Annotated in this window: 55 protein-coding genes (2 of these 55 only partly in view); 47 read left to right on the plus strand and 8 right to left on the minus strand. The window is 37.1% G+C overall.

What is annotated here, in order from left to right; all coding sequences use genetic code 11:
- The 31 genes from NST46_RS15240 to glnA all read left to right on the plus strand — a co-directional run.
- Positions 1–1612, plus strand: the 3' portion of a protein-coding gene (locus NST46_RS15240) for a DNA translocase FtsK (protein ID WP_118888908.1). It extends 665 nt beyond the left edge of the window; the window shows 1612 of its 2277 coding nt (coding positions 666–2277); the start codon falls outside the window, past its left edge; the stop codon is at positions 1610–1612.
- A 361-nt stretch (positions 1613–1973) separates the two neighbouring features.
- Positions 1974–2699 (plus strand): GntR family transcriptional regulator, encoded by a 726-nt coding sequence (locus tag NST46_RS15245; RefSeq protein WP_095308738.1) that lies wholly within the window; start codon positions 1974–1976, stop codon positions 2697–2699.
- Between the two features lie 111 nt (positions 2700–2810).
- On the plus strand, positions 2811–3926 hold the full coding sequence (locus NST46_RS15250; RefSeq protein ID WP_340001980.1) for a BMP family lipoprotein: 1116 nt from the start codon (positions 2811–2813) through the stop codon (positions 3924–3926).
- Between the two features lie 339 nt (positions 3927–4265).
- Complete coding sequence (locus NST46_RS15255) at positions 4266–5804, plus strand: ABC transporter ATP-binding protein (protein WP_118888907.1); 1539 nt, start codon at positions 4266–4268, stop codon at positions 5802–5804.
- Complete coding sequence (locus NST46_RS15260) at positions 5791–6837, plus strand: ABC transporter permease (protein ID WP_341137436.1); 1047 nt, start codon at positions 5791–5793, stop codon at positions 6835–6837. Before NST46_RS15255 ends, NST46_RS15260 begins: the two co-directional genes overlap by 14 nt.
- Positions 6838–7791: an ABC transporter permease gene (locus NST46_RS15265; protein ID WP_341137437.1), complete on the plus strand. Its 954-nt coding sequence runs from the start codon at positions 6838–6840 to the stop codon at positions 7789–7791.
- Positions 7792–7926: 135 nt separating this feature from the next.
- Positions 7927–9216, plus strand: a complete 1290-nt coding sequence (gene yfmF, locus NST46_RS15270; protein WP_095308752.1) for an EF-P 5-aminopentanol modification-associated protein YfmF — start codon at positions 7927–7929, stop codon at positions 9214–9216.
- Complete coding sequence (gene yfmH, locus NST46_RS15275) at positions 9209–10492, plus strand: EF-P 5-aminopentanol modification-associated protein YfmH (RefSeq protein WP_303449795.1); 1284 nt, start codon at positions 9209–9211, stop codon at positions 10490–10492. Before yfmF ends, yfmH begins: the two co-directional genes overlap by 8 nt.
- Before the next feature lie 15 nt (positions 10493–10507).
- The gene (ymfI, locus tag NST46_RS15280; protein ID WP_118888904.1) at positions 10508–11224 is read left to right on the plus strand and encodes an elongation factor P 5-aminopentanone reductase; all 717 of its coding nucleotides are present in this window, start codon (positions 10508–10510) and stop codon (positions 11222–11224) included.
- Positions 11225–11360: 136 nt separating this feature from the next.
- Positions 11361–11609: a DUF3243 domain-containing protein gene (locus NST46_RS15285; RefSeq protein ID WP_095308758.1), complete on the plus strand. Its 249-nt coding sequence runs from the start codon at positions 11361–11363 to the stop codon at positions 11607–11609.
- 282 nt (positions 11610–11891) lie between these two features.
- Entirely contained in the window at positions 11892–12683 is a 792-nt protein-coding gene (locus NST46_RS15290; RefSeq protein ID WP_095308760.1) for a DUF3388 domain-containing protein, read from the plus strand.
- Between the two features lie 165 nt (positions 12684–12848).
- Positions 12849–13763, plus strand: a complete 915-nt coding sequence (locus NST46_RS15295; RefSeq protein WP_118888903.1) for a helix-turn-helix domain-containing protein — start codon at positions 12849–12851, stop codon at positions 13761–13763.
- 372 nt (positions 13764–14135) lie between these two features.
- Positions 14136–14717 carry a CDP-diacylglycerol--glycerol-3-phosphate 3-phosphatidyltransferase gene (pgsA, locus tag NST46_RS15300; RefSeq protein ID WP_095308764.1) on the plus strand — a complete coding sequence of 194 codons (582 nt, stop codon included), beginning with the start codon at positions 14136–14138 and terminating at the stop codon, positions 14715–14717.
- Complete coding sequence (locus NST46_RS15305; RefSeq protein ID WP_341137438.1) at positions 14714–15961, plus strand: competence/damage-inducible protein A; 1248 nt, start codon at positions 14714–14716, stop codon at positions 15959–15961. Before pgsA ends, NST46_RS15305 begins: the two co-directional genes overlap by 4 nt.
- A gap of 173 nt (positions 15962–16134) precedes the next feature.
- On the plus strand, positions 16135–17193 hold the full coding sequence (gene recA, locus NST46_RS15310; protein WP_095308768.1) for a recombinase RecA: 1059 nt from the start codon (positions 16135–16137) through the stop codon (positions 17191–17193).
- 427 nt (positions 17194–17620) lie between these two features.
- On the plus strand, positions 17621–19183 hold the full coding sequence (rny, locus tag NST46_RS15315) for a ribonuclease Y (protein WP_095308769.1): 1563 nt from the start codon (positions 17621–17623) through the stop codon (positions 19181–19183).
- A 227-nt stretch (positions 19184–19410) separates the two neighbouring features.
- Complete coding sequence (locus tag NST46_RS15320; RefSeq protein ID WP_095308771.1) at positions 19411–20208, plus strand: TIGR00282 family metallophosphoesterase; 798 nt, start codon at positions 19411–19413, stop codon at positions 20206–20208.
- A 104-nt stretch (positions 20209–20312) separates the two neighbouring features.
- Positions 20313–20573, plus strand: a complete 261-nt coding sequence (locus tag NST46_RS15325) for a stage V sporulation protein S (RefSeq protein ID WP_011066027.1) — start codon at positions 20313–20315, stop codon at positions 20571–20573.
- Positions 20574–20721: 148 nt separating this feature from the next.
- Positions 20722–22281, plus strand: a complete 1560-nt coding sequence (gene miaB / locus NST46_RS15330) for a tRNA (N6-isopentenyl adenosine(37)-C2)-methylthiotransferase MiaB (RefSeq protein ID WP_341137439.1) — start codon at positions 20722–20724, stop codon at positions 22279–22281.
- Between the two features lies 1 nt (position 22282).
- Positions 22283–22711: a RicAFT regulatory complex protein RicA family protein gene (locus tag NST46_RS15335; RefSeq protein WP_095308774.1), complete on the plus strand. Its 429-nt coding sequence runs from the start codon at positions 22283–22285 to the stop codon at positions 22709–22711.
- 264 nt (positions 22712–22975) lie between these two features.
- Complete coding sequence (locus tag NST46_RS15340) at positions 22976–23542, plus strand: outer spore coat protein CotE (protein WP_095308776.1); 567 nt, start codon at positions 22976–22978, stop codon at positions 23540–23542.
- Between the two features lie 160 nt (positions 23543–23702).
- On the plus strand, positions 23703–26282 hold the full coding sequence (gene mutS, locus NST46_RS15345; protein ID WP_341137440.1) for a DNA mismatch repair protein MutS: 2580 nt from the start codon (positions 23703–23705) through the stop codon (positions 26280–26282).
- 160 nt (positions 26283–26442) lie between these two features.
- Positions 26443–28308, plus strand: a complete 1866-nt coding sequence (mutL, locus tag NST46_RS15350; protein ID WP_341137441.1) for a DNA mismatch repair endonuclease MutL — start codon at positions 26443–26445, stop codon at positions 28306–28308.
- Positions 28309–28859: 551 nt separating this feature from the next.
- Positions 28860–29309, plus strand: coding sequence for a Dps family protein (locus NST46_RS15355; protein ID WP_341137442.1), 450 nt, complete (start codon positions 28860–28862; stop codon positions 29307–29309).
- A gap of 22 nt (positions 29310–29331) precedes the next feature.
- Positions 29332–30264 carry a tRNA (adenosine(37)-N6)-dimethylallyltransferase MiaA gene (miaA, locus tag NST46_RS15360; protein ID WP_341137443.1) on the plus strand — a complete coding sequence of 311 codons (933 nt, stop codon included), beginning with the start codon at positions 29332–29334 and terminating at the stop codon, positions 30262–30264.
- A gap of 40 nt (positions 30265–30304) precedes the next feature.
- Entirely contained in the window at positions 30305–30529 is a 225-nt protein-coding gene (gene hfq, locus NST46_RS15365) for an RNA chaperone Hfq (protein WP_095308785.1), read from the plus strand.
- A gap of 292 nt (positions 30530–30821) precedes the next feature.
- Positions 30822–31739 carry a stage V sporulation protein K gene (spoVK, locus tag NST46_RS15370; protein ID WP_379601280.1) on the plus strand — a complete coding sequence of 306 codons (918 nt, stop codon included), beginning with the start codon at positions 30822–30824 and terminating at the stop codon, positions 31737–31739.
- A gap of 55 nt (positions 31740–31794) precedes the next feature.
- The gene (gene hflX, locus NST46_RS15375) at positions 31795–33027 is read left to right on the plus strand and encodes a GTPase HflX (RefSeq protein WP_341137444.1); all 1233 of its coding nucleotides are present in this window, start codon (positions 31795–31797) and stop codon (positions 33025–33027) included.
- 69 nt (positions 33028–33096) lie between these two features.
- On the plus strand, positions 33097–34353 hold the full coding sequence (locus tag NST46_RS15380; protein WP_341137445.1) for a methionine gamma-lyase family protein: 1257 nt from the start codon (positions 33097–33099) through the stop codon (positions 34351–34353).
- Positions 34354–34483: 130 nt separating this feature from the next.
- Positions 34484–34846: a MerR family transcriptional regulator gene (locus tag NST46_RS15385; RefSeq protein WP_118889011.1), complete on the plus strand. Its 363-nt coding sequence runs from the start codon at positions 34484–34486 to the stop codon at positions 34844–34846.
- A gap of 225 nt (positions 34847–35071) precedes the next feature.
- The gene (gene glnA / locus NST46_RS15390; protein ID WP_118888897.1) at positions 35072–36409 is read left to right on the plus strand and encodes a type I glutamate--ammonia ligase; all 1338 of its coding nucleotides are present in this window, start codon (positions 35072–35074) and stop codon (positions 36407–36409) included.
- A gap of 290 nt (positions 36410–36699) precedes the next feature.
- On the opposite strand, the gene lexA is transcribed toward glnA, so the two are convergent.
- Positions 36700–37323 carry a transcriptional repressor LexA gene (gene lexA, locus NST46_RS15395; RefSeq protein ID WP_095308795.1) on the minus strand — a complete coding sequence of 208 codons (624 nt, stop codon included), beginning with the start codon at positions 37321–37323 and terminating at the stop codon, positions 36700–36702.
- A 278-nt stretch (positions 37324–37601) separates the two neighbouring features.
- Here lexA and NST46_RS15400 point away from each other — a divergent pair, with 278 nt between their 5' ends.
- The 4 genes from NST46_RS15400 to sirA all read left to right on the plus strand — a co-directional run bounded on the left by NST46_RS15400 (position 37602) and on the right by sirA (position 41587).
- Positions 37602–38240, plus strand: a complete 639-nt coding sequence (locus NST46_RS15400; RefSeq protein ID WP_095308797.1) for a YneB family resolvase-like protein — start codon at positions 37602–37604, stop codon at positions 38238–38240.
- Positions 38241–38416: 176 nt separating this feature from the next.
- Positions 38417–38650, plus strand: coding sequence for a DUF896 domain-containing protein (locus NST46_RS15405; protein ID WP_095308800.1), 234 nt, complete (start codon positions 38417–38419; stop codon positions 38648–38650).
- A 228-nt stretch (positions 38651–38878) separates the two neighbouring features.
- The gene (gene tkt / locus NST46_RS15410) at positions 38879–40882 is read left to right on the plus strand and encodes a transketolase (protein ID WP_118890414.1); all 2004 of its coding nucleotides are present in this window, start codon (positions 38879–38881) and stop codon (positions 40880–40882) included.
- Positions 40883–41128: 246 nt separating this feature from the next.
- Positions 41129–41587: a sporulation inhibitor of replication protein SirA gene (gene sirA, locus NST46_RS15415; protein ID WP_118890415.1), complete on the plus strand. Its 459-nt coding sequence runs from the start codon at positions 41129–41131 to the stop codon at positions 41585–41587.
- A gap of 248 nt (positions 41588–41835) precedes the next feature.
- Here the strand turns inward: sirA and NST46_RS15420 are convergent, their stop codons facing one another.
- A complete protein-coding gene (locus tag NST46_RS15420) occupies positions 41836–42060 on the minus strand; it encodes a hypothetical protein (protein ID WP_095308806.1) in 225 nt (74 codons plus the stop codon).
- 102 nt (positions 42061–42162) lie between these two features.
- Complete coding sequence (locus NST46_RS15425; RefSeq protein WP_158586315.1) at positions 42163–42306, minus strand: hypothetical protein; 144 nt, start codon at positions 42304–42306, stop codon at positions 42163–42165.
- Between the two features lie 724 nt (positions 42307–43030).
- On the opposite strand from NST46_RS15425, the gene NST46_RS15430 reads away from it, so the two are divergent.
- From NST46_RS15430 to NST46_RS15440, 3 genes are all read left to right on the plus strand, one after another.
- Positions 43031–43252 carry a YneF family protein gene (locus tag NST46_RS15430; protein WP_095308808.1) on the plus strand — a complete coding sequence of 74 codons (222 nt, stop codon included), beginning with the start codon at positions 43031–43033 and terminating at the stop codon, positions 43250–43252.
- A gap of 383 nt (positions 43253–43635) precedes the next feature.
- The gene (locus tag NST46_RS15435) at positions 43636–44340 is read left to right on the plus strand and encodes a cytochrome c biogenesis CcdA family protein (RefSeq protein ID WP_095308810.1); all 705 of its coding nucleotides are present in this window, start codon (positions 43636–43638) and stop codon (positions 44338–44340) included.
- Between the two features lie 166 nt (positions 44341–44506).
- Positions 44507–44980: a CcdC family protein gene (locus NST46_RS15440; RefSeq protein ID WP_095308812.1), complete on the plus strand. Its 474-nt coding sequence runs from the start codon at positions 44507–44509 to the stop codon at positions 44978–44980.
- Positions 44981–45422: 442 nt separating this feature from the next.
- Here the strand turns inward: NST46_RS15440 and NST46_RS15445 are convergent, their stop codons facing one another.
- Entirely contained in the window at positions 45423–45881 is a 459-nt protein-coding gene (locus NST46_RS15445; protein ID WP_095308814.1) for a DUF2621 family protein, read from the minus strand.
- A 236-nt stretch (positions 45882–46117) separates the two neighbouring features.
- Here NST46_RS15445 and NST46_RS15450 point away from each other — a divergent pair, with 236 nt between their 5' ends.
- The 7 genes from NST46_RS15450 (at position 46118) to NST46_RS15480 (ending at position 52999) form a co-directional block, all read left to right on the plus strand.
- Complete coding sequence (locus NST46_RS15450) at positions 46118–47227, plus strand: ATP-binding protein (RefSeq protein ID WP_341137446.1); 1110 nt, start codon at positions 46118–46120, stop codon at positions 47225–47227.
- 249 nt (positions 47228–47476) lie between these two features.
- Entirely contained in the window at positions 47477–50188 is a 2712-nt protein-coding gene (acnA, locus tag NST46_RS15455; RefSeq protein WP_341137447.1) for an aconitate hydratase AcnA, read from the plus strand.
- A gap of 627 nt (positions 50189–50815) precedes the next feature.
- Entirely contained in the window at positions 50816–51427 is a 612-nt protein-coding gene (locus NST46_RS15460) for a peroxiredoxin family protein (protein ID WP_095308820.1), read from the plus strand.
- A 130-nt stretch (positions 51428–51557) separates the two neighbouring features.
- Complete coding sequence (locus NST46_RS21875; protein WP_240033873.1) at positions 51558–51647, plus strand: hypothetical protein; 90 nt, start codon at positions 51558–51560, stop codon at positions 51645–51647.
- 101 nt (positions 51648–51748) lie between these two features.
- On the plus strand, positions 51749–51973 hold the full coding sequence (gene tlp, locus NST46_RS15470) for a small acid-soluble spore protein Tlp (protein WP_095308822.1): 225 nt from the start codon (positions 51749–51751) through the stop codon (positions 51971–51973).
- Between the two features lie 301 nt (positions 51974–52274).
- Entirely contained in the window at positions 52275–52700 is a 426-nt protein-coding gene (locus tag NST46_RS15475) for an acyl-CoA thioesterase (RefSeq protein ID WP_095308824.1), read from the plus strand.
- Complete coding sequence (locus NST46_RS15480) at positions 52700–52999, plus strand: hypothetical protein (protein WP_095308826.1); 300 nt, start codon at positions 52700–52702, stop codon at positions 52997–52999. The genes NST46_RS15475 and NST46_RS15480 overlap by 1 nt, the downstream gene beginning before the upstream one ends.
- Before the next feature lie 81 nt (positions 53000–53080).
- Here NST46_RS15480 and NST46_RS15485 read toward each other — a convergent pair whose 3' ends face one another.
- The 4 genes from NST46_RS15485 to plsY all read right to left on the minus strand — a co-directional run bounded on the left by NST46_RS15485 (position 53081) and on the right by plsY (position 55318).
- On the minus strand, positions 53081–53368 hold the full coding sequence (locus NST46_RS15485; protein ID WP_095308828.1) for a HesB/YadR/YfhF family protein: 288 nt from the start codon (positions 53366–53368) through the stop codon (positions 53081–53083).
- A 111-nt stretch (positions 53369–53479) separates the two neighbouring features.
- A complete protein-coding gene (gene yidD / locus NST46_RS15490) occupies positions 53480–53701 on the minus strand; it encodes a membrane protein insertion efficiency factor YidD (RefSeq protein WP_095308830.1) in 222 nt (73 codons plus the stop codon).
- 5 nt (positions 53702–53706) lie between these two features.
- Positions 53707–54642, minus strand: coding sequence for a GTP cyclohydrolase FolE2 (gene folE2 / locus NST46_RS15495; RefSeq protein ID WP_095308832.1), 936 nt, complete (start codon positions 54640–54642; stop codon positions 53707–53709).
- 94 nt (positions 54643–54736) lie between these two features.
- Positions 54737–55318 carry a glycerol-3-phosphate 1-O-acyltransferase PlsY gene (plsY, locus tag NST46_RS15500; protein ID WP_095308834.1) on the minus strand — a complete coding sequence of 194 codons (582 nt, stop codon included), beginning with the start codon at positions 55316–55318 and terminating at the stop codon, positions 54737–54739.
- 202 nt (positions 55319–55520) lie between these two features.
- On the opposite strand from plsY, the gene NST46_RS15505 reads away from it, so the two are divergent.
- Positions 55521–56591, plus strand: a complete 1071-nt coding sequence (locus tag NST46_RS15505; protein ID WP_341137448.1) for an ABC transporter ATP-binding protein — start codon at positions 55521–55523, stop codon at positions 56589–56591.
- Positions 56584–57671, plus strand: the 5' portion of a protein-coding gene (locus NST46_RS15510) for an ABC transporter permease/substrate-binding protein (RefSeq protein WP_303449752.1). 439 nt of this gene lie beyond the right edge of the window; only the first 1088 of its 1527 coding nucleotides appear in the window; it begins with the start codon at positions 56584–56586; the stop codon falls past the right edge of the window. Before NST46_RS15505 ends, NST46_RS15510 begins: the two co-directional genes overlap by 8 nt.

Here is a 57671-nt window from a genome sequence, read left to right on the forward strand (position 1 = left end):
AGCGGTTATAGAAACAATACAGCACGAAGAACCAGTAATTAATGATTTTACAGATATTGCCTATGCCGCAGACAATACGGAAAAAGAGCCTGCTCATGAAGCACCAGTAGCAGAAGAAAAAGCTAAAAAGAAAGAAGTGGACGAAGCGGACGACGTTCCGGAAATGGCACTGACAGAAACAGAAAACCCAGAATATATATTGCCATCTCCTAATTTACTGGCTGATCCAGCTCATAATTCACAGCAAAAGGAAAAGTCACAAATACAAGCTACTGTTCGAAAGCTGGAACAAACATTTAAAAGTTTTGGTGTTAAGGCTAGAATTACAAAAGTTCATGTAGGTCCAGCTGTCACAAAATATGAGGTATATCCAGAAGCTGGTGTTAAGGTAAGTAAAATTGTTAGTCTTCACGATGACCTAGCACTTGCACTGGCAGCGAAGGATATACGGATTGAAGCACCAATTCCCGGAAAATCCGCAGTTGGAATCGAAGTGCCGAACCAAGAGATTGCCATGGTATCATTACGAGAAGTGCTCGATAAAACGTGGAATAATAAATCTTCCAAACTACTTTATGCATTAGGTAGAGACATATCTGGTGAGGCTGTAGTAGGGGAATTAAACAAGATGCCCCATCTGTTAATTGCAGGTGCAACTGGTAGCGGGAAAAGTGTTTGCGTTAACGGAATTATTACGAGTATCCTGATGCGTACAAAACCACATGAAGTTAAAATGATGATGATTGATCCAAAGAAAGTAGAATTGAATGTTTATAATGGTATTCCGCATCTATTGGCTCCAGTAGTAACAGATCCTAAAAAGGCATCAAGAGCATTAAAAAAGGTCGTTTCTGAAATGGAAAGAAGATATGATTTATTTTCTGACACCGGGACACGTAATATTGAAGGATATAACGAATATATTCGCAAATATAATGTAGGATCAGATGAAACACAGCCACAACTTCCTTACATTGTAGTTCTCGTAGATGAGCTTGCCGATTTAATGATGGTCGCTTCAAATGATGTGGAAGATTCGATTACCCGATTGGCTCAAATGGCTCGTGCGGCAGGTATTCATTTAATAATTGCCACACAGCGTCCATCGGTTGATGTCATTACTGGTGTGATTAAAGCGAATATCCCGTCACGGATTGCATTTAGTGTTTCTTCTCAAACGGATTCAAGGACGATCCTTGACTCGGGGGGAGCCGAGAAACTGCTTGGTAGGGGGGACATGTTGTTTATGCCCGTAGGCTCCTCTAAACCAACCCGTGTACAGGGTGCATTTTTGTCCGACGAAGAAGTAGAAAGAGTTGTGGACCATTGTATTGAACAGCAAAAAGCTTCTTATCAAGAAGAGATGATTCCAGAGGATACAAATGATGCAGTAGAAGAAGTAGATGATGAATTATATGATGATGCGGTACAAATGATTATTGAAATGCAAAGTGCTAGTGTCTCCATGCTGCAACGAAGGTTCCGAATTGGATATACCCGTGCAGCACGATTGATTGATGCGATGGAAGCACGCGGTATTGTTGGACCGTACGAAGGAAGTAAGCCTAGAACTGTGTTAGTTTCGCAGGTAACGGAGGAAAAAACGATGTAGCGTTCTATTAGTATCAATCCGAACGTCGCTAATCGAGCACTTCTGCTATTGTGTTAGCTTCTAGCAAAAAACCAAAATTGTATAAATAAGTAACCACGTATTTTTTATTAATAAGACAGGTGAAGAGTAAACTCACCTGTCTTATTTTAATAGTGACGAAGAAAACTCTTACCTGCGCGGTCTTCGTTAAAAAACTTGTTGAAAACTAAGTTCCCTTGTCACAATTTGTTGATTTTTTTAAGGAATTTATCCTATTTCTATTTATTTATTTAATTAATAGTGGTAAGATAAATGACGGACAAATAGTCATACGTCAGAGGTCAGATCTCTTGGATTGCAGTTAGAGGAAAGAGGGGATTTTGTGTCGATTAAAACGGATTCAAGGCACCTATATTTACAAGTCATCGACGAAATTACAAAAGATATTGAGAATGGCAAGTATAGAGAAAAAGAAAAGCTGCCATCAGAATATCAATTGTCAAAACAATTAGGCGTTTCAAGAGCTACGTTAAGAGAGGCTCTTCGCATTCTTGAAGAAGACAATGTGGTAACGCGGAGACATGGAGTGGGTACCTTTGTAAATTCGAAACCAATTTTTTCATCAGGTATTGAGGAGCTAAGTAGTGTTACTCAAATGATTGAGCAATCCGGTAAAATTGCTGGTTCACAATATTTGTCTACAGAATTAATTGAAGCAACAGATGAAGATAAAGCAAAATTTTCCCCAGGAAAAGTGAATACTCTGGCTAAAATTGAAAGAGTCCGTACAGCTGATAATAAGCCCGTCGTTTTTTGTATTGATAAGGTACCGGAAAACTTAATACCGTTGGATCGAGTGCATGAAGTAGATTCTATCTTTGAACTTTTAGAAAATTATGCAAGTAAACGAATTGCATACGCAGTTACATACATCGAACCAATCAGCTATCATGACCGAATATACAGTATTTTAGACTGTGTACCAGATCAATCACTTCTATTGCTGAGACAGATTCACTATACAAGCAAAGATGAAGCCATCCTATATTCAGCCAATTATTTTCGTTCAGATGTTTTTAGTTTTCATGTCCTTAGAAAAAGGGTGTGACTTAAAAAACTGAATTTTTAGGAGGTGATGGGTGAAAATAGGAAAGGGTTTGCAGTGATTTTTTGTTCAACTTTAGTTTTACCTATCTCAACTAATTTAGGGGGCATTAAAATGAAGAATCGTAAGTTTATTCTATTGTTTGCTTTATTGCTTAGTTTTGGAATCGTTTTAGCAGCATGTGGAAGCGGTTCAAACGAGGACGATACAACCGCTTCAGACGATAACAATGATAATGCAGATAATACAGCAACTGAAGAAGATTACAGTATCGCAATGGTAACAGACCAGGGTGGAGTAGATGATAAATCATTTAACCAATCTGCATGGGAAGGTATCCAAGCATGGGGAGAAGAGAATGGTCTATCGCAAGGTAACGGATATGACTATGCACAATCCGCTTCAAAAGCAGATTTTATGCCGAACATTACTCGTCTGGTTCGTGATGAGTACAACTTAATCTTTGGTACAGGTTTCCTTTTGAAAGAGGATATTCAAAAAGCAGCAGAACAATTTCCAGAAACGTATTTTGCAATCGTAGATGATATGGTAGAAGCTCCAAATGCAGTAAGTGTTACATTTAAAGAGCATGAAGGTTCTTTCTTAGCTGGTGTTGCAGCTGCTAATAAAACAAATACAAATAAACTAGGATTTGTTGGTGGAATTGATTCACCTCTAATCAAAAAATTTGAAACGGGCTTTATTGCAGGTGTAAAATCTGTAAATCCTGATATTGAAGTTGATGTTCAATATGCTGAAACATTTGACGATGCTGCAAAAGGGAAATTAATTGCATCCAATATGTACAGCAACGATGTTGACGTAATTTACCATGCATCTGGTGGAACTGGAAACGGTGTGTTTAACCAGGCAAAAGATATTAAACAAAATGACCCGGACCGTGAAATTTGGGTGATCGGTGTTGATGCTGACCAGCATGAAGAAGGTAAAATTGGCGACCATAATGTAACATTAACTTCCATGGTTAAACGTGTTGATGTTGCTGTTCAAGATGTTGCTAAAATGCTGCAAGCAGGTGAATTCCCTGGTGGGGAACACTTAGAATTTGGAATTGAAGAAGATGGAATTTCCATTGCTGAAACAAATACAGATGCATATACAGAAGATATCAAAAATGCTGTTAACGAATGGCAAGAAAAGATTCTTAGTGGGGATATAAAAGTACCTCAAACAAGTGAAGAATTGGATTCATTCATTGAAGCACTTTAAGTTTCTGTTCAAAAGGGAGGATAAAAAGGACCGAGAAGTTCGAGGAGGCGTAGTTTTGAGTACCGGGCTTCCCCAGGATGTGGTGACTTCGATGTTCGACACAGGACGTGTCGGTATTTAATCGATGGTCTACTGTTCTCGACGTGTCATTTTTACCGGACTTTTTGAACCTCTTTTAATAAATAGTGAAGAAGGCTAATCGCTTTTAGCCTTCTTCAATCATGTTAAGTAAGATCTTCAACTAAAGAGGATTAGAAACAGTAGTCCTTTTTATTTGATGATTTTATAACAACTAACTATGCAGTCAAGATGATGTGGTTAATAAAGGGGTGAAGACCAGTGGAATATGTAATTGAAATGTTGAATATACGTAAGGAGTTTCCTGGAATCGTAGCAAATGATAATATTACAATTCAGCTTAAGCCAGGTGAAATTCATGCACTGTTAGGAGAAAATGGAGCTGGAAAATCCACGTTGATGAATGTTTTATTTGGTTTGTACCAACCAGAGCAAGGAGAAATTCGGGTCAAAGGAAAGAAGGCAAATATTACAAATCCGAATATTGCAAATGATCTTGGTATTGGAATGGTCCATCAGCATTTTATGCTAGTTGAACCATTTACCGTTACACAAAACATTGTTCTTGGTAATGAGCCAACCAAAAAAACAGGTGTTATTAATGTCGAGAAAGCAAGAAAGGACATTAAAGAAATTTCTGACCGGTATGGTCTAAAGGTCGATCCAGATGCAAAGATAAGTGATATTTCAGTCGGAATGCAACAGCGCGTGGAAATTTTAAAGACACTGTATCGTGGTGCAGACGTACTCATCTTTGATGAACCAACTGCAGTATTAACACCTCAAGAAATTAATGAATTAATGGAAATTATGCGTTCACTTATTAAGGAAGGTAAATCTATTATTCTCATAACACACAAACTCAAAGAAATAATGGAAGTCTGTGATAGATGTACAGTTATTCGTAAAGGAAAAGGGATTGGCACTGTTAATGTTGCCCAGACAAATACGAATGAATTAGCATCCCTCATGGTTGGTAGAGAGGTACATTTTAAGACGGAGAAGCAGCAGGCGGAACCGAAAGATACCGTTTTAACAATCGAAAATCTAGTTGTAAAAGATTCAAGAAAAGTAGATTTAGTAAAAGGACTAAACCTTGAATTACGTGGTGGAGAAATAGTCGGGATTGCCGGAGTTGATGGCAATGGGCAGTCAGAACTGATTGAGGCAATAACAGGATTGCGTCAAGCAGTTTCAGGGAGAATTAAGCTTAAAAATAAAAATATTACGAATAAGAGTCCAAGAAAGGTAACAGAAAGTGGAGTTGGTCACATTCCGCAGGACAGACATCGCTTTGGACTTGTATTGGATTATTCCATTGGTGAGAATATCGTTTTGCAAACATACTATAAGAAGCCTTATTCCAAAGCAAAAGTATTGAATTATAAAGCGATCTATGAGAAAGCAGAAAGTATTATTAAAGAATACGATGTTCGTACGCCAAGTGTCTACACAAAGGCCCGAGCGCTGTCTGGAGGGAATCAGCAAAAAGCAATTATTGGCCGAGAAGTGGATCGGTCACCAGATTTATTAATTGCTGCACAGCCAACAAGAGGTCTAGATGTAGGTGCTATTGAGTTTATTCATAAAAAATTGATTGAAGAACGTGACAAAGGAAAAGCAGTTTTATTAATTTCGTTTGAACTAGATGAAATTTTGAATGTTAGTGACCGAATTGCTGTTATGTTTGATGGAAAAATAGTTGCTGAAGTGACGCCAGAAGAAACGACTGAACAAGAGCTTGGTTTGTTGATGGCAGGAAGTCAGGTTAAGGAAGGTGATTCAAATGCCATCCAATAAATTATTTGCGCTGCTCGTCCCAATAGTTTCCGTTTTAATGGGTTTGATTGCTGGTGCAATCATTATGCTAGTATCTGGATTTAGTCCAATTGATGGCTATACTGCATTATGGAATGGTGCATTTGGAGATTCATATACAATCGGTGAAACAATTAGAAGGTCAGCTCCGTACATCCTTACAGGATTATCGATTGCATTCGCATTTCGCACTGGGTTGTTTAATATAGGTGCAGAGGGTCAGGTACTTGTAGGCTGGCTAGCAGCAGTATGGGTAGGTATAACAATTGATGCACCAATGTATATTCATTTGCCGCTTGCTGTTCTTGCTGCAGCTGTTGCTGGTGGATTATGGGCATTTGTCCCAGGTATTTTAAAAGCAAAACTTGGTGTTCATGAAGTAATCGTAACAATCATGATGAATTATATTGCTTTATTTACGACGAATGAAATTATAAGAAAAGTATTAACAAGTGGACAAACAACAACAGATTCGATTGCACCGTCAGCATCGCTCGCTTCCGAGTGGATGCAAAGTATTACGTTTTATTCCCGTCTTCATTATGGAATTTTAATTGCATTATTTGCGGCAGCTATTATGTGGTTTATTATTCAACGAACAACAATTGGTTATGAACTGAAATCGGTTGGATTTAATCCGCACGCATCACGGTACGCTGGTATGAATGTAAGTAAAAATATTGTATTATCGATGGTTATTGCAGGTATGTTTGCAGGCTTAGCAGGTGCAATGGAGGGACTAGGTACTTACGGAAACATGTCCGTAACGGCAGGATTTTCTAATTTAGGTTTTGATGGAATCGCTGTTGCGCTTCTAGGGGCTAACACTGCGATTGGGGTTGTTTTTGCAGCATTTTTGTTTGGTGCACTAAAAGAGGGTGCAGGGGAAATGCCAACAGGAGCTGGAATTCCAACAGAGCTTGTAGATATTATTATCGCACTAATCATCTTCTTTGTGGCATCAAGTTACATTATTAGATGGGTAATCGTTCGCTTTAAAAAGGAGGGGAAATAAATGATTGAAATATTGCAATCTGTTATCCCTACAGCGTTATTTTATTCAGCTCCTTTAATTTTAACGGCATTAGGCGGCGTTTTTAGTGAACGTTCTGGTGTTGTAAATATTGGTCTTGAAGGTTTAATGGTGATGGGTGCATTTGTAGGAATTGTTTTTAATTTAACTTTTTCGGATGTACTGGGAGCCTGGACACCATGGGTTTCCATCCTTGTAGCAATGGTTGTTTCAGCTATATTCTCGATTATTCACGCGGTAGCTTCCGTTTCTTTCCATGCTAGCCAAGTAGTAAGTGGTGTAGCAATTAATATGCTCGCACTAGGTATAGGGGTATATTTAACAAAACAATGGTATGGTAAAGGGCAAACAGATATGGTTGCTCAACCATTTTATACTACAGATATCCCATTACTATCAAAGATTCCAGTTATTGGGTCAATCTTTTTCCAAGGAATTTATATTACATCGTATTTGGCTATTATCTTAGCTTTCATTGCTTGGTTTGTGCTGTACAAAACACCATTTGGTTTGAGACTGCGTGCAGTGGGAGAACATCCAATGGCAGCTGATACAAATGGAATTAATGTAAGCAGAATGCGTTATATCGCTGTTATTCTTTCTGGAGCGCTTGGAGGATTAGGTGGTTCTGTATTTGCACTAACAATTGCATCCAATTTCTCACATTCTACAATTGTTGGCCAAGGATTTATGGCACTTGCAGCTGTTATATTCGGTAAATGGCACCCTCTTGGAGCCATGGGTGCAGCGTTATTCTTTGGTTTTGCCCAAAGCTTGAGTGTTATCGGATCAAATATTCCGCTTCTGCAGGACGTACCACAAATATTCCTGTTAATCGCTCCATATGTGTTAACAATTCTTGCTTTAGCAGGATTTATTGGGCGAGCAGATGCACCTCGAGCAAATGGAGAGCCATACATTAAAGGTAGCAGATAATTATAGATGGACAATCCTGGACTGACTTGCTTATAATAGCAAGTCAGTTTTTTTTGCCGTATAATGGATGACAAATGGTAAATTTGTGCAAGATATTTGTGGTGATATAAGAATAAGTACTATCGGAGGTTGCCTATGGATACAATTCAAGAAAAGCGCTTGGACGAACAAGGTCTTAAGCTTCATTTTATTCAAACGAAGAAGTTTAAAACGATTAATATCATAGTAAAATTAAAATCAAAATTGGATAAGGAGACGATTACAAAGCGAGCGTTGCTTCCTTATATTCTGAAGCAAGGAACAAAGACTTATCCAGATAGAAGTGCTTTGCAGTTAAAGCTGGATGATTTATATGGTGCAGTATTAACTGCTGATGGTGGTAAAAAGGGAGAAAATCATATTATCTCCGTTCGCCTTGAGTTTGCAAACGAAAAATTTATTCCGGATGCATCAAACGTAATGGATGAAGCAGTTCAATTACTTAGTGAAGTGCTATTTCATCCGAATACAGGTGCAACTGGATTTGATGATGCCGTTTTCAAACGAGAAGTCGGTACATTAAAGCAAAAAATAAGTGCAATACAAGATGATAAAATGAGTTACGCTAATATGCGACTTATTGATGAGATGTGTAAGGAAGAAGCGTATCAATTACACGTACATGGTTATGAAGAAGATTTAAACAACCTAACCAATGATGATTTGTTCAACTATTATCAGCACATGCTTGAACAAGATGAGATGGATATTTATGTTCTTGGAGATTTTGTTGAGGAAAAAGTAAAGCATTTAATCATGGATACGATGCAAAGGACGGAGCAGCAGGGTACAAAAGAAGCTGATCCAGCAGCTAAAAATTCGGTGATTGAGCAGAATGAAATAATCGAAAAGCAAAAAGTTCAACAAGCAAAATTGCATATTGGTTTTCGTACGAATACGACATACCAAGATGAAGCTTATTTTGCCTTGCAGGTTTTTAATGGATTGTTCGGCGGTTTTCCGAGCTCAAAATTATTTATTAATGTTAGAGAAAAAAATAGTCTTGCCTACTATGCATCATCAAGATTAGAAAGTCATAAAGGACTGTTGTTTGTTTTTAGTGGCATTGCGCCAGACGACTTTGAAAAAGCAAGGGATATTATTCGTTTGCAAGTGCAAGCAATGAAGGACGGCGACTTTACAGAGCAAGAACTAAATGAGACAAAAGATTTAATTGTTAATCAGTTAAAGGAAACAATGGATCATCCACAAGGTTTAATCGAAATACTGTACCAGCAAGTTATTGGAAATCGCCAAATGACACCAACAGAATTGCTTGAAGGCATTCAGAATGTCACGAAAGACGAGGTCGTTCATGTGGCCAGCAAAATAGAAGAGGATACTGTGTACCTATTAACGAGTGAAGGAGGAGAACAAGGTGAATAAAGAAACCTATGAAAGTATTGGAGAGACACTTTATTCAGAAAAACTGGATAATGGCTTGACCGTGTTCTTATTACCTAAACCAGAAATGACAAAATCATTTGGCATTTTTTCCACGAATTATGGATCGATTGACCAAACCTTTGTCCCTTTAGGAGAATCTGCTGAAGTTACCGTACCAGAGGGGGTAGCACATTTTTTAGAGCATAAGCTTTTTGAAAAAGAAGACAGAGATGTTTTTGCTGATTTTGGAAAACAAGGAGCATCGCCAAATGCCTATACATCATTCACAAAGACTGCTTATTTATTTTCAGCTACAAGCCAAATCGAGAAAAATGTAGAAACATTAATCGACTTTGTTCAGGATCCATACTTTTCTGATCAATCAGTGGAAAAGGAAAAGGGGATTATCGCACAGGAGATTAAAATGTATGATGATCAACCAGATTGGCAGGCATTTATGGGAACAATTAAAAGTATGTTTCAGAATCATCCCGTAAAAATTGATATTGCAGGAACGGTAGATTCCATTACTTCTATTACAAAAGATGATCTATATACGTGCTACCATACGTTTTATCATCCGGAAAATATGACATTATTTGTTGTAGGTAATTTTGAAGTAGAGCGGATGATGGAAATGATTACATCAAATCAAAAGAATAAATCTTTTGAGAAGATGGCTGAGTTGAAGCGCGATTTTCCTGAGGAGCCCAAGGAAGTTGCGATGAAAGAAAATACGATTCATATGCCTGTATCCATTCCAAAGTGTACAATTGGGATAAAAGACTCTAATTCCGAATTGGAAAAAGAGGAATTTTTAAGAAAAGATCTATTAAGCGGTATGATTTTAAGTCATTTCTTTTCTACTGGTGGAGATTTTTATCAGGAATTGTATAAAGCAGATCTGATCGATGACAGCTTTTATTTTGAAACAAATCTTGAGAGGAATTTTGGGTATTCAATGATTGGTGGTAATACAGCTAAGCCAGAAGAATTTGCTGCTAAAATAAAAGAGCAATTATTATCAACAAAAAATTATGCGTTAACGGTTGAAGTGTTTGAACGAATGAAGAAGAAAAAAATCGGTCAATTGCTGCGTGCAATGAATTCTCTTGAGTTTATTGCAAATAAATATATCCAATACCATACAATGGGAATTAATTTGTTTGAAATTATTCCTGCAATTCAGGCGCTATCATTGGATGATGCACAGGCCTTTTTAAATGAGTGGATTGCTGAGGAACGTTTAGCCGTTTGTACGATAAGTGCATCATAAGGACAAGGAGAGACAATGGGGAAAAATATATTAATTATCGGAGCAAGCGGTGATATTGGCTACGCAATTGCAGAACGTCTAGCTCAAGATGGGTATCAATTATTGTTACATTATCATAAAAATAGATCTGGCATTGATCTGCTACGGAAACGATTAGCTAATGAGTCAGTGCTTGCTGTGATCCAAGCTGATTTAAGTAATCAAGATGAAATTAAGCATTTCCTAACGAAGCTAGTACTCCCGGTTGATGGAATTATCTTTGCAGGTGGTATTGCCTATTACGGATTATTGCAACATACTTCTGAAGAGGCTATGGATGCGATGTTAGCATTACATGTGAAAGCACCTTGGATGATTACCAAACATCTCTTGCCTCCAATGATAACGAGCAGAAAAGGGAATATCATCATGATTACATCGATATGGGGGAATGTTGGTGCTAGTTACGAAGTCATCTATTCGTCTGTTAAAGGTGCACAAAATAGCTTTGTAAAAGCCTTGGCGAAGGAAGTAGCGCCTTCTGGTATTTCTGTTAATGGGATAAGTCCAGGTTATATTGAAACGAAAATGAATAGTCATTTATCGGAGGAAGAAAGGCAAGCTATTATTGATGAAATTCCGATGAGTCGAGCCGGGCTGCCCAGTGAGATAGCTCATACTGTTAGTTTTTTGCTGGATGATCGATCAACTTATATTCAGGGAGAAATTATTAATATGAACGGAGGCTGGTAGAGCTGTTTTTATATGATGCTCAAATATCAACCGACAGAATGTTATACTTTTGATCTTATTGTTTGTGCTTTGCTTGTATAAATTATGCCAACCTTCATATACTATGCAAGATATTATGAATGGAGGAGGCTCATCAATGTCAGTATTAGATAATTTTGATACATGGAAAGGTTTTTTAGCTAATCGAATTCAGCAAGCGCAGCAGCAAGGAATGGATCAGCAAACGATGTCAACGGTTGCTGCTGAGGTAGGCGATTATCTAGCCCAAAGTGTTGAAGCTAAAAACAGCGAAGAAGCAGTTCTAAAAGAACTATGGAACGCTGCATCTGAGCAAGAACAGCAAGCCATTGCAAATATAATGATTAAGCTTGTCCAAAAACAGTAATAGTAAGAGTTGCAAACGTTATATTATAAAAAGCTATATAGACTTCTATATGGCTTTTTTGTGTATAAGCTAAAAATTATATGAAAACTATGGTAATTGCTATTTAGAAAAAATGAAAATAATGTTATATTACTTATAGAGGTTGGAAAGTTTAAACCACTGTGGTATATCATGCTAAAAAGTTTTAACAGTGTCATTATTGTGGAATATAAGTAATAAACTATTAAAGCGAGCTATCAATTGCTTAATATAAATAAAGTATGTAAAATAAAGGGGCTTATGATGGATAGAACAGAATGGTACCTTGAATATGAAATTCAAATTAACCGTCCTGGTTTACTGGGTGATATTTCTTCTTTATTAGGAATGCTTTCGATTAATATTATTACAATAAATGGTGTGGAGAACGCTCGCAGAGGAATGCTGCTCTTATCGAAGCATGATGAAAATATAATGCGGTTAAAGTCCATTCTGCAAACAATGGATACGATTAAATTATTTAAATTACGGAAACCTAAGCTTAAAGATAAAATGGCAGTTCGTCATGGGAAATATATACACACTGATAACGATGATAGAAAAACGATTCGCTTTGTCCGAGATGAGCTGGGACTTCTTGTTGATTTTATGGCTGAGCTCTATAAGCAAGATGGTCATAAACTAATCGGAATTCGCGGTATGCCTCGGGTTGGCAAGACGGAATCGATTGTGGCTGCAAGTGTTTGTGCAAGTAAACGCTGGTTGTTTGTATCAAGTACAATGATTAAACAGACGGTTCGTAATCAATTAATTGAAGGAGAGTATAATCAAGATAATATTTATATTATTGACGGTGTTCTCTCCAAAAGAATGGCAAATGAGAAGCATTGGCAATTAATTCGCGAAATCATGCAGTTACCATCGGTTAAAGTAGTAGAACATCCAGATGTATTTGTGCAGTCTACCGAGTACAGTATGGATGATTTTGATTATATTATTGAGTTACGCACAGATGTAGATGAAGAGATTACATATGAACCGGTAGAACAAGATCGGTTCAGCAGTAATAATGGCTTTTCGATGTTTGATTTCTAAAAGTTCATGTTTAAAAAAGAGGATTATAAGGATCGAGAGGTTTGTGGGTCATAGTTTTTGCCAGGCTTCCACAGGACTTGTCGGTACCTAGTCGAATTCCTCTGCTCTCGATGAGTCATTTTTACCGGACTTTTTGAACTACCTATAAAATGGAAGGTGTTATATATGGATGTAGGGGCGAAGCTGAAAGAGGCGCGTCTTGCTAGTGGATTATCTCTGGATAGTTTACAGGAAACGACAAAAATTCAAAAAAGATATTTAGTGGCAATCGAGGAAGGGAATCTGCATATTTTACCTGGTAAGTTCTATGCAAGAGCATTTATTAAGGAATATGCAAATGCAGTCGGACTGAATCCGAACGAATTAGTAGAAGAACATAAAGAAGAAATTCCTAGTACAGAAGAAGAAAACGTACAATATACAAGAATGCAGCGGACAAGGAAAGAAAATCAGACGGAGAAATCATCCGGTGGCATATCTTCATTAATTCCAACTATAATAGTGGTCTTATTGATTGTCGGTATTGTCTTTGTTGCTTGGTGGTTTATTCGAGAAAACATGGCCGGGGATTCAACGAATCCTGTAGAGGAACCGGATGATAATGTTATTATTACGAATCCAAATGATACTGGAACAGGCAATGACGGTGCTGAAGATGAAGCAGATGGTTCAGATGAAAATACAAACGATGAAGAAAATGAAGATGAAACGCAAGAAGAATCAAATGAACAATCAGACCCTGAGTTTACGGTTACAGAGGAAGGAACTGGTTCTCAACCTGTTTCTACAATTGAAATGGCGAATGCTGGCGAAAAGGTAATCATTACATTGGAGTCTGCTGACCCTGAACATCATACATGGTTAGAAATCAGAGAAGAAGGTGGGGAAGCTTTCTATAATAGTAGTTTTTCTGCTGATGAATCACCGGTAGAAATTGATATCAGTGATGCCGAGACAATCTCATTTAATGTTGGGTATGCTCCTGCTTTAAAAATTTCTATTAATGGTGTTGAGCTGGAGTATCCTGTTGATGCTGGGCAGTATGTACACCAACGCTTGAATTTAAGTATTACGCGTTAACTATAGCATTTATGTTTTATATGGTGGATCGTTGTAGAAACTGAATACCATAGATAAAGTGAAACTTCATAAGGTAGGTTGTCTACTGCATGTAAGTTGAACAGATTCAGGAATTTATGGGCTGTCTATACCACAAGGGTATTACAGCCCGTTAATGTGTGATAAAACCCTTCCCTTTACCTATGTGGAAGGGTTTTTATATCATTTTTGAGTTAGGAAGTCCATAAGTGCAACTGAGACATTGGCCTAAAAATCCTGTACTCAAAAGTATAAGGGCTGCTAAGAAAGCAAAGATTGCTTACGTAAGAATCCCTTTAACGAATGCCAAGTTTTCAATCAATCAATTTTAAAAAATTAGGAGGAAACAAACAAATGAATTTACCAAATCGACTCACATTATCACGTATTATGATGATACCCATTTTTATACTTTTACTCAGCTTACCTTTGGATTGGGGTACTTGGGACATCGGTGCGGCAGACTTACCTATAGCACATTTTATTGCTGCATTGATTTTTATTATCGCAGCAGGAACCGATTGGATAGATGGTTATTATGCTAGAAAATTTAATTTAGTTACCAATCTAGGTAAGTTTATGGATCCCTTAGCAGACAAATTACTTGTTTCAGCTGCGCTTATTTTGTTAATTGAAATGGGATTAGCTCCTGCATGGGTTGTTATCATTATTATAAGCAGGGAATTTGCAGTAACTGGACTACGCCTTGTAGCTGCAGGTGAAGGAATTGTACTTGCTGCAGGAAAAATGGGTAAATTGAAGACAGCTACACAAATGATTGCAATCGCAGTTTTATTGCTGCATAACTTCCCGTTTGCTTATATTGATTTTCCGTTTGGTATAATTATGTTATATATCGCATTGTTCTTTACAGTAGTTTCTGGTATTGATTATTTCGTCAAAAATTGGCATGTGATGAAGGAGTCGAACAAATGAAACAATTGAAAGCTGAAATTGTAGCAGTTGGGACAGAGTTGTTGCTTGGGCAGATCGCGAATACGAATGCACAATGGTTATCTCAGCAACTGGCACAGTATGGGATTAATGTCTATAATCATGCTGTCGTGGGTGATAATTTAAACCGTGTTGAAGAGGCTTTTTTGCAAGCGCAAAATAGATCCGATATTATTATCGTTACTGGTGGGCTCGGTCCAACCGATGATGATTTAACAAGAGAGGCATTCCAGCAAATAAGTAAGCTGGAAATGGTGGAGCATAAAACAACACTTGATAAAATTGAAAGGTATTTTAAAAATCATACTTCAAAGATGACTCCAAACAATCGCAAGCAAGCACGAATTTTTAAGGGGTGCACTGTATTGGAAAATAATGCAGGAATGGCACCGGGCATGAAAGTAGAACTGGAAGGAAGGGTATGGTTTTTCCTTCCTGGAGTTCCAAGGGAAATGAAACGGATTACAACGGACGAAATTGTGCCGTTTTTACGTGATTTGACTGGTGATGAGCAGATGATAAAATCATTAGTGCTGAAATTTATAGGTATTGGTGAGTCAACACTGGAACATGAATTAAAAGATCTAATTATTGCCCAGAGTAATCCAACTATCGCTCCCCTTGCTCAGGATGATGGCGTCGTTATTCGATTAACCGCAAAAGGGGCATCAGAGAAGCAGCTTGATGAACTGCTCGGAAAAACAAAAGAGCAGATTTTAGCAAGGGTTGGAGGTCACTACTTTGGAGAAAATGATCAAACAATCGAGCAAGTCATTGTAGAGTTACTTCTGAAACAAAATAAAAAAATGGCAGCTGCTGAAAGTTTAACTGGAGGGATGTTTACAGAAAAAATCATATCTGTTAGCGGCGCTTCTCGTGTGTGTTCAGGTGGACTTGTTTGCTATGATACAGCAATCAAACGAAATATACTTGGTGTCACTGAGCAAACCATTCAGGAAAAAGGGACTGTAAGCGAAGCGTGTGCCTATGAGATGGCAGAACAGATCCGAATCAAGTTTGCTTCCCAGATTGGCATTGGTTTTACAGGAGTAGCCGGACCAGATGAAATGGAAGGTCAGCCAGTAGGAAAAGTGTATATTGCTATTTCTGATAAAAATGGCTACAAAAAAGTAGAGTCATTTTTATTCAATGGCGCACGTTCTGCAGTCCGCAAAAGGGCTTGTTTAAAGGGGTTAGAACTTTTGTTTAATTACTTAAAATCATAATTTAGACCAGCCTATACAATAAAAAATAATATTTAAGCGATTCAATACTATTAAAAGTACGAATCTTGGATAATTTTTACTTCGAAAATATAAGAACATCTATTCGTTTTTTACTTGGCAAATACCGAAAAAACATGTATGATGAATATAGATAAATCAAGGAGGTAGTTTCGTTGAGTGATAGAAAACAAGCTTTAGATATGGCTTTGAGACAAATAGAGAAACAATTTGGTAAAGGCTCCATTATGAAACTAGGTGAAAATGAAGCTCAGAAAATAGCAACGATACCTAGTGGATCGTTGGCATTGGATGTTGCACTAGGTATTGGTGGATATCCTAGAGGAAGAGTTATTGAAATATATGGTCCGGAGTCATCAGGTAAAACAACTGTGGCACTGCATGCAATCGCTGAGGCGCAAAAGCAGGGTGGACAAGCTGCGTTTATTGATGCCGAGCATGCATTAGATCCCATTTATGCGAGAGCCTTAGGTGTAAATATTGATGAGTTGCTTTTATCACAGCCTGACACGGGTGAGCAAGCACTAGAAATTGCTGAAGCACTTGTACGAAGTGGTGCTGTAGATATTATCGTTGTTGACTCGGTAGCGGCCCTCGTACCAAAAGCAGAAATCGAAGGAGACATGGGAGACGCACATGTTGGATTACAGGCGCGACTAATGTCACAAGCATTAAGAAAGCTTTCTGGAGCAATTAATAAATCAAAAACAACAGCTATTTTCATTAACCAAATTCGTGAAAAAGTTGGGGTTATGTTCGGAAACCCAGAGACAACACCAGGTGGACGTGCACTTAAATTCTATTCTTCTGTTCGTTTAGAAGTACGTCGTGCAGAAACGCTAAAAGCTGGAAATGATGCGGTTGGGAATAGAGCTAGAATTAAAGTTGTTAAAAATAAAGTCGCTCCGCCATTCAAACAAGCCGAAGTCGACATTATGTATGGTAAGGGAATTTCGAAAGAAGGAGAAATTCTTGATATCGGTTCTGAGTTGGATGTTGTGCTTAAGAGTGGTGCATGGTATTCCTACAAGGGCGAAAGACTAGGTCAGGGCCGTGAAAACTCGAAGCAATTCCTATTAGAAAACGAACCAATCATGAATGAAATTCATGGTGAAATTCGTAAGCACTATAACCTGGATGATGACGGTACAGAAGCAGAAGGAAAAGCAAGTGACAGCAAGGAAACAACTGAGCAGGAAACTTTGGATATGTAAGCATATAAAACCTTGATCGGTTGCTTATCGCATGATCAAGGTTTTTCAATTTGTAAATTATAAATGTTGAATGTTGTGGACAGCATAGCTACTGCAACAGCTATGTCCAGCGCCTAGCGAGACTTCTCTAACCTTGGTACGTCCCTATTCGAGCGCTTCCGCTTTTATTCTTTTGTAGGTTCAAGCGAAAAATAGTACAGCTTAAATATACTGATTTATTCATAATTTCAAAGACTAAAACCACAATCTGGAAAGTTTTTATACATATAGTTGTGGGTTTTCTTGACATTAGCTGTTTTCACAATTAAAATTAAAGATGTATAATTTTATAATTCTATTATAAAGTTACTTTAATGTTTAATGCATTCAGAATGTTACATGCCGACAATATGAATTGTACAATTTTATAGCAATAGGAGGTGAAATCATGGACATTATTCTTTTAATCATCTCCATTTTGCTTGCTCTGATCGTCGGTATTGTTGTTGGTTATCTGATACGTAAATCTATTGCAGAAGCTAAAATTTCCAGTGCGGAAACCTTCGCAAAACAAAAGATGGAAGAAGCTCGCAGAAATGCAGATGCGATTAAAAAAGAAGCGCTTCTTGAAGCAAAGGATGAAAATCACAAGCTTCGTCAGCAGACAGAAGAAGAGTTACGTGAGCGACGTTCCGAAGCTCAAAAACAGGAAAACCGTCTGATGCAAAAAGAAGAAAACCTGGACAGAAAAAGTGAAACATTAGACAAGCGTGAATTAATGTTAGAGAAGAAAGAACAATCTTTAACAGACAGACAACAACAAATTGAAGAAATGGAAAGCAAAGTGGAAGCTATGAAACAAGAGCAGCAAACTGAGCTTGAGCGCATTTCAGGATATACAACTGACCAGGCTAGGCAGATTATTTTAGAACGAATCGAAAAAGAAACGAAACACGAAGCTGCTGTAATGATTAAGGAAGCTGAAAATCGAGCGAAAGAAGAGTCGGATAAGAAGGCGAAAAGTCTCCTATCTTTAGCTTTACAGCGCTGTGCTGCTGATCATGTTGCAGAGACAACCGTTTCTGTCGTAAACCTTCCGAATGATGAAATGAAAGGTCGTATTATTGGACGAGAAGGTCGTAACATACGGACTTTAGAAACGTTAACAGGTATTGATTTGATTATTGATGATACACCTGAAGCGGTTATATTATCTGGTTTCGATCCAATCAGGCGAGAAACTGCTCGAATGGCACTAGAAAAGCTGGTGCAGGATGGTCGAATTCATCCTGCGAGAATCGAAGAGATGGTGGAGAAGGCCAGACGGGAAGTTGACGAATATATACGCGAAGTTGGAGAAGAGACAACGTTTGAAGTTGGAATACATGGGTTACATCCAGATCTAGTTAAAATACTCGGTCGTCTAAAATATCGTACAAGCTATGGGCAAAATGTGCTGAAACACTCAACAGAGGTTGCTTACTTATCTGGATTGCTTGCTGCAGAACTTGGCGAGGACGTGACGTTAGCAAAAAGGGCTGGATTACTTCATGATATTGGAAAGGCAATTGATCATGAGGTGGAAGGCAGTCATGTTGAGATAGGAAAAGAGCTAGCAATCAAGTACAAAGAGCACGAGGTTGTCATTAATTCGATTGCATCCCATCATGGAGATGAAGAAGCTACTTCAGTTATTGCGGTCCTGGTAGCCGCAGCCGATGCATTATCTGCTGCAAGACCAGGTGCAAGAAGTGAGACACTTGAAAATTATATCAAGCGTTTAGAAAAGCTTGAGGAAATTTCGGAGTCCTTTGAAGGAGTAGAGAAATCATTCGCTATCCAGGCTGGTAGAGAAATTCGAATTATGGTAAGACCTGATGAAATTGATGATATTGAATCTGTTCGCGTAGCACGTGATATACGAAAACGGATAGAATCAGAACTCGATTATCCTGGTCACATTAAAGTGACTGTTATTCGGGAAACAAGAGCAGTTGAATATGCGAAGTAAGAAGAGCACAGACATCCTAAATGGTGTCTGTGCTCTTTTGCATGTTAGGTGCTATATATCTTTATTAACAGCCAACTGGAATGAATTTGGAATCTGGCTCGTGAAACTCATGCTTATCGTTGATGGAAAATAAACTTATTAGACGATTGCCCCTTCGTGCTATCTTTTGACAATCAGCTTGCAATATGAAAAACTTATACTATTATAAACGATAGGATGATAGAACGATGAGAATACTATTTATTGGTGATGTTGTTGGTTCACCAGGGCGTGATATGGTGCAAGAATATTTACCTCGATTGAAGGAAAAATATCGCCCAAATATGACAATTATCAACGGCGAAAATGCTGCTTCTGGTAAGGGGATAACAGAAAAGATTTATAAACAATTTTTAGAATGGGGAGCTCAAGTAATTACGCTGGGTAACCATACGTGGGACAAAAAAGAAATCTTTGAATTTATTGATGATGCGAAATATATGATTCGTCCAGCTAACTTTCCAGAAAATAATCCAGGAAAAGGGATTGTGTATATTAATATAAATGGAAAAGAAGTAGCTGTTATTAATCTTCAAGGACGGACCTTTCTTCCGGCAATTGATGATCCATTTCAAAAAGCAGATCTATTAATCGAAGAAGCTAAAAAAAGAACGAATCTTATTTTTGTTGATTTTCATGGAGAGGCAACAAGTGAAAAACAAGCAATGGGCTGGTATTTAGACGGGAGAGTAAGCGCAGTAGTTGGAACACACACACATACGCAAACTGCGGACGAACGTATTTTACTAGGTGGAACAGCATATATATCAGATGTCGGGATGACGGGTCCTTATGATGGGATTTTAGGGGTGGATCGTGAAGCTGTGTTGAAACGGTTTTTAACATCATTACCAGTGCGTTTTGAAATTACAAAGTCGGGTAGAACACAATTAAATGGAATTGTGGTTACAATTGATGATAATTCGGGTAAAGCAACTAAGATAGAACGAATTATCATCAATGACGATCACCCATTCTTCGGTTGATTCATTGAATTCTTCTAACTTAGATACATTATAGGGAATAAGCTAACATCTCCACGAATATAGTAGCAATATAACTACAATAGCGCATGAAGGAGGTACTAGTAATGGAAGTATTAAAAGTTTCAGCTAAATCAAATCCAAATTCAGTAGCAGGCGCACTTGCGAATGTCTTAAGGGAGCGCGGCACAGCGGAAATTCAGGCGATAGGTGCGGGAGCACTTAATCAATCTGTGAAAGCAGTAGCCATTGCAAGAGGGTTTGTCGCACCAAGCGGAGTGGATTTAATTTGTATCCCTGCATTTACGGATATTTTAATTGACAATGAAGAACGCACGGCCATTAAGTTAATTGTTGAACCAAGATAATGTGACGAATTTGGCAACCTTCCTATTATCGTAGGAAGGTTTTTATTTGCTCTCTAGTTAGAAGTATTGTTAAATTTAGTTAGAAGCTTTATACTTTACTATTGTATACCTATACATAATGTGAAATTGACCTGAAAGGAGTTTCTTGATGAACGAAGAACAACGAAAACAACAAGCTCAAATTATACCAATAGATAATAACATAGAACGAATTAAAAATACGTCAAGTGATGAAATGATCTCAAAATATTTCCAGACAAGTTATGAACCACAATCTCCGGATATTAAAAAGGCAAGAAAGCGTCGGAATGAAGACGTTCAAATTCATTATGATTTTGCTATTCCAGAAGATGTAGCTACTATTGGAAAAGGAAAGAAGTTTTTAATTCGCACCTATGGTTGTCAAATGAATGAACATGATACAGAAGTGATGGCTGGTATTTTAACTGAAATGGGTTATGAACCTACATCCGATACAAACGATGCTGACATTATTTTGTTAAACACATGTGCCATTCGTGAAAATGCAGAGAATAAAGTATTTGGTGAAATCGGCCATTTAAAACCGCTTAAATTAGAAAAACCTGATCTGATCATAGGGGTCTGTGGCTGTATGTCCCAGGAAGAATCTGTAGTAAATCGAATTTTAAAGAAGCATCAGCATATCGACCTTATTTTTGGAACGCATAATATCCATCGCTTACCACAGTTAGTGAAAGAAGCGTTATTTGGAAAAGAAATGATCGTTGAAGTATGGTCAAAAGAAGGGGATGTTATTGAAAACCTTCCAAAGGTCCGTAATGGAAAGATCAAAGCGTGGGTAAACATTATGTATGGCTGTGATAAGTTCTGTACCTATTGTATTGTGCCAATGACACGTGGTAAAGAAAGAAGTCGCCGCCCACAAGATATTATCCAGGAGGTGCGTCATTTAGTCGCACAAGGCTATCAAGAAGTAACATTACTAGGTCAAAATGTAAATGCATATGGAAAAGATTTTGAGGACATTGAATATGGACTTGGAGATTTAATGAATGCTATTCATAAGATTGATATTCCACGAGTGCGTTTTACAACTTCTCATCCAAGAGACTTCGATGATCGTTTAATTGAAGTATTAGCACAAGGTGGAAATTTACTGGATCATATTCATCTTCCTGTACAATCTGGAAGCAGTGAAATCCTTAAGAAAATGAATCGTAAATATACGAGAGAAGATTATTTGGAATTAGTTCGTAAAATACGTAAAGCTATACCTAACGTAACACTGACAACTGATATTATTGTTGGCTTCCCAAATGAAACAGAAGAGCAATTTGAAGAGACAATGACCTTAATGGAAGAGGTTGGCTTTGAAGCTGCTTACACCTATATTTACTCTCCACGTGAAGGTACACCAGCAGCAAGGAAAAAAGATGATGTGCCAGAATCAGTGAAAAAGCAACGTCTTTATCGGTTAAATGAGCTTGTTAATAAACAATCGGCTGAGTCTATGAAAACATACAAAGGGAAAACGGTTAAAGTGCTTGTAGAAGGCGAGAGTAAGAAAGACCCAGATGTACTTGCAGGTTATACAGAAAAAAATAAGCTTGTTAACTTTAAAGGATCAAGATCATCCATTGGGAAAATTGTAGAAGTTGAAATAACCGAAGCAAAAACATGGTCATTAGATGGTGTAATGGTTGAAAACACAGTTGAGGTGAATTAAAATGGCTGAATATACTCGCAAAGAAGTACTAGATGAAGCAAAAAAACTGGCAACAATGTTGGCAAATACGGAAGAAATTGATCGTTTTAAGCAGGTGGAAGCTAAACTTAATGAGAATCAAAAGGTTCAAAAGCTGATTCAAAAAATTAAAACGCTGCAAAAACAGGCTGTTAATTTTCAAGCGTATGAAAAAAGAGAAGCTTTAAAGCGAATTGAATCTGAGATTGATCGACTGCAAGAAGAGATTGACAGTATTCCAGTTGTTCAGGAATTTAAAGAGACGCAAATTGTTGTAAATGATGTTTTACAACTCGTTTCAAAAACAATCTCACGTGAAGTGACGAATAACGTCATTGAATCCACTGGGGGAGATTTACTAGCGGGTGAAACTGGATCCAAAACAAATGATAAATCTGGCTGTAGCCATTAAGCATAAAAGCGGAAGTCTCGCTACTGCTTTAACAGAAAAGCCAGGCAATTTTATTTAAATTGCCTGGCTTTTTTCTATTGTGTAGATCAAAAGTTCACAAAGTATATGTAATTGGAATAAGCTACTGAGACAATCCAAAACGCCTAGAAGTAATAATTAAAGTACTTAAAAAACCTACTATTCCTGGTTTTAATGAAATGCTATGCACTTTAGGTATTTGTCTTGCATAAAATGACTATGAAAAAAGAGGAGGTAAAAGTAATCATGACTTTTCTAGATAAAGAATATAGAGAAATCATAACAAAAGCAGTCTGTGGAAAAGGACGTAAGTTCACGCAGGATTCCCATGCCATCTCACCATCGCATAGACCTTCCAGTATATTAGGTTGCTGGGTAATCAATCATTTATATAATGCCAAGAAAAAATCAGAGGACACGGTAGAAATTAACGGTAGCTACGATATAAATGTCTGGTACTCGTACAATGACAACACGAAAACAGAAGTAGTTACAGAAAGAGTAACTTATAGTGATATCATCCCCCTATCCATTAAAGATGAAAAATCAATTAATAACGAATACGATGTCATTGCTAAAGTTATTCAACAACCGAATTGTTTGGAATGCAAGATCGCTAGTAATGGAAATAAAGTCACAATCGAAATTGAACGTGAATTTATTGTCCAAATAATTGGTGATACAAAAGTGTTTGTAAGAGTAAATCCGAATTGGGAGAAAACGGAAGAAGACGATGATGAAGCGTGGGATTTCGAAATGACAGAAGATGAAGCAAAGGATGTTAAGCCAGATTTTTTCCAAAAGAAAGACTAAAAAATGCGAGGGATAATACTCTCGCTTTTTTATTTTTTCAGCTTAAGTAAAGCGTACGATCGTGTTTCATCATTTTCAGTGTAATTTTTCGTTTCTACTATTGAGGCTGATTTATGCTATAATTGCAGAAGAATATTTTTGGGCAGTTGGAGGATTTACGATGGCTAAGCTTACACCAATGATGGAACAATATATGAAAATAAAAGCAGAATATAAAGATGCATTCCTTTTTTACAGATTGGGTGATTTTTATGAAATGTTTTATGAAGATGCAATTGATGCTGCTAGGGAGTTAGAAATTACCCTTACAAAAAGAGGTGGGGGAAAGAGTGAAGCAGAAATTCCGATGTGTGGAATCCCGCACCATTCTGCTGAAAATTACATAAAAACATTAATTGAAAAAGGATATAAAGTTGCGATTTGCGAACAAGTAGAGGATCCTAAAACAGCAAAAGGAGTAGTAAAAAGGGAAGTTGTTCAGCTGATTACACCGGGAACAGTAATGGAAAGCAATATGCTAAAAGAAGGAGAAAACAACTATATAGCAAGTCTCTCCCATTTTAAGGATGGTTCCTATGTAGTTGCTTATAATGATCTATCTACGGGGGAGAATAACCTTGCATTAATTACCGGTGGGTGGGATTCGGTTCTTCATGAACTGTTTAATCAGCCGATTCGAGAGATTGTTATTTCTTCCAATTTACCGGAAGAAATGCAGCTGCAACTGAAAGAAAGATTGAATATTACACTGTCATATCAAAATGAAGTAGCGTTCAGTGCGGAATATCGTAATCTAAGTGAGAACTTAAATGATGAACGTTTAATGAAAGCATTTAGTCGTCTATTGAATTATATTCAAGATACACAAAAGAGATCCCTCGACCATCTGCAGCCTGCAGAAGTTATTAGGTTAAAGGATCATCTCTCACTTGATATGTATTCCAAACGAAATTTAGAATTGACAGAAACGATTATGAAAAAGGGAAAACACGGTAGTCTGCTTTGGGTACTAGATAAAACTGCTACTGCAATGGGATCACGAATGCTCAAAAAATGGTTAGAACGACCATTGCTTGATCAGAATCAAATTGAAGCGCGTCTCGAAGCGGTTGAAGGATTTTATCGTGGTTTTATGGAGCGCGATACATTGCGTGAGGTTTTGAAATCCGTTTATGACCTCGAACGTTTAGCTGGAAGAATCGCATTCGGTAATGTGAACGCTAGAGACCTAATTCAGTTAAAAGTATCGCTGCAAAAGATTCCGGAATTGAAGAATACATTAGAGCAGTTTCAGGTAAAGGAACTTAGCAAACTTGCCGAACAACTTGTCTATCCTGAATATCTTGTTACATTATTAGATGATAGTCTTGTAGAAAACCCACCAATATCGATTAAAGAAGGATCGATTATTAAGAATGGCTATAATGAAACATTGGATACCTATCGGGATGCTTCTAAGAATGGGAAAACCTGGATTGCAGAACTTGAGAAAAAAGAAAGAGAAGAAACCAACATTAAATCCTTAAAAGTGGGCTATAATCGGGTATTCGGCTATTATATCGAAGTGACAAAAGCTAATATTCACCTTTTGCCTGAAGGTAGATATGAGCGAAAACAAACATTAACAAATGCAGAACGTTATATTACTCCTGAGCTGAAAGAAAAAGAAGTTCTCATCCTAGAAGCAGAAGAAAAAAGTGTTGATTTAGAATATACATTGTTTATCGAAATCAGAGAGAAAATAAAAACGCATATTCCTGAACTTCAGCAACTTGCAGAGGTTGTAAGTAAAATTGATGTATTACAAGGATTTGCAACAGTTAGTGAGGAAAATAATTACCAGCGTCCAACATTTGAAGGTACCAAATTAATGATTAAAAATGGTCGCCATCCGGTTGTAGAGCAAGTTATGAAAGAGGGCTTATTTGTACCGAATGATATTACATTGGATGAGGACAAGCGTATCTTGTTAATTACTGGTCCGAATATGTCAGGCAAGAGTACATATATGCGGCAACTAGCATTAACAGCTATTATGGGACAGATTGGTTGTTTTGTCCCTTGTGAAGAGGCTGAATTAATTATTTTTGATCAAATATTTACTCGTATAGGAGCAGCAGATGATTTGGTTTCAGGACAAAGTACATTCATGGTTGAGATGCTGGAAGCGAAGCATGCAATTGCAAATGCAACCGATCGAAGTTTGATTCTCTTGGATGAAATCGGACGAGGAACAAGCACATATGATGGAATGGCCTTAGCACAAGCTATTGTTGAATATATTCATAATAATATTCATGCTAAGACATTATTTTCTACCCATTATCATGAGCTGACGGCACTGGAGAATTCATTGTCAAATCTTAAAAATATCCATGTTCGTGCAGAAGAAAATGAAGGAACAGTTGTGTTTTTACACCAGATTAAAGAAGGTGCAGCAGATCAAAGCTATGGCATTCATGTTGCAAAGCTTGCTGAGCTGCCGGATGCTTTAATTGAACGAGCTACCGTCATTTTAGAGGAATTAGAAAGTGATGATAAACCAACACCGAGGACAGAAAAAATAGAAGATGGTCAATTAAGTTTCTTCGTTGAGGAAAAGCTTCCTGCAAAAAAAGAAAAGCAGTCTGCTAAGCAGCATATGGTTGTAACGGAATTAAAAGATTTAAATCTATTTGAACTGACACCATTGGAAGCAATGAATGAATTGTACAGATTACAGAAAATGGTGAAGCAATAAAATATGTGTTCAAAAGGAACATAAAAAGGAACGAGATTGGCTAGTAGGTTAGAGGCGGCGAAGTTTTTGCGTGCGATACGGACTTGCACAGGATGTGATGTTCTCCACGTTCCTTTTTACCGGACTTATGAACTGTTTCAAAAAAGAAAGGATTTTTTGCATGCCTATTATACAAATGTCTGAGAGTCTCGCAAACAAAATAGCAGCAGGAGAAGTTGTTGAACGACCGGCTTCTGTCGTAAAAGAGCTCGTGGAAAATAGCATCGATGCAAACAGTACTTGGATTAAGGTAGATATCGTTGAAGCCGGCTTACAGCAGATTAAGATTACTGATAATGGTGACGGAATGTCCGAGCAAGATGCAACGAAAGCGTTCCTCCGGCATGCTACAAGTAAAATAAAAAACGAAACGGATTTATTCCATGTGAAAACCCTTGGATTTCGTGGAGAGGCTTTAGCTAGTATAGCTTCTGTTAGTAAACTAATTGTTAAAACCTCACAGGGTGATTCGGCAAGTACTTTTCTAGCTTTAGAAGGCGGAAAGGTATTAGAAAAAAAGAAGTCCGATGCACGTAAAGGAACGGAAATCATCGTAGAGAATCTTTTTTTTAATACGCCAGCTCGATTAAAGTATATGAAAAGTTTGCACACGGAATTAGGTCACATTACAGACCTGCTAAATCGATTAGCCCTATCCCATCCAGAAATACGCTTTGAGGCGACACATAATGGGAAAGGTTTATTCAAAACAGCTGGAACTGGTGACGTACTTCAAGTTATTTCACAAATTTATGGAATGAATATTGCTAAAAAAATGCTCCCAATTAAGCATGAGACCCTTGATTTTTCAATTGGAGGCTATATTGCCAAGCCTGAAGTAACAAGGGCTTCACGAGCCTATATCTCTACTATTATAAATGGACGCTATATACGAAGTGTAGCATTGAACCAAGCAATTATTCGTGCTTACCATACGCTTTTGCCAATTGGGCGGTCACCCATTGTTGTGTTATCAATCAAAATGGATCCAATTCTGGTCGATGTGAACGTCCATCCAACGAAGCTTGAGGTTCGATTTAGTAAAGATAGGGAATTGTTTACAGCAATTGAAGAAACGATTAAACAAAAATTTCGAGAAATAACATTAATACCAGAAATGGAAAGAAAAGTGACACCGAAAGAGAAATCGGTCCAACATACGATGAATTTTGATAATCCTGTAGTGGAGAGAGAGCGTGAGAACGGAGGGTTGCAGTCGAAAGAACAGCTGGTAAAATACAATCCACCAGTCAATGAGGTTCGAGAGCCTGATGCTTCTTCCGTTGAATACGAAGAAAAATATACAGCAACGAAAGATGAAGCGGATACTGAAGAGAGTTTTCCTGCCGCATCCTATATAGAGACACCAGTGGTAGAGCAACAGCCTATAGAAGTCGATCAACAACGTGTGCCGACTATGTATCCTATTGGTCAGTTACAAGGAACTTATATCCTGGCTCAAAATGAAAATGGACTTTATATGATTGATCAGCATGCTGCGCAGGAACGAATCAAATACGAATTCTTTAAAGAGAAATTAGGTAAGCCTATGAATGAATCACAGGAATTGCTTTTACCGATGACCTTTGAATTCTCAAAACGAGAAGCAATATTTATTGAGCAATATAAAGAAAGTTTTGAGAAAGTGGGTTTGTTTTTCGAAGCTTTTGGGAATCAAACCTATGTAATTCGCTCACACCCAAATTGGTTTCCGACAGGGTTTGAGGAAGAAGTTATACGCGAGATGGTCGAGCAAATTATGAATGAAGAGAAAGTGAATGTGGAATCGATTCGTGAAGAAGCAGCAATTCTTATGTCCTGTAAACGTTCCATCAAAGCAAACCATTATTTAAAGCAGGAAGAAATGTTTCGACTCCTGGAAGACTTGCGAACGACAACCGACCCATTCACATGCCCACATGGCAGGCCAATTATTGTTCACTTTTCGACGTATGAACTGGAAAAAATGTTCAAGCGCGTTATGTAACCAACCATTGTCCGTAAAGTAAAGTTTGTAAGTTTGTTGTTTTGATTAGTTTAGAATCCACTATAGGCCCAAGGTTCTTTTGGTAACCTAGTTAAGTAGTATTTGAAAGAAACTCCGAACTAACTTCTCGGTTGTTTTCTTCAAGTATGTGCAACAATCGCCGTCGGGATCGCTCCGGGCGGATGCTTTCCGTGGGCACGGCTTCAGCCTCTCCGGAAGAAACCCACTTCCGGTGAGTCTTCAGACACGCGCTATTCCCACTGGAGTCACGCCCTGCGCTCACCCGGACTGGTAGCACATCGATATCGTTTTTATTAATTCCACAAGTAATAATTGGTGAGCATATACTAGCGAAGTATATTTCCGGAGCGGGTAGACGCACAATCCATTTAAATACACTAATCCACAGTTTATATATTATAAGAATCATTCGGATTACAGTTGGAACTTCTTAATCTGTACGGGAGTTAAATTCGATATGTATAAATTGTTCACACCATGCCAAAGCTAACACTATGCATTATTGCAAATACATTTTAGGTGTGTGTAAAGTGGAAAATCAAAAGCTAGTTAATTTCTTAAATCAATTACTGTCAAACTACTTTATTATGTATGTAAAATTACACCGCTACCATTGGTTTGTTCAAGGTAGACATTTCTTTCAGTTACATGAAAAGATGGAGGAATTATATACACGATTTGCGACAGATATTGATGAAATCGCAGAACGGGTTTTAATGATTGATGGAAAGCCACTTGCTACTATGAGCAAATATTTAAAAGAAGCAACATTGGATGAAGCTAACGCAGATGATAAAGAGGAAGAGATCATCCAACAATTAATTCACGATTTCGCTCAAATCATATCGGAAATGAAACAGACAGGCATTCCGCTTGCTGGGGAATTAAATGATGAACCAACATCAGATTTGTTAATAACATTACAAGGCCAGCTAGAGAAAGATGTCTGGATGTTAAAGGCTTATACAGCTTATGAATAAAAACGTAATTTAGGGGAATACTATGAAAAAAAATGTAGTCGCAATTATGGGACCGACCGCTGTTGGCAAAACAAAATTAAGCATTGAGCTTGCAAAACGATTTAATGGTGAAATTATCAGCGGAGACTCTATGCAAGTATACAAAGGACTAGATATTGGTACAGCAAAAATTAAGCAGGCGGAAATGCAAGGTATTCCGCATCATATGCTTGATATAAGAGGGCCAGATGAGGACTTCTCTGCTGCTGATTTTAAGGCGCTGGTACAGCAATACATTGCTGAAATTACAGCACGAGGAAAGTTGCCGATTATTGTTGGTGGGAGTGGATTGTATATACAGGCCGCCCTTTATGATTATAATTTTTCAGATCGTAAAAGGGACCCTCTACTTACTAAAGAGATGGAGGAAATAGTTGAGTTAGAAGGAATTATGCCGTTATATCAGCGGCTAGAGCAAATTGATCCAGAGCAAGCTAAGAAAATTCATCCAAATAACCACCGACGGGTTATTCGTGCATTGGAAATCTATGAAACAACTGGAATGACAATGAGTGAATACGAAAAAAACCAAGTGATGGAATCACCTTATAACCCGATATTGCTTGGATTAGAAATGCCAAGAGCGCTATTATATGAGCGAATCAACGATCGAGTAGATCAAATGATTGAGAAAGGTTTAAAAACAGAAGTAAAAAAAGTGTATGATGAAGGATATGCCAGCTGTCAATCGATGAAAGCGATCGGTTATAAGGAATGGATCAGCTACTTTAAAGGTGAACAAAGTTTAGAGGGAACGGTTGAATTGCTGAAACGAAATTCAAGAAGATATGCAAAAAGACAATATACATGGTTCAAAAACAAAATGGATGTTACATGGTATTCTGTAACTCCTTCCACAATTGATGAAGATTTTACATTAATTTTCGAGGAATTAGCAGGAATTTTGAAAAAATGATAGAATTAATACATACAGATAGAAAAGAGGAGGAAGTTTGATGGCGCAATCAGTCAATATTCAGGATCAATACTTAAACCAATTGAGAAAGAATCATATTTCAGTTACTGTGATTTTAACAAATGGCTTTCAATTGAGGGGTATTGTTAAAGCATTTGACAATTTTACAGTTTTAGTAGAAACGGATGGTAAACAGCAGCTTATTTTTAAACATGCTATCTCAACCTTTGCTCCAGTTAAAAATGTAACTTTGGATAAAGAATAGCTATTGTAACGGACGCTAATTGAAGCGTCCGTTTTCCTGCTTTTAGAGGTGGAAATATTTAGAGACACACCTCATGTAATCAATTGATGTGGTTGTACTGGTACATAAATGATATAAATGGCGACATATTAAGAAGCGTAACTGTTCGATTGGATTGCGATTAAAATGACTTTAGTGGTTACATGACTTCATTTTTTATAAAATCATGTTGCATTTGAAATACCATATGCTGGGCTATTGTCACGCATATCTTCCTGTTTGCGTATAATGGGATGGAATAAGGGGTGATTTCATAGTGACACAGATGCAAGGATATAAAAATGGAAAGATTAATATAATTTTACAGGAACGAAAAGATACTATACCAAACGCAAAACCACTATCAATCGAAAACAGTCCGTTCAACAAGGTTGATGCTGCTTTTTCTTCATTTGTTGGAATGAATAATTTGAAGCAGACGATAAAGGAAATTTATGCAACAATCTTAATGAATGAAAAACGGAAAGAAATGGGATTAAAAAGCTCGAAGCAAGTATTGCATATGCTTTTTAAAGGTAACCCTGGCACAGGTAAAACGACGGTAGCTAGAAAACTGGCTAAAATGTATTATGATATGAATATTCTTTCCAAAGGGCATTTTATAGAGGCTGAAAGAGCTGATCTTGTAGGGGAATATATTGGTCAAACAGCGCAAAAAACGCGAGCAATTATTCAGAAAGCGATGGGTGGCATACTATTTATTGATGAAGCATATTCCTTAGCGCGTGGTGGAGAAAAGGATTTCGGTAAAGAAGCGATTGACACCTTAGTAAAGCATATGGAGGATAATCATGATGACTTTGTCCTTATTTTGGCTGGCTATCCGTATGAGATGGACCGCTTTTTAACATTTAATCCTGGTTTGGAGTCCAGATTTCCTTTTATCCTTGAGTTTGCAAACTATGAGGTAAATCAATTGATGGAGATCGCGAAGCAGATGGCATCGCTTCGGGAATATAACCTAACAAAAGAAGCAGAAAGGGAGCTGCGAAATCATCTATATAAAAAGCTCTATGAGAAAAACAGAAATTTTTCCAATGCAAGGTATGTACGAAATGTGATTGAGCGTGCAATTCGATTACATGCAGTGCGTGTTTTAGAGCAAGCGACTTATACAACGAAAGATTTGATTCAACTTACTGGAAATGACCTACAATTAGACCCTGATTAACGTTCTTTGTTATGATGGAAATACAAAAGCAAGACATAAAAGAAAGAGGTTACAAATGTCTAAAGAAAAAATACTAATTATCGCAGTAAAACAAAAGACACAAAGTGATGAACTTTTTTCTTCCTCATTAGAAGAATTAATCTCATTAAGCAAAACTGCAGGTGGAACGGTAGAAAAGGTTATGACTCAAAATAGAAATCGTATCCACCCTGCTACATATATTGGTGAGGGAAAAGTGCACGAAATGATTGCGTTTATGGAAGAAGTGGAAATCGATCTCGTCCTGTCGAATGATGAGCTTTCGGCAGGACAATTAAGAAACTTGACAGACCTTCTTGGAGTAAGGATTATTGATCGCAGTCAGCTTATCCTTGATATATTTGCAATGCGTGCGAGAACGAAGGAAGGGAAACTGCAGGTTGAGCTCGCTCAGCTAGAATATATGCTGCCGAGGTTACATGGTCAAGGAGTGGCAATGTCAAGACTTGGGGGCGGAATCGGGACAAGAGGTCCAGGGGAAACAAAACTGGAAACGGACCGAAGACATATAAATAAGCGTATCGATGATATTAAGAGCAGATTAAAGCAAGTTGTTAACCAAAGAACACAGTACCGTAAAAGAAGAAAAAATAATGCTACTTTCCAAATAGCGATTGTAGGCTATACCAACGCAGGAAAATCAACATTATTTAACCGATTAACGATGAGTGACTCACTTGAGGAAGATCTCTTATTTGCAACATTAGATCCATTAACGAGAAAGGTTCGTTTGCCTTCAGGGTTTGAACTGCTTATGACAGATACAGTTGGATTCCTTCAGGAGCTTCCAACAGCATTAATTGCTTCCTTCAGGTCAACATTAGAAGAAGTCGTTGAGTCAGATTTTTTATTACATGTAGTAGACGCATCCCATCCGGACCAAGTGCAGCAGCAGGATACTGTAAATCGTTTGCTTGAAGAGCTTGAGGCAAATCATTTACTGATGCTGACACTGTATAATAAAAGAGATATGGTGGAAGGGGACTTTATACCAGAGAATCATCCATACCTGTTAGTAAGTGCATACGATAAAAAGGACAATGAGTTGGTTTTGCAAAAGGTGGAAGACATGCTTAAAGAACAGTGGCAACCTTATTCGGTTGAATTAAATCCCGATCAAGGCAATTTAATCAATAAACTTACGAAAGAGACAATTATTACTTGTAAACAGTTTGATGAAGATAAAAATAAATATTTGATTGAAGGGTCTATAAGAAAAGACCATGCATTGAATCATTTCTTATTATAGAAAATGAATTAAATGTAGTCGACATTACTTTTTACAAATGAACAGCTAGAAGAGGAGAAACAAAAACAGATGATAGAAAATTGGATAACACAAGCAGAAGAAAATTGTGGAGAGCGATTTAAAGAAATTAATAAGATTGTAGAAATGAATCAAAAGAAAGTACTCGATGCTTTTATAAAAAATCGGATTAGCGATAGTCATTTTAATTCGACGACTGGTTATGGATATGATGATTTAGGGCGAGAGGGGATAGAAGCTGTTTATGCGGATGTCTTTGGCGGAGAAGATGCACTCGTTCGTCCGCAAATCGTCTCCGGGACACATGCGATTTCCACAGCTTTATTCGGGTTGTTGCGACCGAATGATGAATTAATCTATATAACTGGAAAACCTTATGATACGTTGGAAGAAGTAATCGGTAAACGAGGAAATAATGCGGGCTCCTTAATGGATTTTCATATTAATTATAATGAAGTTTCACTGACGGCTGATGGTTCAATTGATTATAGAAAGGTAAAACATGCAATCAATGAGAAAACAAAGGTTATTGGTATCCAGCGTTCGAAAGGATATGATGAAAGACCATCTTTTACAATTGACCAAATTGGTGAAATGGTTCGTTTTGTAAAGGAAATCAATCAAGACATTATTGTTTTTGTTGATAATTGCTATGGTGAATTTGTGGAAGATAAGGAACCACTTCAGGTTGGGGCAGACATTATGGCTGGTTCTTTAATTAAAAATCCAGGTGGTGGCATTGTACGAGCTGGTGGATATATTGTTGGGAAAGCGGATTTAATACACCAATGCGGGAATCGTTTAACAGCTCCAGGACTTGGTAAAGAGACCGGTGCTACGATGAACATGCTTCAAGAAATGTATCAAGGGTTCTTCCTTGCACCACATATTGTTGGGGAAGCGTTAAAGGGAGCAGTGTTAACCGCGCGTTTTCTGGAGTTGGTCGGGTTTCAAACATCACCAGGTTATAAGGAGAAACGAACAGACTTAATTCAATCGGTAACCTTTAAAGAAGCGGATCAAATGATAGCTTTTTGTCAGGCCATCCAGCAATATTCTCCAGTAAATTCCTTTGTTACACCGTACCCTAGCGAAATGCCGGGATATGAGGATGAGGTCATTATGGCCGCTGGTACATTTATTCAAGGTGCAAGCATTGAACTATCAGCAGATGGCCCAATAAGAGAGCCCTTTACAGCATTTGTTCAAGGAGGATTAACCTATTCTCATGTGAAAATCGCTTTAAAAGAATCCGTAAAAGCATTATTGGATAAAGGTTTTTTACCGGTTAAAAAGGGAATAGAATGACTATAAAGAGTTTCTATGAAAAACGATGTTAGAATTCCTGACATATAATTGACAGGATACCTTACATAATTTATAATGTTGTTATAAAAGCTTAGGGGGTTATCTTTTGAATGATCAAGATCGTCGTTCGATGCCCTTGTTCTCAATTGGTATAGTTATGAAACTAACTGAACTAACAGCGAGACAAATCAGATATTATGAAGAAAATGAATTAATCACACCGGAACGAACCTCTGGCAATCAACGTTTGTTTTCCTTCAATGATGTTGACAAACTTTTAGAAATTAAGGACCTTTTAGATAAAGGCTTGAATCTAGCCGGGATAAAGCTTTTGCTTAAGGGGGAAGTAATCGTTGAGGAGAAGGTTGAGCAGAAATCGGATATATCTGATAAAGAACTTCGAAAAATTTTAAAACATGAGTTAAGTGAAGCTGGTAGACTGGGAAGAACAAGCTTGCGACAAGGCGAACTTTCAAGATTTTTTCGCAGTTAGGTAAGCTTAAAATTTCCTAACTGTACAGTTGTTCTCAAGAGGCTTGCACAAGTGTTGGGTTTTCTTAGAATTTGATGAATTAGTTTCTAAGAATAGCCTTTACGAATACCAAGCATCTAATGAAAAAGGTGTTAAGTATGGTAAGGGAAGCAATGATATTTAACGACGTTTTTCAGGAGCTTCCCGCAGCATATTTATAATATATTTTTAGGAGGAGAAGCAAGTATGGGAGAGAGATTTACAAAGGAATCAATCAAGAAGCAAATTAAAGAGGAAAACGTTAAGTTTATCCGTTTGCAATTTACGGATATGCTTGGAACTATCAAAAACGTCGAAATCCCGCTAAGTCAACTAGATAAAGCTTTGGATAATAAAATGATGTTTGATGGTTCATCGATTGAAGGCTTTGTTCGTATTGAAGAATCGGATATGCAATTACATCCAGACTTGGATACGTTTGTAGTGTTCCCATGGACTTCAGAAAAAGGAAAGGTAGCTCGTTTTATTTGTGATATTTATAATCCTGATGGAACACCGTTTTCTGGATGTCCGAGATACAACTTGAAGCGTAACCTAAAGAAAATGGAAGAGTTAGGATTCACTGCATTTAATATTGGGACTGAACCTGAATTCTTTTTGTTCAAACTGGATGAAAATGGTGAGCCAACACTTGAATTAAATGATCATGGTGGATATTTTGACTTAGCACCAACAGATTTAGGGGAAAACTGCCGTCGGGATATCGTTTTGGAGTTGGAAGAAATGGGCTTTGAGATTGAAGCTTCTCACCATGAGGTAGCTCCAGGGCAACATGAAATTGACTTTAAATACTCTGATGCGATCAAGCATGCAGATGATATTCAAACTTTTAAATTAGTTGTTAAAACAATTGCAAGAAAGCATAATCTGCATGCAACTTTTATGCCAAAACCATTATTCGGAGTAAATGGCTCTGGAATGCATGTGAATATGTCATTGTTTTCCGGTAAAGAGAATGCCTTTTTTGATAAAAGTGGTGATATGGAATTAAGTAAAACTGCATTTCAATTCCTTGCTGGAATATTAGAACATGCAACGCATTTTACAGCTGTTACAAATCCAACAGTAAATTCCTATAAGCGATTAGTTCCTGGATACGAAGCACCTTGTTATGTTGCTTGGTCTGGATCAAACCGTAGTCCATTAATTCGAATTCCAACATCTAGAGGGTTAAGCACTCGTATTGAGGTTCGCAGTGTAGATCCAGCCGCAAACCCATATCTGGCACTTTCTGTATTGTTAGCTGCTGGCTTAGATGGAGTGGAAAATAAGATGGAGCCGCCAGTTTCGATTGATCGTAACATCTATGTAATGGATAAAGCAGAACGCGAAGCAAATGGTATTAAAGATTTACCTGCTACGTTAATGGATGCACTAACTGAACTTAAGAAAGATGAAGTACTTGTTGAAGCACTAGGTGAGCATTTATTTGAACACTTTATTGAAGCGAAGGAAATTGAATGGGATATGTTCAGAACAACTGTTCACCCATGGGAGAGAGAGCAGTATCTAACAAATTATTAAGCGTGTTTATTTGGTGAGTGCGGTTAAATATTTAGTGAAGTTCAATGCTTGATATTTGGCATGTACCCACGAAATAATCACCAAATTATCGGAGTGATGTATTGTAACTCCTTTTAATAAACTTCATATAACGATTAGTTCCAAATACCGTTCATACATAAGTGTGAACGGTATTTATATTGTTTATAAAACGTCTTGAAGGATAACGAATAGAAAAAAGCCCAACACTTTTTGTGATAGGGCTATTGAATACGTATATATTGGAATATTATTCCGGCCGTGCCGATAGATTAATGAATATTTCGGTACAAGCCGATTACTTTTCCTAAAATCGTGACATTTTGATAAATTAACGGCTCCATCGTCGCGTTTTCTGGTTGTAGGCGAATATGTCCTTTTTCTTTAAAAAATCGCTTTACTGTTGCTTCATTATCATCGGTCATTGCAACAACAATATCACTATTATCTGCAGTGTTTTGTTGCTTAACAATAACCATATCTCCATCAAGAATTCCGGCCTCTATCATACTTTCTCCATCAATTTCCAGAATAAATAAATTATCATCAGGACTTGCGGTTGTACTAGGAAGCGGAATAAATTCCTCGATGTTCTCAACGGCAGTAATTGGAATACCTGCAGTAACCTTACCGATCACTGGAGCATAGCGAACTTCTTCTTTAGGTATATGACTATCTTCTGATAGATCCATAATTTCGATTGCTCTTGGTTTTGTAGGATCCCGGCGAATATATCCTTTCGATTCAATTCTCTCAAGATGCCCATGAACGGTAGAACTAGAAGCAAGACCAACAGCGGCTGCTATTTCACGTACAGACGGTGGATATCCTTTTTTTCTAACTTCATCTTTTATAAACTCAAGAATCATTTGTTGTCTTTTTGAAAGTTTTGTCATCTCTTTTTCACCTCTCACATAGGATTTATTAATGATAGTTTACCATTTTACGTATACTTAAGCAAACATTCGTTCTAAAAAAAGTTGACAAGACCATATGTTCGGTAGTATACTTTTGTTAATCGAACAGTCGTTCTTAAAAAGGGGGCTATAATCATGTTTGAAAAAATTTCAAAAACGGATGCTTTTTATTTAGTAGCTTTTGCGTTAACATTAGGGTTCTTATACTTTTCTATCATTATTAGTGGGTAAAATATTTTACGAAGGGGCACGACGTTTTGAATGCACTGATATACTGCCGTGTTAGTACAGATAAAAAAACGCAAGAAACTTCATTAGCTCGGCAGAAGCAAGAATTATTCAATCTTGCAGCAAAATATAATTTTACGGTTATTGATTGTATTGAGGAGCAAGAGAGTGGCTATCAAATTGAACGAGAAGGTATCTTTCAAATGCTCGATTATTTTTCTGCAAACAAAGCTAATTGTTTATTGATTCAGGATGAGACAAGACTAGGTAGGGGGAATACGAAAATTGCCCTGTTTCATCAGTTGAATAAAATGCAGATTCCTATCTACACAGTGATGCAAGATGGAGAGTTGGAATTAACTGAATCAGATTCGATGGTTTTGCAGATTGTAGGAATTGTTGAGGAATACCAACGAAAAATTCACAACATGAAAATAAAACGTGGGGTGAAAAAGGCTATTCGAGAAGGTTATAATCCAAGTAAAAACCTCTCCAATATTAACCACGCACCAGGAAGAGATCGTATTTCATTTCCGATTGAGGAAGTTGTCCGCCTGCGTCAAAACAACCTTACCTTTGATGAAATTACAAAAACATTAAATGGATTGGGGTATAATGTTTCGAAGGCAACTGTTCATCGGAGGTATAAAGAATTTCGAAATACTTGAATATCGCTAGCGTGTAGAGTACGATGTAAAGACAGGAATTAGATTATTATTCTTGTCTTTTATTTTGCAAATAGGAAGGAATGCATACTACTTTGCAGTTTGGTAAGACATTCGCCTGAAATCTTGACGAATGCCAAGTTTTCTAATGTTATTTTAAATAGTGGGAGGTCCGTTCTATGCTATCAAAAGAAAAACTAGAACGTATTAATATATTGGCGAAGAAAGCTAAAGAAGAAGGTTTATCCGATAAGGAAAAAAAAGAACAAAAGCAATTAAGAGAAGAATATTTGAATAATGTACGGAGTTCTTTTAAAAACCAATTTAAAACAATGACAGTAATTGACCCTGCTGGAAATGATGTTACACCACAAAAAGTTCGAGATTTACAAAAAAGGAATAAAATGCATTAATCATAATGCTTGCTTGCATAAAGGACAGTTAGATCTACTATATAAGTGGTCAGCTGTTCTTTGTTTGTGTTATCTCCAATAGTTTTAATTTACGAAAGATTTCATTGTTAGCTTCTATTTTGTTTGGACAGCAAACAAAATAGAAGGAATTACTTGTTACAAAACCGGTTTCATTATAGAATGAAGAAGAATACTCCATTAATTTAGAAACGAGAGGTGCAAGAAACTATGTCACATGAGATTGAACAGTTATCAGTAAATACGATTCGTACATTGTCGATTGATGCGATCGAACATGCAAATTCAGGTCACCCGGGTTTACCAATGGGAGCTGCGCCAATGGCATATACGCTTTGGACGGACTTTATGAATCATAATCCAAAGAATTCAAAATGGTTTAACCGAGATAGGTTCGTACTTTCTGCTGGACATGGATCCATGCTTTTATACAGCTTGCTTCATTTATCTGGTTATAATCTTACAATTGATGATTTGAAAAATTTCCGTCAATGGGACTCTAAAACACCTGGTCATCCTGAAGTGAATCATACAGATGGTGTAGAAGCGACAACTGGACCACTTGGCCAAGGGATTGCAATGTCTGTTGGTATGGCAATGGCTGAAGCACATTTAGCTGCTAAGTTTAATAAAGAAGATTTATCCGTTGTTGACCATTATACGTATGCACTTGTTAGTGATGGCGATTTAATGGAAGGTATTTCACACGAAGCAGCATCGCTTGCTGGACATTTAGGTTTAGGTAAATTAATTGCGTTATATGATTCAAATGATATTTCACTTGATGGTGACCTAAACCGTTCCTTCTCTGAAAATACAGAGCAGCGTTTTAAAGCGTATGGATGGCAAGTAATTCGTGTAGAAGATGGAAACGATTTAAATGCAATTCGTAGTGCGATTAAAGAGGCACAAAGCAATACAACACAGCCAACATTAATCGAGGTAAAAACGATTATCGGCTATGGCTCACCGAATAAATCTGCTTCTGCATCTTCACATGGTGCGCCTTTAGGTACAGATGAAGTAGTATTAACAAAAGAATATTATAAATGGACACATGATGATTTCCATGTTCCGGATGAAGTATATGCAGATTTTAATGAAAAAATTGTACAAGATGGTGCAGAAAAAGAATCACAATGGAATGAATTGTTTACTGCGTATAAAGAGAAATATCCAGAAGCAGCCGGCGAGCTTGAGCTTGCAATAAACGGAGAACTTCCTGCTGGATGGGAAAAAGAACTTCCAGTATTTCAGCCAGGAGAAGATACATTGGCAACAAGAGCATCCTCTGGGAAAGTTTTGAATGCAATTGCAAAATCAGTACCTAATTTCTTCGGTGGGAGTGCTGACTTAGCAGGATCGAATAAAACAACAATGAATGATGATGAAGATTTCACTCGAGAAAATTATGCGGGAAGAAATATTTGGTTTGGTGTTCGTGAACATGCAATGGGCGCTGCGTTGAATGGTATGGCGTTACACGGTGGTTTAAATGTGTATGCAGGTACATTCTTCGTTTTCAGTGATTATCTACGTCCAGCCGTCCGTTTATCTTCTATTATGAATACGCCGGTTACGTACGTATTTACACATGATTCAATTGCTGTTGGTGAAGATGGACCAACGCATGAACCTGTAGAGCATCTAGCTGCGTTGCGTGCAATTCCGGGATTATCATTGATTCGTCCTGCTGATGCTAATGAAACACAAGCAGCATGGAGACTAGCAGTAGAATCAAAAGATCAACCAACTGCACTTGTGTTAACAAGACAAGACTTGCCAACACTGGAAGGTACGAAAGAAAACGCCTACGAAGGTGTTAAGAAAGGTGCTTACGTAATTAGTAAGTCTAAGAAAGAAACTCCTGATGCACTGTTACTTGCAACAGGATCTGAAGTTCAATTAGCGGTAGCTGCACAGAAAGAATTACTAGAAAAAGATATTGATGTAAGCGTCGTAAGTATGCCTTCATGGGATCGTTTCCAAGAGCAAGACGCGGCATACCGTAATGAAGTATTGCCACCACATGTGAAAGCACGTGTCGGTATTGAAATGGCTTCATCATTCGGCTGGGACCGTTATGTTGGCAATGAGGGAGCAATCATCGGAATTGATCGATTCGGAGCTTCTGCAAAAGGAGAAAAAGTAATCACTGAGTATGGCTTTACAGTTGAAAATGTTATCAAGCATGTTAAGGACGTTTTAAAATAAAGCTTAAAATAAAGATGGTTCCATTTTGGAGCCATCTTTATTTTTATGCAAAATTGGATTGTTCGAAGAAAGCCTTTATAGTAAAATTTTGTTCATAAAAAAGGTGAAATAACAGAAAAAATATACTTTACCGCTTTGTTTTGCCAATTCGACAAAATTAGTTGGTATTTGCATGGTAATATGACATTCTTTTCTGCACAGCTTCTCTATAATAGATAATAGAGTTAAAAGGGGAGGAGAGTAGAGATGATGGAGTATGCTATTTATTGGATCAAAGAGGATGTCGCAAGATCTTATTTTCATAAAAGTGATATACTACACCGATTTCTTAAAGAATATGAGGCTAATCCAACTAGAAAAGATTTGAGAGACCAATACATATATATTACTCATCATATTTCTTTACAGGCCATTGCAGCACAGTTAAATAGTCAAGCTCTTAACCAGATGTCAATTCAAACAGATGGTCACATGCTGTACTTAACTAAAAATGATATTATGATTCGCCTTCATGCAGAAAATGGGCGTTTGCATTTTCAGTGCAACGAATTACAAGATGCTGCGATGCTGTTATTTCCTATGTTACGCAATTGCTATCCCTTTGTATTTGTCCAAGGAAAAAAAGCCCCCAATTATGGTTGGGTTTCTCCAATCACACAGAAAAACAGTGTTAGAATGAGGCAAATATTGTATTCTCACCGTTAATTTAATATACTTTTAAAAAGCTTTGTGCTGTAGTGTTTAGGGGCTAACCTAAATCAATTAGCCCCAGCTAGTCTATTAATGAATGTACTGACTGCTTTATCTTCTTGCTCTTTAGTAGAATGAGAATAAATATCATATCAATAGTGTTTCTCAAACGAACAGCTATGGTTCTAGGTGGAACACCATTGTCAATTAATATCACTGCGTGTGGGGACCTTTTAATTGACAACACTTTATAAGCCATATCATCAAATTAAAATATCTCTTTGAATCTTATATTTTTGATTTACTTTGCTTACTAGTTCTTTCTCAATCAATTTGTCAAGTCCTTTCTGAACTTGCCAATAAACAACTTCATTGCATGTCATTTCTTCTATTGATGCTGAATTAGGAAATGCACGAATGAGATAAATAAGTATGCTTACTTCAATCAGATTTAAATAATACTCTTTTGCTATTTTAAGGTAATCCATTAGGGTGTCTCCCTTATCTATGTAATTATATGGTTATTTCTATCAGGTTAAAGGAGGGCATGGAAATGTAGATGTTTATGTACTCCTATTTACCTTAGTTGCTTATTTAAATAGTTTTTTAATCATTTTGTTAGCAGATTCACTCTTTATCCTCTTGGTTATTTCTTGTTTTAGTTTGTCTTTCTTTTGTGTATCCATATCCTTCCATGCCTTAGCACCTTTTTTAGCAATAGATTTAAAGTCCATTTTATTCTCACCTCAATAGCATTATATCAGTAAATTGTGGCAAAATAATAGAATGATTGTTAAAGAATAATCTCTTACATTTTCCAACTTCTATCATTCCGTTTATAAGGAACAGCTTTATCTCCAATTAAATAGCACTCCATAACCTTCCTCGTTATATCCTTTAATTGCACCGACGTATACCCAACGGTTTCATTTTTATAATTTAGTCGAGGTAGAGAACACTCGCGACTGCAGTTGAGGCAGGGCTTCAGTTATGTTGATCAACCGACATCTATTGCAATTAAATTGGGTTAATTACTTTTATATCTGTATTTTTCCCAACACATGTGTGCTAAGATAATGTATCTACTCGAAGGATTTAAAGATGAAGAACTGAATATACAATATGATGAGAAAGGTATTAACAAAGACATAATCAGGAAGGAAAAGAAATGTTTCTAAAAACTAACGAAGCATACGAAGCTGAAATTGTATGTAGATTATTAAGAGAGAGATTCAAATCCTTTTTCTTAATAACATCTACCCACGCATATTTTATAGTATTAAACAGATTCGTTTAGAAGCATTGATATGTATCTAAAGAAAAACTTGAATTAAGTGAAAAACGTTGAGTGACCAGGTTTTCGATAAATTTGTTACAATCTTTTCGTAATCGATTGTATTCTCATCGTTAATTTAATATACTGTATTAGAGACAACACGAAGGAGGAAGAAACTAGAGATGAGCACAATTTGGGTCGTACTAATTGCTATAGCAGCGTTAATTGCTGGTGTTGCTCTTGGATTTTTTATTGCAAGAAAATATATGATGAGCTATTTGAAAAAGAATCCACCTATTAATGAGCAGATGCTTCGGACATTAATGATGCAAATGGGTCAAAAACCGTCGCAAAAGAAAATTAATCAAATGATGCGTGCAATGAATAATCAAGGTGAAAAGTAAAAGCACTCGTATCAAGGGTTTGACAGTAGTTAGTTAACCCTTTTACATAGGAAAAACTTTATTTGGTTAAATTGTCACAGCACTTTAGAAATAATTAGGTTAATTTTTCTCAAAAACCACTTACCTGTTGAAAAATGAAGCAGAAGGAGTGGTTTTTTTATGTTCTTGATCATTTTATAGCCCGCTAAGTATGTGTGGTGATATGTCATGCTAATAGAAAATGTTTTAAACGAGTATGAATAATATTGCTGATATAATTTTGTAGAGATATTTTCCTGTAATCGTACGTGTTAATCAAAGTGTACGCTATTTGTCAAAATCAATTGCTTTCCTTTATAACATTTTCTGTTAGAATAGAAAATGGAAATGATAGGGGGATTGTAATGTCAGAAATAAATATTTTCCTCGCATTTGGAGCGGGTTTTCTATCTTTTATTTCACCATGTGTGTTACCGCTTTATCCAGTTTTCTTATCTTATATTACTGGTATGAGTGTTAGTGAAATAAATGATGAAAATAAAAAACTCAATAAGAAAGCACTTATACATACGTTTTGTTTTTTGATTGGATTTTCAAGTATATTTATCATGATTGGATTTTCTACCACATTTATTGCAGAGTTTCTTACGTTATACCAAGATCTTATTAGACAAATTGGTGCAATTGTAATTATATTTTTTGGTCTTGTACTTGTAGGAATATTAAACTTTGAATTTCTTATGAAAGATAGAAAAATCCATTTTAAAAATCGTCCAGCAGGATTTTTTGGATCTATTATTATTGGAATGGCTTTCTCGCTTGGTTGGACACCATGTGTTGGTCCGATTTTGCTCATCGTTTTGTCGTTAGCGGCAACGAATCCAGAAGTGGGTATGGTTATGATGATCAGTTACATTCTAGGATTCTCTATTCCATTTATATTGCTATCCCTGTTTATTGGGAAATTAAAGTGGATTAAGAAGCACAGCAGCCGACTCGTTACTATTGGTGGTTGGGTTATGGTATTAATGGGAATTGCACTCTTTTTTGATTGGATGACTAAACTGACAGGATTTTTAGCGGGATGGTTTGGTTTTTCCGGATTTTAATGGATTTTTACAGCCGCATATATTACTATAGTATTGAAAAACAAAAAAATGAAGTTCGTTTAATAGCCGTTGTGAATTGGCTTCTTTACAGGTGGGTTATTAAACTGTGAACTAAAGTGAATCAATGAATCTGGAATAGATTCATTTTTATGAAAGAGTGATTGACATGTTTTGGTTGGTTGCGAGTACAATTGTAGCAGCAGGTATGGCTATCGGAATGATATTTGTACGGTTAAATGCAGCGAAGAAGCCAGCTTCCGTAAAGAAAATTATCTTGCCGCCATTATTTATGAGTACTGGTGCATTGATGTTTATTTTCCCAGTATTCCATATTGCTTGGATTCAAGTATTGGAAGCGTTCTTTGTTGGTATGATTTTTTCCATACTACTTATAAAATCTTCAAAATTCGAAGTTCGGGATCAAGATATTTTTCTTGTACCTTCTCGGGCATTTCCATTTATCTTATTTGGACTTTTAATTGTAAGGATCGTTATTAAATTAATTCTCGGAAGTACGATTTCTTTTGGAGAAACAAGCGGAATGTTCTTTATTCTTGCATTTGGTATGATCGTAACATGGAGAGTATCGATGCTGTATCAATTCTTGCAACTTAAGAAAAGTGCGCTACCCAATGGGTAAGCGCATTTTTTATAGGAAGCTATGAAATTTGAATCCCGTGGATAACTTAGATACCGGAGAAACTGCTTCCACGAAGAGCTAAAACCGTAGCAAGACTTTCTTCGCCTCATGATAATCTAAAGAATACTTGCCGAATGGCTGTCTAAGACATGTGGTTTAGTCGCATTTCTATCCTTGTTGTGAAATCGGGCCAGGCATCGACACTAGGCGAAGATTGGCTGACCCAAAACAGGTTAAAACCTAATGTCGGGAACCCCTGGAAGGGACATGTTTCCGATGAACTTGGCTTTTTGCCCATAATGGTGAAAAGCCAAGTTCATCTTATACTCCAGAGTGATTCTGCTACGTAAGAATGTTCAGGAAGTCGAACCATTCCAATGAACGGAGAGGGCAGACCGTAAATCGCTAGTCGACATGAATCTATTCGATGAGGAAAGATCATTTACTTATATTTTTCTTTCCAGTCTGTTGCGTAATTATCTTGAGACGCTTCGAAAAGATGATGGTATGGAGTGATATCGATTTCTTTTTGATTTAATTTTTTAATTAGAAATTTATGATCACGTTTTGGTGTCGCAATAATATATCCTTCGATTAAAGTAGATTGTGTAATCGAATCTTGCTCTTTTTTTAAAGAGATTTCTCCAATTTTACTTGCAATTTTGTGTCTTGCCACATCTCTAAAAAGCTCAGGAACGGGCGATACTAATTCTTCAAGTAGTTGCTTTTCTTCATCTTTCCACATATGACGTGTTTTTTCCATATAGTATTCTTCCCAGTCCATGATTGATTTTCCGTCATCCTTTGGCAAACGTTTTAAGAACTTACGGAACATGAAAAATCCACCTATTCCCATCAAACTAATTAAGAAGAACCCCCATAATACGATAATTATTGACATGCTATTCACCTAACTTTTTAATGTACGAAACGCAATAGTTATGAATATTAGCTACAATTGTAATAATTAATTTATTTTTTGTTATACTTGTAGTAAAATTACATTGATTAATCATTCAAGTGGTATCTATTTCTTTCTATTATAATGGGAGTAAAAAAGATAAACAAGTGTCATACTCTATAAGTTATCATCATAATTATATTATAAGATGTGATTTACTAGAAAGGGGAGCAGTTATGGGAGTTAATAATAATAATGGCGAGGATATATCAGCTTTTTTTAGTAGAACAAATAATACCAATAGAGTTACTGCATTACCCCTATCCGTACAAAATTGGATTGAAGAAAATAGTAGTGATGCCTTTTTAATTGTCGATGGAAACGGGAAAATTGTTTATGCCACAAAAGCAGTCGAGACCACACTGAGCTACAAGATGGAAGATCTCCTGGGAACACACTGGGATGAAAAGTTTACTGATAACGATGTGTTTTATATTCGAGAACAAATAAAAACTCAGAAAAATAGAAGGAAGAATTTCGTTCTGAACGTTCTTAATAACGATAGAAACCATGTTTTATTAGATTGTATTGTTGAAGAATGGACAGATGGCGGTACGAAACCTATGCATTACCTCGTTTACTTAAAGGATATTACGCATAAAAAAGAAACGGAAGAAATGATGGTTCGCTCCGAAAAAATGACAGTTGCGGGTCAGTTAGCTGCAGGGATAGCTCATGAAATTCGAAATCCATTAACTTCTCTAAAAGGCTTTCTACAGTTGTTGCAGGCAGGGGTTGATCGTAAAGAGGAATATTTCACAATCATGATTGATGAAATTGAAAAAATCGAAACGATTACTTCCGAACTTTTATACATATCGAAGCCCTTAACAGATAATAAGAAACTTGAACCTGTTATAAACATGCTAGAAGACATTGTCACATTATTAAGACCGCAAGCATCGTTAAACAATGTTGAAATCTTAATTGAACGACCAGTAGATGCGGAAATTATCTGTGATCGCTCCCAAATTAAACAGGTTCTAATTAACTTAGTGAAGAATGCAATAGAGGCAATGGAAGAGCCAGGGAACATTATACTTTCAACGCAACATGGAAATGGTAAGATTATTATTTCCGTCCAAGATGAGGGTCGTGGTATTTCAACTGATATTCTTCATAAGCTTGGAGAGCCGTTTTTTACGACGAAGCAAAGCGGTACAGGGTTGGGATTGCTAATCACAAAGCAAATTCTTGAAGCACACCATGCAAATTTGGAAATAAAACAAAATCCGACGAAGGGCAGTACATTCCAGCTTGTTTTTACGGATTCAAATGAGGAATGAATTTTAATTGATAACTTGCAATGAAAACTTCAGGTGCATCCGTATAAGGTTTAGTTATCGGTTTACATAAATTATTGATATAGCCTTAATTAGAACAATTATTTGTTTTATCTGGTAGATTCCTATATTATAAGTATGTAAGGCCTATTTTAATAATAATTTGATGCGTTTTTTGAAACGAAAGAATTTTGTCATACCTTTGTCTAATTAAAGGTGGGAACAAAAGTAGTGAATGAAAGGGGTAACAAAATGGCGAATCAAAATGTATTTAATGCTAAAAAGCAATTTGAATCGAAAGGTAAGAAGTATAACTATTATCGCCTAAAAAGCTTGGAGGAATCTGGGATCGGTAAAGTGGGGCGTTTGCCGTTTTCCATCCGTGTACTACTAGAATCTTTATTGCGTCAGCATGATGGACATCAAATCAAAGATGAACATGTTGAAGCCCTTGCAAACTGGGGAACGAAGGATGGAGAAGGTGTAGATGTTCCTTTTAAACCATCCCGAGTTATTTTACAAGATTTTACAGGTGTTCCTGCAGTTGTTGATCTTGCTTCCCTTCGAAAAGCAATGGTTGACCTTGGTGGGGAACCAGATAAAATCAATCCTGAGGTTCCGGTTGATTTAGTTATTGACCACTCTGTACAGGTTGATGAATATGGAACAGTAAATGCGCTACAAGCAAACATGGATTTAGAATTCAAACGTAACGCAGAACGCTATGAATTTTTGAACTGGGCACAAAAGGCATTTCATAACTATCGTGCTGTTCCACCTGCAACAGGTATCGTTCACCAAGTTAACTTAGAGTATCTTGCCAATGTAGTTCATGGTGTAAAAAATGATGCTGGTGAATACGATGCGTATCCAGATACACTTGTCGGAACAGACTCCCATACAACGATGATTAATGGTTTAGGTGTTCTTGGTTGGGGTGTTGGTGGTATCGAAGCAGAAGCTGGAATGCTTGGGCAGCCATCTTATTTTCCAGCACCAGAAGTAATTGGTGTTAAATTTACGGGAAGCTTCCCAAATGGAACTACTGCTACTGACTTAGCGCTTAAAGTAACACAGGTTCTGCGTGAGCAAAATGTAGTAGGGAAATTTGTAGAATATTTTGGCCCGGGATTACAAGATATGCCACTTGCTGATCGAGCTACCATCTCTAATATGGCACCAGAATACGGAGCGACTTGTGGCTTCTTCCCAGTAGATGATGAAGCGTTAAATTATCTTCGTTTAACAGGACGTAGTGAAGAGCAAATAAGTTTAGTAGAAACATATTGTAAGGAAAACAATCTTTGGTATACTTCAGATCAAGCAGATCCAGAATATACAAAAGTGATTGAGATTAACCTTTCCGAATTAGAACCGAATCTATCCGGGCCGAAACGTCCACAGGATTTGATCTCTCTATCCAATATGAAAAAGGAATTCAATAAAGCAATTACTGCTCCTGAAGGGAACCAAGGATTTGGACTTGATAAATCTGAATTCGATAAAGAAGTTATAGTACAACATCCAAATGGTGCTACTTCTACAATGAAAACTGGAGCTCTTACAATCGCTGCAATTACATCTTGTACGAATACTTCCAACCCGTATGTAATGCTAGGGGCTGGACTAGTAGCGAAAAAAGCTGTAGAAAAAGGGCTGAAAGTGCCGGAATATGTAAAAACATCATTGGCTCCAGGATCAAAAGTTGTTACACGCTATTTGGAAGATGCAGGCTTACAAACGTATCTTGATCAATTAGGCTTTAACCTTGTTGGTTATGGTTGTACGACTTGTATTGGAAATTCAGGACCTTTACTTGAAGAAATTGAAAAAGCGATTGTAGATAGTGATCTCATTGCTTCTTCTGTATTATCAGGTAACCGTAACTTTGAAGGGCGTATTCATCCGTTAGTAAAAGCAAACTATTTAGCTTCTCCGCCATTAGTAGTTGCTTATGCCTTAGCTGGAACAGTAGATATTGATCTAACAACAGAGGCTTTAGGTGAAGATAAAGACGGAAACGCTGTTTATATGAATGATATTTGGCCAACAATGCAGGAAATAAAAGATGAAGTACAAAGCGTTGTTACTCCTGAGATATTCCGTAAAGAGTATGAAGACGTATTTTCTTCTAATGAAAAATGGAATGAAATTCAAACAACAGATGAGCCGTTATTTGAGTGGGATAGTGAATCAACATATATTCAAAATCCACCATTCTTTGAAGGTTTAGCAAAGGATGCTGGAACAGTTGATCCGCTAACAGGATTACGTGCGATTGGATTGTTCGGTGATTCTGTGACAACTGACCATATTTCACCAGCTGGAGCAATTGCTAAAGACATGCCTGCAGGTAAGTTCTTACAAGAGAAAGGTGTATCACCAAGAAACTTTAACTCCTATGGTTCCCGTCGTGGAAACCATGAAATTATGATGCGCGGTACATTTGCGAATATCCGTATTCGTAACTTACTAGCTCCAGGTACAGAAGGCGGTTATACAACTTACTGGCCAACAGGCGAAGTAATGCCAATCTATGATGCTGCAATGAAGTATCAGCAAGATGGTACAGGACTTGTTGTTATGGGTGGTAAGGATTATGGTATGGGATCTTCTCGTGACTGGGCAGCTAAAGGTACGAACTTGCTAGGAATTAAGACAGTTATCGCCGAGAGCTTTGAACGTATTCACCGCTCAAACCTTGTAATGATGGGTGTGCTTCCATTACAGTTTGAAAAAGGAGAAAGTGCAGCGAAACTTGGCTTAACTGGTAAAGAAACATTCAACGTAGTAGTTGATGAAAGTGTTCGCCCGCATGACCTAGTGAAAGTTACTGCAACAGATGAAACTGGTAAAGTAACAGAATTTAATGCTATCGCACGTTTCGATAGTGATGTTGAAATTGACTACTATCGTCATGGCGGTATTTTACAAATGGTATTACGTGATAAAGTAAAAGCATAACTTATACAAAATCATTACTATCAAAAAATTGCTCTGCTAACTATGGCAGAGCAATTTTTTATTGCAAATATAATATAAACTTCGAACTAATGCGCATTGAGAGATTGTACGAATCCCCGCTCCGGAAACACACTACGCTTTTTTCGGCTGACCCGACGTTCTTTAGCGTCTCACTCTGGCCACGTACCCCGCAGAAGTCTACGTATGTTTCCTCCGCTAGAATTGGCTCATCAGCTAATTCTAACATAATTTACCGAAACAAAATTATTGCTTAAACCAGTTTGAGTGAGCGTTTGGTGGTGACTCCTCAAAAATACAAAGCAATTTTATTCGTGCGATGTAAAAGCTGACGAAGCATTCCTTGTCCTGCGGGAACAGCACGTGTCTGAAACCCGTAGGAAGTTGGTTTCTTCCATAGAGGAAGCCGTCCCTAAGATGCCCGGACGGCGATTATTGCACATACTTGAAGAAAACAGCTGGGAAGTTACTCCGCATTTTCTTTCAAATGTTTTTCATTCATGAATTTTTTAAGAACAATAATCCAATTACCTTTACAAAACATCGATATATACATACGATTGAAGAGAGTGTCTTGTTTAACTATTGGCCTGATAGAGGAGGATCAACTTGTTTAAGAAAATTTTTGGATTAACAATGCTGTTAGTATTAATTGGTATCGTTATTGGTAATTTTATTGATCATAGAAATGAAAACAAAACGAACGAAACTGAGGATTCAGATACGTATCTATATGATGTTACTGGTGATACAAATGTTAAGGGAGGGGCGATTGCTCCTGCTGAAAGTGTAGGGATTGAACAAGGTAAGCTTGCACCGGACTTTGAACTGGAAACATTAGATGGAGAGCAATTCAAGTTATCGGACTTGCAAGGGAAAAAAGTGATATTGAATTTTTGGGCGACATGGTGTCCACCATGTCGAGAAGAAATGCCTGGAATGCAGCAATACTATGAAGAGAATCAAGATGAAGTCGTTGTGGTTGCTGTTAATCTAACAGATAAAGATACAAGTGAGCAAGCCGTTCGAAATTTTATTGATGAGTATGGTTTTACCTACCCAATACCATTAGATCGTGATGGAGATATTGCAAAAGAGTATGGTGTTATTGTTGTTCCTACAACTTATTTTATTGGAACTGATGGAATTGTACAACAGCCACGGGTAGCTGGACCTTTGGAGTATGACTATATGACAGAGATGGTTAATGCTTTAAATTAATTCAATTAATTATAAAATTTTGTAGAAATGGTAATACTTCTTAGTAGTACGTATATAAAAGGGGTGGATTACCATTTCTCTTAAAAAGAAGCTACGTTTTGATGAACTTGTTGCAGAAAATCGAAGACAGATTTTAGAAGACAGAAAACTTATGGAGCAAATTGAAAATAATTTGGACATGAGGATGCATCAGACTGTAAAGAAAGTAAATGAAAACTGAAAAGATGCTACTTCCTATCGTGAAAGGAAGTAGCATTTTTTTGTATAGTATTATATTTTATTGAAAGAATAAGCCTGTGTAATTGAGAAAGGAGAATCAGTATGACAGACAAGCATAATCAACAAGCTAAACCTGATGATCGCAGTGACAATGCAGAAAAAATCCAAAATATGGTGCAAAATACGATTGAAAATTTAGAAGCAGCACATGAAACAATGCAGTTCAGTTCTGGTGAAGAAAAAGAACAAATCATTGCAAAGAATCAGCGAAGAGAAGAAGCAATAGAAGGTTTCCGTGAAGAGATAAAGGATGAATCCAATCAATAACGGAATGAAACAGTCTCAAACTATTTGTGTTTGAGGCTGTTTCGCTTTTTAATCACTATAAGAGGTTGACCAAAAATTCCGGGAAAAATATACACATCCTGTGTAACACTGGTAGTCAAAACTATGCCGCTTCGAACTTCGACGCATAGGACGTGCTAGTGTCGGCGTCGCAAAAGGACATTGCAAACTTATCCGACCACGGTTCTTTTATTATCCTTTTTGAACACGCTTTACAAATCACTTTTTCTCATTTTTATGATACGATTAAGCAAGTGAGAAAATTAAGGGGAAGTGAAATGGAATGAAGAAAGTACGAACACCGTTGGAAGTAAGGTATCAAGAGACAGACCAAATGGGAGTTGTCTACCATGCGAATTATTTAGTGTGGTTTGAAATAGGGAGAACCAAATATATTGAAGCACTTGGACTTAGTTATGCTGCGATGGAAAAAGATAATGCTGTAGCTCCAGTACTCGATGCGCAAATTACGTTTAAGAAGCCCATTCGTTATGGTGAGGATGCCTATGTGGAAACATGGTTGGAGGATTATGATGGGCTGCGAACGGTATATGGTTATTACATTCTGGATTCTGCCGGTGATATTGCTGTAAGTGGATTTACAAAGCATGCGGTTGTGAAGAAGGATACATTTCGGCCGATGTCGTTAAGAAGGGCTTTTCCGGAATGGCATCTTGCGTATTCAGAGCAAATTAAGGGTGAACAATAATGGCATTTGGAATTAAAAGAAGTGAATTACTTGCTTGGAAGGATAATGTGGCAAATGGGGAAGTAGCTTTTCTGACACATTATTGGATAGATGAACGTTTTCCTGGCTGCAATACGGTAACAAAAGTGGGATGCAGTGACTTGGGAAAATTGGCAGCCTGGGGCAGAGCCTATGGACTTCGAGAAGAATGGGTTCATCAGGATGAGACATACCCACATTTTGATTTGTTTGGTGAGCGCCAGCTTGAAATACTGGAAAAAGAAAATCAATGGGAACAAATAGAACGTTTTAAATTGTAAGCATTTAAAGAAACCAGCATATTTTTAGTGAATAAAAAGACGATGATCAGAGCTACAATATCATGATCATCGTCTTTATAATTATACATACTCTATAATCGGTTCATTCCGTTTTTTATCTAAACGCACTGCCAAATCGCTGTTCTCAAAATACCACGCATCAGCCTCTTCGATATAAAGCGTAATATTCTCCACTTCTGTGGATGCATAAATTGCTTTGGGTTTATCTAGTTTGACTCCAAGGGAAAATCCAGGAATCTTACCGCCGACCCCTCCATATCGAACGAAAAAACGTAATTGAGCTGTGTCTTCAATATCCAATTCTTCTTTATACCATTTTGCGGCTTCCGTGCTGACTGTTAGGTTCAATAAAGACAACTCCCTTTGTTAGTAAATACTATTTGTTTTTCTTGGCAGATAACAAAGTACAAAAAACTTTTTTATCTGCATAGGTAACTAGTTTGGTGGATGCCAAGCTTACTATTCCTTTTTCTCTGGTACATAGTCAACTCCACCAGGATGAAATGGGTGACATTTGCTAATTCTTTTTATCGTTAAATATGATCCTTTTATTGCGCCAAAACGCTTAAATGCTTCAAGTCCGTATTCAGAACACGTAGGATAGAACCTACATGTTGAAGGGGTAAAAGGACTGATTGCAGCTCGGTAAAATTTTATAAGCCCGATAAATAAATATTTCATCGCTGCTACTCGATTTCAGCGTTTTGCTTATCAAAGGTAATGGATGCAATTGCATCATGTAGATGAATCGATTCCTCATTTCTACAAGAGACATTGAATTTTGTGACAAAAGGCAACTCGTATAAATCGGCTGCAACTAAACGAACTATATCTTCGACGAATCGAGGGTTTTCATATGCTTGCTCTGTTACCATTTTCTCATCTGGTCGTTTAAGTACAGGATGAATTCTAGCACTTGCATTACTTTCCGCTGCTTGTAAGAGTGTTTCCTTCCAATCTGTTTTGTTTTCATCAAAGTCATCAGAAAGGGTGATATCCATTGCTACTTCGCCACGCTGATTATGCGCGCTATACTCACTAATCTCTTTTGAGCAAGGGCATAGTGTTGTAATCAAAGCAGATAAAGCTACATTCACAGATGTTCCTTTCGCTTGCTTGTAGGTTACGCGAATTGAAGCATTTGCATGATTTAACCCTGCAAGATTGGAGCTTGGACCTTTTCGTTCGTAAAACCAAGGGAAGTCCACTTCGATGGTTGCATCCTTTTGCTCAAGGCGTTCAGCCAATTCTTTTGCAAAAGATTTTAAATTAGCTAATGTGATGTTGAATCCTTGCTCATGGTATTGATTTAATTGTTCCATAAACCGGCTCATATTCGTCCCTTTACTCGTATTAGCTAAACTGGACGAAAATTTGAATGTACCTATACTTGTTTGAAAGCCAGGGTTCATGTTGCTTTCAATTGTAATTGGGTATTTTACATTGGAAATCCCGACTACATTCAGATCAAAAAGAAAGTCTTTCTTTGTATTTTGCAGGTCTGCCATTTTACTCTTTTCAACAGGTTTTGTTCTTTCTGCTGGTTGGACAGAACCAAATAATTTATGACGTTGTTCTTTCGTCGGTAATTGCTTTAGCGGGAATATTTTGGTGTGTTGCAATATATAAGTCCCCTTTCAAATTCTCAAGTAATGATAAGTATACTGAATGGATATTTATTATTCAATTTATTGGATTGGAATGGTGATTATTGTATTACATCCATTTTATTTTAGGTTCCGTTCCATTGCGAATACGTTTGATATTTTCCAAATGCCTGTAGAAAACAAAAGCTGTTAGTAAGGCAACGACAATAATCAATCCGATGTCTTTAAAGAAGATTGATACAAAAACACTAATCACTCCAGTAACCATGGATGATAATGATACATATTTAGAAAGATATAAGGATGAGATAAAAGTGACAATCATGATTAAAAATAACAATGGATATATACCTAAAATAATGCCACCAGAAGTCGCAACAGCTTTCCCACCTTTAAATCGTGCAAATAAAGGGTACATATGTCCAATAACTGCGAAAACTCCAATTGCAAGTCGATAAATCTCCACATCAAATAATAATGGGACTAGTGTTGCTGCTGTTCCTTTTAAAATATCTGCTAATGTTACAATAATTCCTGCTTTTATACCGAGGACGCGAAATGTATTGGTAGCTCCGAGGTTGCCACTTCCATGCTCCCGAATATCCATTTTGTAACCAATTTTACCTACTAGCAGTGCTGATGGTATAGAGCCTAATAAATAAGCAATAATAGCAAATACGATATATTCCATATTTTTTCCTACTTTCATTATTAAATTAAATGATTTTTTTGATTGATGTGATGTACTATCGTTTATTTTAGCATGAACCGTAAAGATAAAGAACCTAAAATATGAACTATTATACGATAACGATTTAAGAATTAAAATGTTTATAAAAAAGAAAAGAGGGTATTACCCTAAAAGTAGACTTTGAATAACGAGGAGCAAAGCCATGATCGAATTTAAAAATGTACATAAAGTATATCCAGATGGAACGGAAGCAATTAAAGATTTTTCGCTAGAAATTAAAGAGGGGGAACTGCTGACATTAATTGGACCCAGCGGATGTGGAAAGACAACAACGATGAAAATGATTAATCGATTAATTGATCCCACATCAGGATCAATATACATAAATGGTAAAGCTATTACAGATTATAACATACACGAATTAAGATGGAATATTGGTTATGTTCTTCAGCAAATTGCATTATTCCCCCATATGTCAATTGCTGAAAATATTGCAGTAGTTCCTGAAATGAAAAAATGGAAAAAGCAAGAAATTGTAAGTCGAAGCCATGATCTTCTTGATATGGTTGGTTTAGATCCATCGACATTCGGGAATCGTATGCCGGGAGAACTTTCTGGAGGACAGCAGCAACGGATTGGTGTCATTCGTGCACTCGCTGCTGATCCAGATATTATATTAATGGACGAACCATTTAGTGCTCTGGATCCGATCAGTAGAGAACAACTACAAAACGATATTCAGAAATTACAGAAGGAAATTAAGAAGACAATTGTATTTGTAACCCATGACATGGATGAAGCATTGAAGTTAGGTGATCGTATTTGTTTAATGAAGAACGGTAAAATGGTTCAGGTAGACAAAGCGGAACAATTAGTTTTAAACCCAGCTAATAATTTTGTTAAAGATTTTCTCGGAAATAAAAAATCCCCATGGCAAACAGAAGTTGGGGGGATTGCAGATCAACAGATGGATGCAATTATAACGAAATCCATTTACGAGTCACAGACTTTTCCACGTCAGGGAACCTATATCGTAATCGATGAAAATAGTCATTATGTAGATATGGTTAGAAATGGCAGTGTGTTTCATGGAAAGACGATTCAACACGATATGCCATTGTATCAAGCTGTTGAGTTACTTCAGGAAAGTGATCAGACACTGTTCCCTGTTTTGAATAGACAACAAGTTGTTGGCATTTTAACTTATCCACAAATTGTTTCATTCCTAAAAAGTAAAACAGATACAGAAAATGGGGTGACACATATTGGATAATTTTATTGCTGTTTTCAAGCAACGACAAGATATGCTTTGGCAAACGATTATGGAACATCTGCAGATCTCCTTGATCTCATTAATTATTGCAATTGTTATTGCAGTTCCATTAGGATTGCTTTTGACTAGGTATCCTAAAGCAGCAGAGCCCGTAATTGGCATTTCAGCTGTTTTGCAGACAATACCGAGTCTTGCTGTACTGGCATTTCTTATTCCGTTCTTTGGGATAGGTACTACACCTGCAATTATTGCATTAATTCTTTATGCTTTATTACCAATTCTAAGAAATACATATACCGGTATTAAAGAAGTAAATCCTGCGCTAAAAGAAGCTGCTACTGGAATGGGAATGAATTCCTTCCGACGTTTAACTAAAATTGAATTACCAATTGCCATGCCAGTAATTATGGCTGGGATCCGAACGTCTATGGTCTTAATCGTGGGTACGACAACAATTGCTGCTTTAATTGGTGCTGGAGGATTAGGTGAAATTATTTTACTAGGATTAGATCGTGGTGCAGATATTCATCTAATATTACTTGGAGCGATACCTGCAGCATTGCTTGCAATTATATTGGATATGATATTGCGTATTTTTGAACGTTTTTCAAAAAAAGCAGGTTTAAAATCTTTTATAGCTATGCTTGTACTTGTAGTTCTAATCGTCGTCACGCCACTTATTTTTAATGGAACTAAACAGGATGATCTTGTTATTGGTGGAAAATTGGGATCTGAACCGGCTATACTTATGAATATGTACAAATTGCTAATTGAAGAAGACACAGACCTTGAAGTTGGATTGGAGCCAAATCTCGGGAAAACTGCCTTTGTTTTTAGTGCACTGCAAGAGGGGAGTATTGATATTTTCCCAGAATTTACTGGAACTGCTATCGTAACACACTTAGAAGACCAAGCAGCAAGCAATGATGCTATGGAAGTTTATGAACAGGCAAAACAAGGGATGAAAGAGGAATTTGGCATGGAATTGCTTATGCCAATGGAATATAATAATACGTACACCGTAGCAACGACAAAAGAATTGGCGGAAAGATACGATCTTGAAGAAATTGGTGATTTAAA

Source organism: Oceanobacillus sp. FSL W7-1309 (genome assembly GCF_038002145.1).
GTDB classification, from domain to species: Bacteria; Bacillota; Bacilli; order Bacillales; family Amphibacillaceae; genus Oceanobacillus; species Oceanobacillus profundus.

Coding starts and splice junctions, on each gene's coding strand:
- NST46_RS15250 (WP_340001980.1), top strand. CDS start 2,811: ATGAAGAATCGTAAGTTTATTCTATTGTTTGCTTTATTGCTTAGTTTT.
- NST46_RS15260 (WP_341137436.1), top strand. CDS start 5,791: ATGCCATCCAATAAATTATTTGCGCTGCTCGTCCCAATAGTTTCCGTT.
- NST46_RS15265 (WP_341137437.1), top strand. CDS start 6,838: ATGATTGAAATATTGCAATCTGTTATCCCTACAGCGTTATTTTATTCA.
- yfmF (WP_095308752.1), top strand. CDS start 7,927: ATGGATACAATTCAAGAAAAGCGCTTGGACGAACAAGGTCTTAAGCTT.
- ymfI (WP_118888904.1), top strand. CDS start 10,508: ATGGGGAAAAATATATTAATTATCGGAGCAAGCGGTGATATTGGCTAC.
- NST46_RS15285 (WP_095308758.1), top strand. CDS start 11,361: ATGTCAGTATTAGATAATTTTGATACATGGAAAGGTTTTTTAGCTAAT.
- NST46_RS15290 (WP_095308760.1), top strand. CDS start 11,892: ATGGATAGAACAGAATGGTACCTTGAATATGAAATTCAAATTAACCGT.
- NST46_RS15295 (WP_118888903.1), top strand. CDS start 12,849: ATGGATGTAGGGGCGAAGCTGAAAGAGGCGCGTCTTGCTAGTGGATTA.
- pgsA (WP_095308764.1), top strand. CDS start 14,136: ATGAATTTACCAAATCGACTCACATTATCACGTATTATGATGATACCC.
- NST46_RS15305 (WP_341137438.1), top strand. CDS start 14,714: ATGAAACAATTGAAAGCTGAAATTGTAGCAGTTGGGACAGAGTTGTTG.
- rny (WP_095308769.1), top strand. CDS start 17,621: ATGGACATTATTCTTTTAATCATCTCCATTTTGCTTGCTCTGATCGTC.
- NST46_RS15320 (WP_095308771.1), top strand. CDS start 19,411: ATGAGAATACTATTTATTGGTGATGTTGTTGGTTCACCAGGGCGTGAT.
- NST46_RS15325 (WP_011066027.1), top strand. CDS start 20,313: ATGGAAGTATTAAAAGTTTCAGCTAAATCAAATCCAAATTCAGTAGCA.
- miaB (WP_341137439.1), top strand. CDS start 20,722: ATGAACGAAGAACAACGAAAACAACAAGCTCAAATTATACCAATAGAT.
- NST46_RS15335 (WP_095308774.1), top strand. CDS start 22,283: ATGGCTGAATATACTCGCAAAGAAGTACTAGATGAAGCAAAAAAACTG.
- NST46_RS15340 (WP_095308776.1), top strand. CDS start 22,976: ATGACTTTTCTAGATAAAGAATATAGAGAAATCATAACAAAAGCAGTC.
- mutS (WP_341137440.1), top strand. CDS start 23,703: ATGGCTAAGCTTACACCAATGATGGAACAATATATGAAAATAAAAGCA.
- mutL (WP_341137441.1), top strand. CDS start 26,443: ATGCCTATTATACAAATGTCTGAGAGTCTCGCAAACAAAATAGCAGCA.
- miaA (WP_341137443.1), top strand. CDS start 29,332: ATGAAAAAAAATGTAGTCGCAATTATGGGACCGACCGCTGTTGGCAAA.
- hfq (WP_095308785.1), top strand. CDS start 30,305: ATGGCGCAATCAGTCAATATTCAGGATCAATACTTAAACCAATTGAGA.
- hflX (WP_341137444.1), top strand. CDS start 31,795: ATGTCTAAAGAAAAAATACTAATTATCGCAGTAAAACAAAAGACACAA.
- NST46_RS15380 (WP_341137445.1), top strand. CDS start 33,097: ATGATAGAAAATTGGATAACACAAGCAGAAGAAAATTGTGGAGAGCGA.
- NST46_RS15385 (WP_118889011.1), top strand. CDS start 34,484: ATGCCCTTGTTCTCAATTGGTATAGTTATGAAACTAACTGAACTAACA.
- glnA (WP_118888897.1), top strand. CDS start 35,072: ATGGGAGAGAGATTTACAAAGGAATCAATCAAGAAGCAAATTAAAGAG.
- lexA (WP_095308795.1), bottom strand. CDS start 37,323: ATGACAAAACTTTCAAAAAGACAACAAATGATTCTTGAGTTTATAAAA.
- NST46_RS15405 (WP_095308800.1), top strand. CDS start 38,417: ATGCTATCAAAAGAAAAACTAGAACGTATTAATATATTGGCGAAGAAA.
- tkt (WP_118890414.1), top strand. CDS start 38,879: ATGTCACATGAGATTGAACAGTTATCAGTAAATACGATTCGTACATTG.
- sirA (WP_118890415.1), top strand. CDS start 41,129: ATGATGGAGTATGCTATTTATTGGATCAAAGAGGATGTCGCAAGATCT.
- NST46_RS15420 (WP_095308806.1), bottom strand. CDS start 42,060: ATGGATTACCTTAAAATAGCAAAAGAGTATTATTTAAATCTGATTGAA.
- NST46_RS15425 (WP_158586315.1), bottom strand. CDS start 42,306: ATGGACTTTAAATCTATTGCTAAAAAAGGTGCTAAGGCATGGAAGGAT.
- NST46_RS15430 (WP_095308808.1), top strand. CDS start 43,031: ATGAGCACAATTTGGGTCGTACTAATTGCTATAGCAGCGTTAATTGCT.
- NST46_RS15435 (WP_095308810.1), top strand. CDS start 43,636: ATGTCAGAAATAAATATTTTCCTCGCATTTGGAGCGGGTTTTCTATCT.
- NST46_RS15440 (WP_095308812.1), top strand. CDS start 44,507: ATGTTTTGGTTGGTTGCGAGTACAATTGTAGCAGCAGGTATGGCTATC.
- NST46_RS15445 (WP_095308814.1), bottom strand. CDS start 45,881: ATGTCAATAATTATCGTATTATGGGGGTTCTTCTTAATTAGTTTGATG.
- NST46_RS15450 (WP_341137446.1), top strand. CDS start 46,118: ATGGGAGTTAATAATAATAATGGCGAGGATATATCAGCTTTTTTTAGT.
- acnA (WP_341137447.1), top strand. CDS start 47,477: ATGGCGAATCAAAATGTATTTAATGCTAAAAAGCAATTTGAATCGAAA.
- tlp (WP_095308822.1), top strand. CDS start 51,749: ATGACAGACAAGCATAATCAACAAGCTAAACCTGATGATCGCAGTGAC.
- NST46_RS15475 (WP_095308824.1), top strand. CDS start 52,275: ATGAAGAAAGTACGAACACCGTTGGAAGTAAGGTATCAAGAGACAGAC.
- NST46_RS15480 (WP_095308826.1), top strand. CDS start 52,700: ATGGCATTTGGAATTAAAAGAAGTGAATTACTTGCTTGGAAGGATAAT.
- yidD (WP_095308830.1), bottom strand. CDS start 53,701: ATGAAATATTTATTTATCGGGCTTATAAAATTTTACCGAGCTGCAATC.
- plsY (WP_095308834.1), bottom strand. CDS start 55,318: ATGGAATATATCGTATTTGCTATTATTGCTTATTTATTAGGCTCTATA.
- NST46_RS15505 (WP_341137448.1), top strand. CDS start 55,521: ATGATCGAATTTAAAAATGTACATAAAGTATATCCAGATGGAACGGAA.